Raw genomic sequence first — 57,671 nt, forward strand, 5'->3', positions numbered from 1 at the left:
AATAAGCCGATATGGCCAGAAAACCCGCCTCAATCGGCCAAAATCCCACCGCACGACAGCCAGTCTGTAAAAAAATCAGACCCACAGCAAGCAACTGCGCCAACGCAGAGCGAATTTCAGCAGCCTGCTAGTTGTTCTCATGGCCGGACCTCCCGGTTGCGGGCAATCGACCGGATATAGAAGATGCCGAAGACCAGGCAGAAGGCGAATGTGATGACGGCCTGGGTCATGGCGTTCAGCGGGTCGTTCATGTCGGCGAAGGTGCGCTGCATGAACGGCCCCATCATCTCCGGCGATGCCGGGCCGAGCACATAGGGAAGGGTGAAGGCGGAAAAGATGCCGAGCACCGCAAAGGAAGCAGTGACCAGCAGGGAATTGCCCATGCGCGGCAGAATGATCGAGACGAAGACCCGAAGCGGCCCTGCGCCGACGTCGCGGGCGGCCTCGATGGCGCTGTTCGAAACCGAGGAGAGGCCGGCCGTCAGCATCAGCACCGTCAACGGAAGATTGTCCCAAACGAGGCCGATCACCGGTCCCCACGGCGTCAGATAGGGCGTGCGCAGCTTGGGCAGGCCGACGGCGTTCAGCAACAGGTCGACGGTGCCGTTCGGCCCGATGGTCCTGATCAGCGCATAAGCAAGAATGATTGACGGCACGAACATCGGGAAGATCGCAAGAGCCTGCACGTAGGCAGCAAGGCGACCTTGCGAGAAGCGAAGGTAAAGCGCGATCGGAAGGCCGATCGCCAGAAGCAGAATGCCACAGACGGCGGTGGTCCACAGCGTCAGCCATAGATTGCCGAGGCTGTAGCCATCGGAAAAGAAGAAGCGGTAGGAGGCGAGCGAGAACTCCGTCGCGCCCTCAGGGCCTCGAACCAAAATCGTGCCGACGACCGCCGAAAAGATCGGGAAGATGATCAGCCATCCAACCAGGAAGACCGGCAGCGCAACGAGGAGGAGCCCGAGGAAGCTCCTCCTGTCGATAGATTGGTGACGGCGCGGTGCCGCCAGCGCGGTATCGGCGGACATCAGGTGCGGCTGATGCCCGGCGCGACGTTGCGATACCAGCCGTCGTTGATCGCCTTTTCCCAATCGCCGCTCGGGAAGGTGGGGATGGTCGACGGAATGACGTCAGCATATTTCTTGCGCAGATCGTCGGAGATATGGTCCCAGGAGATGGCAGGGAAGCCGCCGATCTGGGTGATGATCGCTTCCTGCATTTCCTTTGTCAGCATGAACGCGGCAAGCTTCAGCGCCGCATCCTTGTTGGCGCCGTTCGAGAACACCGTGATGCTGGAGAAGCCGCCGCAAAGGGCGAGATCGCCAAGCTGCACCAGGCCGGTCGTCTCGGGCAGTACGCCCTGCGAGATCGCCTGCAGCACCTGGTCCGACCAGACCGGCACCATGGTGACGACACCCTGGGCAAGCAGCTGGATCGACTGGGTATTGCCTGATGTATAGGCGCCCTTGTCGTAGAGCGAAGGGGCGAGATCGTTGAGCAGCTTCCAGGCCGGCGTCAGCGCCTTGGTGCCGTAGTCCACGGTGAAATTGTCGACCTTGAATTTCTTCGGATCGCGGCCGTTCACCTCATGAATTGCGCGGCGAACGAAGTTGCTGCCCGAACCGCCCTTGTCGGGTCTGTTGTAGATGAACTGGCCCGGGTGGGCCTTGATCCAGGTCGTGAGCTGATCCCAGCTTTTTGGGGCATCCTTCGGGTCGAGCTTGGCCGTGTCGTAGGCGAGCAGCACCTGCGAGCCGCGATAGGGAAGCGAGTAGGGGGTATCGAAGGCCAGTGGATTGATGTGGTCGTAGCCTTCGATGTTTTCGGCTGACAATTTCACCCAGAGGCCGGCATCGATACCACCCGCCGGCAAACGCGGATCGAACTGCTCGAAAAGGTCAGCCTGCGGATCGGTCTTCGTCTTCAGCGCTGCGAGCGCGCGGTCGGCGATGGCGCGCAGGCCGTTATTATCGCCGGCATCGGTCACCTTCAGCGGGAGTTCGGGATGCGCCTTTTCGAAGGCAGGGCGGATGATGTTGTTCCAGAGGTCGACGATATTGGCATCCGAACCGCTATAGAGGTCGATCGTGCCGACTGCCGCCGATGCGAAGCGCGGGAGAGCCAGAAGACCCGCCGCAGCCGACGATGTGATCAGAAATTCACGCCTATTCATAACCGTCTCCATCAGGTGTCGAGGCTCTGCCTCGGCGGATTGTCGGAGGCCTTGCTAGCGCCGGCGCGTAACATCGACATGACAGGACCAGGCTGTTCGAAAGGAAATTGCACAGCTGTGCTTATTTCCGCTGTGTGGAAATCGCGGGCCGGAGATACTATCTCTTGGCAAACAAGGAGACATCCAATGACCGAAGAACGTGCAGTGCTCGCCGGTGGCTGCTTCTGGGGCATGCAGGACCTCATCCGCCGGTACAAGGGCGTGATTTCGACCCGGGTCGGCTATTCCGGCGGCGACGTGCCGAATGCCACCTATCGCAACCACGGAAACCACGCCGAGGCGATCGAGATCATCTTCGATCCCGCAAGGATCAGCTATCGCGAAATCCTCGAATTTTTCTTCCAGATCCATGACCCGAGCACGCGCAACCGCCAGGGTAATGACGTCGGCGCGAGCTACCGCTCGGCGATCTTCTACGCCAGCCCCGAGCAGGAGCGTGTTGCCAAGGATACGATCGCCGATGTCGACGCATCCGGCCTCTGGCCCGGCAAGGTCGTCACCGAGGTCGTGCCGGTGAGCGATTTCTGGGAGGCCGAGCCCGAGCATCAGGATTATCTGGAGCGGATACCAAACGGCTACACCTGCCATTTCGTCCGGCCAGGCTGGAAGCTGCCGGTCCGCCAGAAGATCGCCTGACGCTTTTACATACATGCCGGCATCAGAGCCGGCATGTATGAGGCGACGTCTTCCATCTATCATCGCGCAGTTGGGCCGGAGCGCCACCCGCCGCATCACCTTCCTCGACGAGCAGCAGGCCAAGCGCGAAAACCGCTCCATCGATGACGTCGTCGCCGAAAGCACTGGCAGCATTCCGCTCGGCCGTTATGGCCGGCCGGAAGAATATGGCAATTTCGTCGCCTTCCTGGCGAGCGAGCCTGCCTCCTATCTGACCGGATCGGTGATCCTCGTCGATGGCGGCATGATCCAGAGCATCTGACAGAAACCGGATTGGACACGAGAACCGATGGCCCTTAGCACTGAAGCGATTGCAACACTCAAGGCCGTCTCGACGGCGACATTGACGACCGTTCTTCTAAAGAAAGGCTTGCGCAATGTCTGGATCCGCGGCGCCGTTCCGTTAAAGCCCGGCCAGCCGCGCATCGTCGGCCCGGCCTTCACGCTCCGCTTCGTTCCGGCCCGCGAGGATCTGGCGACGCCGGCATCCTGGGCCTCGCCGATCTCGACGCGCGCCGCGATCGAGGCGATGCCGGAAGGCTGCGTCGCCGTCGTCGACGCGATGGGCGTGACCGATGCCGGCATCTTCGGCGATATCCTCTGCGCCCGCATGCAGAAGCGGGGTGTTGCCGCACTTGTCACCGACGGCGTGGTGCGCGATCTTGCCGGCGTGCTCGACACCGACCTGCCGGTCTGGTGCCGCGGCGTCGCGGCACCTCCCTCGGTTGCCGGCCTCACCTTCGTCGCCTGGCAGCAACCGATCGGTTGCGGCGGCGTCGCGGTCTTTCCCGATGACATCATCGTCGTCGACCAGGACGGCGCGGTGCTGATCCCGGCCGATTTGCTCGAGGCTGTGCTGGCGGAAGCCCTGGAACAGGAGCGCATGGAAGCCTGGATCATGACCAGGATCGATGACGGCGTGCCGCTGCCCGGCCTCTATCCGATGAACGCCGAAACCAAGGCGCTCTACGAGGCTTCGAAGAAATAATCTCCAAGCCAGTGCGAATGGAAAGGGGTCGCTGCCTCGCGACCCCTTTTTTGTTTTGGCGCAGACAGAAGTCTGCTCCGGTAAGCCGCCCCCGCACTTCAATAACGCGGCGCGTAATCCAAACCGCCGTCGATCCGTGCCGGGCGCCCGTCCAGGAAAAGCTCGCCGATGCGCGGCGCCGAGCGGGCGATGACCTTGCCGCGACGGATCACCGCCAGCCGGTTCGGCTTCAGCCGCAGCGCTTCCAGCGTGTCGCTCGCCTGGAGGATGACGAGGTCGGCGTTACATCCCTTTTCCAGGCCGTAACCTGCAAGCCCCATCGTCTTTGCCGAATTGACCGTCAATGCGTCGAAAATCCTCTTCTTGTCGTCGATGCCGGCCATCTGCGCGACATGGATCGCCATATGGCCGACCTCCAGCATGTCGCCCGACCCCATCGAATACCAGGGATCCATGACGCAATCGTGCCCGAAGGAGACGTTGAGCCCCGCATCCATCAATTCCCTAACGCGGGTCATGCCGCGGCGTTTCGGATAGGTGTCGTGGCGGCCCTGCAGCATGATGTTGATCAGCGGATTGGGGATGACGTGGATCTCGGCCTCCGCCATCAGCGGGATGAGCTTGGAGACATAATAATTGTCCATCGAGTGCATCGAGGTCAGATGCGAGCCGGCGACGCGCCCTTTGAGCCCGAAGCGGATGGTTTCCGCAGCCAACGTCTCGATATGGCGCGAGAGCGGATCGTCGGTTTCGTCGCAATGCATATCGACTGGCAGGCCGCGGTCGGCAGCGATGCGGCAGAGCGCCTCGACCGAGGCCGTACCTTCGCCCATCGTCCGTTCGAAGTGGGGAATGCCGCCGACGAGGTCGACGCCCATGTCGAGGGCGCGGTTGAGAGTGTCGATCGCGCCGGGTGAGCGGTAATAGCCATCCTGAGGAAAAGCGACCAATTGCAGATCGATATAGGGCGCGACCTTTTCGCGAACCTCGATCATCGCCTCGACGGTCACCAGTCTGGGATCGCTGGTGTCGACGTGGCTGCGAATGAAGAGCAGCCCCTGCGTGACCGCCAGGTCGCAATAGCGCAACGCACGATCGACCAGCTCTTCTTTTGTCACGATCGGGCGCAACTCTCCCCAGAGCGCGATTCCTTCAAGCAGCGTGCCGGATACATTCATGCGCGGCAGGCCAAGCGACAGGGTGGCGTCCATATGGAAATGCGGGTCGACGAAGGGCGGGCTGACCAGCCGACCTGTCGCGTCGATCTCTTCCCCCGCCTGCGCCTGGAGATTGCGCTCGACAACGACGATCTTGCCGCCCTGGATGCCGATATCGATATTCTTTGAGCCATCGGGGAGATTTGCATTTCTGACGATCAAATCGAACATCGGAACCTCATTGGATGTGGGCGGTTTCAGCGTTCGCCGCGTCGATAGGGCTGCATCAGCGCCTGCGGCACGCGGGCGCGGCGGGCCATGACGGCAAGAGCGGCAATGGAAAGGATATAGGGGGTCATCAGGAAAAGCTGATAGGGCATGAGCCCACTCAGCGCGGTTTGCAGCCGAAGCTGAAAAGCGTCGAAGAAGGCGAAGAGCAGGGCGCCGAAAAGCGCGCGACCGGGGCGCCAGGAGGCGAACACGACGAGGGCGATGCAGATCCAGCCGCGTCCCTGCACCATCGTCGGGAAGAAACTGTTGAATGCCGACAATGTCAGGAAGGCCCCGCCCATTCCCATCAGCGCGCTTCCGGCAATCACCGCGCCATAGCGCACCTTCATTGGATTGACGCCCTGGGCTTCCGCCGCATGCGGATTTTCGCCGGTCATGCGGATCGCAAGCCCCACCGGTGTGCGGAAGATGATGTAGGCCATCAGCAAGGCGATAATGATCGCGAGATAGGTCGGCGCCGTCTGCGTGAAGAAGGCCGGCCCGATGAAAGGCAGGGTCGAAAGCCCAGGAATGGCGATCGGTTGGAACGGCACGATGGTGGGTGGCGTATTGGCAAGCGGCACGATCAGCCGGAAGACATAATAGCTGAAGCTGGAGGCAAACAGCGTGACGCCGAGACCGGAGACATGCTGGGAGAGGCCGAGCGTCACCGTTAGCGACGCGTGCAGCAGGCCGAAGACGCCGCCGGCTATGCCAGCTATCAGAAGGCCGGTCCAGAGATCGGCGCCGTGATAAACGGAAAGCCAGCCGATCATCGCGCCGAAGGTCATGATGCCTTCGATGCCGAGATTGAGCACGCCGGCCCGTTCGCAGAGCAAGGCGCCAAGCGTGCCGAAAATCAGCGGCGTGGCGATGCGCAGGATTGCCGCCCAGAGCCCTGATGAAGCGATGATGTCGAACAGTTGCATCATCGCCGGATCCTGTATTGGGTGAAGAACAATGCGATCAGCATCGTCAGCAGCGACAACGCCACCGTGACATCGGCGATATAGGTGGGGATGCCAAGGCCTCGGCTCATGCCGTCCGCGCCCACAAACATGGTTGCCGTGAAAATGGCGGCGAAGACGACACCGAGCGGATTGAGGTTGGCGAGCATCGCGACAACAATGCCGGAATAGCCGAAACCCGGCGATAGATCGGTCGTCACGTAGCCCTTGACCCCCATCACCTCGATCGCTCCCGCGAGCCCCGCAAGCCCGCCGGACAGGCAGGCGACTTTCACCAACGTTCTGCCGAGCGGCACGCCGGCGAAGATCGCACCGGTGGGATTGAGGCCGGCGGCGCGCGACTGCATGCCGAACACGGTTCGGGACTGAACAAAATGAACGACGACAGCCAGCCCGATCGCGATCGCAAAGCCGATATGCAGGCGTGAGCGGGCGATCAATTTCGGCAGCATGGCATGATCGCTGACGGATTGCGACTGCGGCCAGCCGAAGGCGAGCGGGTCCTTGAGAACGCCGTCGATCAGCATCGAGACGAAGAGCACGGCGATGAAGTTCAGCAGCAGGCTGGTGACGACCTCATCGACCGAGAAGCGCAGCCTGAGCCAGAGGGGAATGAGAATGAGCACCATGCCGGCAATGGCGCCGATCAGCAGCAGGAGCGGAATGAGAATGGGTGCCGGAAGATCGCCCAACAGTTTCGAACTCGCCGCGGCAACGGCGATGGCGCCGAGATAAAATTGGCCCTCGGCGCCGATATTCCAGAGCCGCGCCCGAAAAGCGACGGCGGCGGCAAGCCCCGTCAGCATCAGCGGCGTTGCTCGCGTCAGTGTTTCGGTCGCCGACAGCCGCGAGCCGAAAGCACCGATCAAGATACGCCAATAGGCATCGAGCACCGGCGCGCCGGCAATGGCGATCAAGATGCCCGCCAGCGCAAGCGCTGCGATCACCGCGATGACGGGCGTGACGATCAGCAGGTACAGCGGACGGTGTTCGCGGCGCTCAAATCGCATGGCTGGTCTCGTGGGTCTCTTGCCATTCGCCGGTCATCATCAGCCCCAGCCTGCGGGCATCGGCGTCTTCGGCCTCGACGGGCGATGATAGGCGGCCACCGACGATCGCCTGTATACGGTCGGCGAGCGCGATCACCTCGTCGAGGTCTTCGGAGATCAGCAGGACGGCGGCGCCCTGCCGGCGGGCTTCGAGCAGGCGCGCGTGCACGGCGGCCACGGCCCCTTCGTCGAGTCCACGTGCGGGCTGCGCGGCGATCAGGATACGCGGCCGCCGATGCAGGTTGCGGCCGAGAATGAGCTTCTGCATATTGCCGCCGGAGAGCACCCGGGTACGGATGGCTGGCCCGCCGCCACGGACATCGAACCCGTCGATGATCTCCCTGGCGAAGGCCATGCCGGCCTTGCGGTTGACAAAACCGAGGCGCGAGAAGGCCGGTGAGGCGAGGCGCTCCAGCACGGCATTTTCCCAGATCGCCATCTCGCCGATCACGCCCTCCTCATTGCGGTCTTCAGGAATGCGGCCGATACCGGCATCGACGACATCGGCGACGCCGAGATCACCGACGGCCTCCCCGAACAGAAGAAGGTCGCCGCCGCTACGCGCCAGCGTGCCGGAAAGAAGGTGCGCCAACGCCGCCTGGCCATTGCCCGAAACGCCGATGATGCCGAGGATCTCGCCCTGGTGCAGCCGAAAGCTGATCGATTTCAACCGATCGATGCCGTCGATGCGCACCGTGACATCGGCGGCTTCAAGCGCAACCGCGCCGGGCGTCGGCGGCTCGCGCACCGGCCGCGTCACGCGGCGGCCGACCATCAGTTCGGCAAGTTCGGCCTTGCTGGTTTCCGACGCCTTGCGTTCGGCGACCATCTTGCCGCCGCGCAGCACGACGATGCGGTCGGCTGCCGCCATCACCTCGTCGAGCTTGTGGGAGATGAAGATCAGCGACAGGCCCTGGCGGGCCATCTCCTTCAAGGTCGTAAACAGCCGTTCGGCCTCGATATTGGTCAGTACCGCCGTCGGCTCGTCGAGGATCAGGATGCGGGCATCGTTATAGAGCGCCTTGAGGATCTCGACGCGTTGCTGCTCGCCGACCGACAAGTCGCCAATACGGGCATCCGGATCGACCTTGAGGCCGAAGCGCTCGGAAATCGCCAGGAGCTTCTTTCGCGCCGCTGATGTTCCCGAGCGCCAGACCCACAGGCTTTCGGTGCCGGTCATGACATTTTCGAGAACGGTCAGATTGGGTGCGAGCGAGAAGTGCTGATGCACCATGCCGACGCCGGCGCGGATCGCCGCCCGCGGCTTGCCCTGCGGCACCTCCAGACCCTCGATCAGAATCCGGCCGGCATCGGGCATGTAATGGCCGAAAAGGATGCTCATCAGCGTGGTCTTGCCGGCGCCGTTTTCGCCGAGCAGAGCGACGACCTCACCCTTGGCAAGCGTCATGGAGATATCGTCATTGGCAAGATTGCCGCCGAAGCGCCTGCTGACGCCGATAATTTCCAGCACAGGTCCGGTCATGACGGCAATCCCGCGACCGGAAAACGGTGCTGCCATCGCGCCTGGGCCTCCAGGCGTGCGGCAAGCGACAGCAGGCGTGGCTCGTGACCCATCGGCGCCATGATCTGCACCGGCAGCGGTATCGCATGCTCATCCTGTCCGAAAGGCAGCGTCAAAGCAGGAAAACCCGAAATATTGGCGAGGCAGGCAAGCGGCGCGAATGCCGTCATCCGCTCGAGATGCAGATCCGTGTCGCCATGATCGGACGGAAAGGAGCCGATCGCAAGAGGTGCAGACGAGAGCATCGGCATCAAGATGCAATCGACCCTGTCGAACAGCGCCCAGAGGTTATGGCTGACCAAGACGGCGTCGTTCAGCGCGCTCCAGAGCATGGTGGCGGGAAGCGACCGTCCGCGCGCCGCGAAAGCCTGCGTCAGAGGCTCGGCCCTGCTTTCATCAAGAGCCGCCGCCTTGATCAGCGCCGCAAGGTTGACGGAGACGATATCGGCGAAGGCGCGGCCGCTTGAAGTGACGCTCCGTTCGAACTCAGCCCAGCTCAGCGGAACGAGCTCGTGTCCGTCGCTCTCAAGAGCACGAGCCGCATCCTCAACGGCTGCGAGCCGATTGCCCTCGGTCGGATAGACCGATCCGGTATCGGCCAGCAGGCCGATCCGCAAACGGCCGTTGCCGATATCGACAGGAGAAGGATCCGGAAATGGCCCTCGTGAACTGCCGCTCAGCCTATCGAATATTCGCGCGGTATCCCGCACCGAGCGGCAAACCGCGAGTTCGCTGGCGATGCCGCCGAGGTGATTGCCGAAGGATGGTCCGCCCGGCATGGCGCCGCGTGTCGGCTTCATTCCGACAAGGCCGCAGCAGGCTGCGGGCACGCGGATCGAGCCGCCGGCATCGGTGGCATGCGCAATGGCGACGATACCGGCGGCAACCGCCGCCGCCGCACCACCGGAAGAGCCGCCTGCGGTTCGTGCCGGATCGAGCGGATTGCGGCAGAGCGGTCCGATCGCCGGTTCGCTGGCAAGCGACAGGCCGAATTCCGGGCTCGTCGTCAGGCCGAACAGGCAGAAGCCGGCGTCGCGGAAACGGGACGCGAGATCGGAATCTGCTTCGCCGCCTTTTCTTTCGAAGAGGCGGGACCCGGCCGCTACCGGCAGGCCGGCGAAAGGCCCGCCAAGATCCTTCGCCAAGGTCGGTACGCCGGCAAAGGGCCTGATGGAAAAGTGTTCGGGCTCACTCCGCCGTTCCCCGTCGCGGGCGTCTGCCGAGGCTCGGCCCATAGCGGCATCGACATAGGCGATCGCGCCGAGCGGCTCCTGCCGTCCGGCTGCCTCAAGAGAAGCCAGCATCGCCTCGGCAGCGCTCAGGCTGCCATGCCTGATCGCTGCCGCCAGGTCGGTTGCATCGCCCTGCATGAGCCGGATTACTTCGGCTCATCCATCATCTTCGGAACTTCGAAGGTGCCGGCCTTGATCTCCGCCCGCTTGGCTTCCATCGCAGCCTCGGCTTCAGCGGGCGCCACACCCTTGACGAAGACGATATCACTGCCGCCTTCCTTCATCAGGCCGTAAGACGTGTAGTTCCTGCCGACCGGCTTTCCGGCAGCGACATCGGCGATCGCAGCGTTCAGGATCGGGCGGAAGTACCACATGGCGTTGGCGAACACCGTATCCGGGTAGCGCGGCGTATAGTCGATCAGCGAACCGACAGACTTGATGCCGCGCTCCTTGGCGGCATCGGCCGTGCCGATACGCTCGCCGAATAGGATGTCGGCGCCGGCATCGATCTGGGCAAGACCGGCTTCCCGCGCCTTCGGCGGGTCGAAGAAGGTGCCGATGAACGAGACGAGGTGCTTGGCGTCGGGATTGACGGCCTTGACGCCCGCCGCGAACGCATTGATCAGCATGTTGACTTCGGGGATCGGAATGGCGCCGACCGAACCAACAACATTCGACTTAGTCATTTTGCCGGCCAGCATGCCGGCAAGATAGGCGCCGTCATGGTTCCAGGTGCCGAAGACGCCGAAATTGTCGCCTGCCTGCTCGCCGCTCGAACCCAGCACGAAAGCGGTGTCGGGATAATCGGCTGCGACCTGCCTGGCCTCTTTCTCCACCGCGTAGGCTTCGCCGATGATTAGCTTGTTGCCCTGCTCGGCATATTCTCGCATGGCGCGCGGATAATCGGTGCCGGAGACACCTTCGGAGAAGACGTATTCGATGGCACCTTCCTTGGCTGCGTCCTGCAGGGCCTTATGCAGGCAGGAGTTCCAGGCATTTTCGACCGGCGACGCATGAATGCCGGCAACCTTCAGCGGCGCGGCAGCTCTCGCCAGCGGGGCAAAGCCGCTGACGCCGAGCGCAATGCCCGACGCGATCACTGCCCGGCGTGAAATCAGGATGTCTTTGGTCATTGACTGCTCCCCTTTTTTACCGTTTGGTTCAAAAATCATAGGTAGCGCCCAAAAATGTGTCAAGCGTCGAATGGGCTTAAAAATCAGGCTGTTCGATCCATTGCCCGTGTTCTTCAGCCGATTTTTCCGAACTCGTGTGGTGTCGCGGTTTGGCCGAAAGGACGCGGCATGGCGTGCTCAGCCGCCGGCTTCTTAAGCGGTCAAGGCTCGATGGTGAAAAGCGCGCTCTTTCAGCGTCAGCGAGAGTGACACTGGGCCGAACATACCGGGCGTGACGGCTTGGCGCGACGACATCGGCAGGATATGCAAGGGGATCGGGTTGGGGAAATGAAAATGGGGCAAGAAGAGGACGCCTCGCGGCGGCCGATCGCGAGCCGGTCGTCGTCTTGGGCGATCGGCATGAGCGCACGGCTGGCGCGCACCGGCGTCACGCCGAACCGCATTTCGTTGCTGTCGATCCTGTTTGCCGGCATCGGCGCGGCGCTGATCCTGCTTACGGCACATCCGATCGCCATGATCTGTGCTGCGATCTCGGTGCAACTGCGGCTCGTCTGCAATCTGCTCGATGGGATGGTCGCGATCGAAGGTGGCAAGAAAACCAAGAGTGGACCGATCTACAACGAATTCCCCGACCGGATCGCCGACAGCCTGCTTCTTGTTGCCGCCGGCTATGCCTGCGCCTTTGCCTGGCTTGGCTGGCTTGGTGCGCTGCTCGCAGCATTCACCGCCTATATCCGGGTCTTCGGCGGAGCGGTCGGCCTTCCTCAAGACTTCAGCGGCATCATGGCCAAGCAGCGCCGCATGGCGGTGCTGACGGCGGGGCTCGTTGCCCAAAGCATCGAGACGCTGATATCCGCCAGCCATTGGTCGCTGATCCTGGCCTCGGCCATCATCGCAGCCGGCAGCCTGGTCACCTGCATCACGCGCACGAAAACGCTTGCCCGCTCGCTGGAGAGATTATGATCGCTCTCATTCGTCGCCTTCTCGTGCTGTTCGTCCGAATCCTGGTCGGCGCCCGAAGCGAATGGCGGGGCTGTGCGCCCGACACTCGCCGCCGTATCTATTTCGCCAATCACAACAGCCATGTCGATACGGTCGCCGTCATGGCAGCCCTGCCGTATCAGGTGCGGCGGCTGACCCATCCGGTTGCGGCGCGCGACTATTGGGGAAAGAGCGCCTTTCGGCGCTTCATCGCTGAAAAAGGCCTGCGCGCCGTCCTGATAGACCGCAAGCCGCTGCCGGACAGCAATCCGCTGGCGCCGATCGAGCGCCTGCTCGAGGAGGGGCGCTCGGTGCTGATCTTTCCGGAGGGGACGAGAAGCGCCACCGAAGAAATCGCCCCATTCCGCAGCGGCATCTATCGCCTCGCCTGCCGTTTCCCCGATGTCGATCTGGTCCCGGTCCATCTCGACAATCTCCAGCGCATCCTGCCCAAAGGAAGCATGCTGATCGTCCCGATCACCTGCACGGCGCGTTTCGGCAAGCCGTTGCGCGTCGAACCGGGCGAGGGAAAAGACGCCTTCCTGGCCCGCGCCCGTGCCGCGGTCATCGAGCTCGCGGACGGGGGACATATCGCATGACCAGCCTTTTCTCGATCGTGCTTGCCGCGATCCTCGGCCTGCTTGCCGTCGCTTCCGCGATCGGCTTCATTCTGCAGCGACGCGCAACCGAGCCCGGTTCCGTCGCCACCGTCCAGAACCTCAACGCCCGCATCCGCTCCTGGTGGATCATGGTCGCAGTGTTCGGCGGTGCGATCCTGCTTGGCGAGACGGCCACGGTCATCCTGTTCGCATTTCTGTCCTTCATGGCGCTCCGCGAATTCTGGACGCTGACACCGTCGCGGCGCGGCGATCACCTGGCGCTGTTCCTGTCCTTTTTCGTGGTTCTGCCGGTGCATTACGTGCTGCTCGGGACCGAGTGGTACGGTCTCTTTGCCATCTTCATCCCGGTCTATGCCTTCCTGATCCTACCGGCAGTGGCGACCTTGACCGGTGACGTCAACGAATTCCTGGCGCGCAGCGCCAGGGTGCAATGGGGATTGATGTTGACGGTCTATTCGATCAGCCATGCCCCCGCACTACTCATGCTGCAGACCGGCACGCCGTCGGCGCTTCTGCTGGTCTATCTGGTCATCGTCGTGCAGCTCAGCGACGTCTTCCAGTATGTCTGGGGCAAGCTCTTGGGAAAGCATCGCTTCTCGCCGAACATCAGCCCATCGAAGACACTCGAAGGCCTGATTGGAGGCGGCGCCTCGGCCATCCTTCTGGGAACACTGCTCTATCGCCTGACACCGTTTTCGCCGCTGCAGGCGGCGGCCGTCAGCACGGTCATCGTCGTCGCCGGCTTCTTCGGCGGCTTCGTGCTCTCGGCGATCAAGCGCGACCTCAACGCCAAGGACTGGGGCTATGTGATTGAAGGCCATGGCGGCGTGCTCGACCGCCTGGACTCCATAACTTTCGCCGCACCGCTGTTCTTCCACATCGTCCGCTATTGGTTCACCAGCTGAGGCGGATATCCGAAAGCATGCGGCCGATCATTCAACCCGGTCGATGTCTTCGAGGCTCTCGAACAGCCGGAGCTGGACCTCGCGCTCCTGCCTGCCGATAGCCGTCATCAGCTTGTCCATCGTTCCCCGCAGATCATACAACTGGTCGATCAGGTCAATGACGACATCGACGCCGGCTTCGTTGATCCCCATGTCGCCCATCAGATCCTGAATGAGCCTGGCGCGGGCAACGTCGGCGTCGCGAAACCATCGCCTTTCGCCGGACGTCTCGGGAATCAACCAGCCCTGTTCGATCCAGAAATCGAGCTGGACGACATCGATTTTCAAGTAAAGACGGAATTCGAGATCATCCATGATCAAGCCTCCATGTTCTTCCTCGGATCGTATGGATGTGACGTCTCCCATTCCTTGATCAGGGACGTCAGCCGTTCGTCGGGATTGGCGGGCAGCACGATCTTCAGGGAGACATAGACGTCGCCGTGCCCGCCGCCGCGATTGGCAACGCCTTTGCCCTTGAGACGCAGGACCTTGCCCGTATTCGAGTGCGGGGGCAGCGTCAGGTTGACGGGTCCCGACGGTGTCGGCACACGGACCTTGCCGCCGAGCACCGCCTCGCCAAGTGAGATCGGCAGTTCCAGGCGGATGTCGTCGCCATCCCGCGTGAAGAAGCGGTGAGGGCTCACGCGGATCTCGATGAGGGCATCACCCGGCGGCCCGCCTCCAATACCCGGCTCGCCCTTGCCGCGCAGCCGCAAGGTCTGGCCGTCGCGGGTTCCGGGCGGGATCTGCACATCGAGCGGTGGCCCGTCCGGCAGCTTGACCTCGGTCCTGGTGCCGTTGATGGCCTCAAGAAAGTTGACCTGCATGGAGAACCGCCGATCCTGGCCATGACTGCGCATCCTGCCGCCGCCGGCGCGGCGCGAAAAGAAATTGGCAAAGGAATTGTCGGCATCGCCGAAATCGGCAAAGCCGGCACTGTTGTGGTAGGGATTTTCGGGACCGCTCGCCGAGGCATAGTCGCGGTAATAACTGCGTTGCGCCCGCTCGGCGCCCGTCATGTCGATCTCGCCGCGATCGAAGCGCCCGCGTTTTCCCTCGTCGCCCAATATCTCGTAGGCGGTCGAAATTTCCTTGAACCGCTCCTCGGCGTGTCTGTCGCCGGGATTAAGGTCGGGGTGAAGTTTCTTGGCAAGCTTGCGAAAGGCGCTTTGAATGTCCTTTTGCGACGCATCCCGCTTCACACCCAGAAGCTCGTATGGATCCTGGCTCATGCATATCTCCGTCAGGGCAGTTAATACTGCCGATTGGCTTGGGGGAAATATAGGTTCTCAGACCGCCGCCGGGGAGGGGAAGCCACAGAAGGTTAGAGCGCCAGCGCGTCTTCTTCCTGAGGGGCCGAGCCGTCATGCGCTTGATCGGGACGCCGATCGATGAGAACCGAGCATCCGGCGTGGCGCACGACCTTCTCGACGATCGAGGAGAAGACGTAGTCGGTGATATCCGCCACATGGGATGAAAGCAGGATGAGATCGGCTGATCTCTCCCTGGCGGCCGACACGAGCACGGAGGCGGCAACGCCGATGCGGATCTCGACTGTCGCCGGAATGGCGAGCTCCTTGCAGAGCGACACAAGTTTCCTCTCGGCATCGACGATAGCGGTCGTCTCGAATTCCTCGGGAATACCCGACAGGTGACGGTGGGGGATGTTCTCGATGGCATGCATGACGACGACGTTTCCGCCTTCGTCCAGGAGCTCTGCCGCCCGGCGCAGGAGACGGATTGCCGTTTGCCGGGAGCCCATGCCGATGCCGCAGATGATCGTTCGATACATTAAATCCTCGCACGCAAATGGTCGCACCGATTATACCGGCATCGACCGTTTCTGTTTTGACCGATATCAAACAGAAACGCCGAAATAGCGCAATGATCGCGTCCAGGAAGCGGCCGTTCGCTTCAAAATAGAATTTTGGGGGTCGTCACGATTGACGGCATGGCCATCGGCAATAGCTCTATCGTGACGTCGTTACTGATCGAGGTTCACATGCAGACTTTTGCAATCATCGGAGCGGGCGCAATGGGAAGCGCGGTCGCCAAACGGCTGGTCGATCACGGCGCCACCGTGCTGACCTGTCTCGAAGGCCGCAGCGAGCAGACGATCGCGCGGGCTAAGGCGGCCGGCATGGTGCCGGTCGGCCGCCAGGAGCTGGCGAAGGCAGAGATCATCCTGTCGATCGTTCCGCCGGCGGAAGCGATCGGGGTTGCCGGGCTCGTCGCGGAGATATTGCCGGGGGTGCAGGCGCCGCCGCCTTTCATCGACCTCAATGCAATTGCGCCGAAAACAATGCAGGCAGTGGCGGCACGGTTCGGCGGCAGCGGCGTGGAAGTGTTGGATGGCGCGATCATCGGCGGGCCGCCGGTTCCCGGCAAATCAGGTCCGACCCTCTATATCAGCGGCGATACAGCGGCGCGAACCAGGCTGCTCGAAGAATGCGGCCTCAAAATCCGCAGGCTCGATGGACCGCTCGGCGCGGCCTCGGCGCTGAAGATGTGTTATGCCGGCATCAACAAGGGCTTTGTCGGCCTCGGCGCGGCGATGCTGCTTGCCGCATCGCGCTCGGGTGCTGCCGAAAGCCTGAAGGCCGAACTCGCCGAAAGCCTTCCGGACGTCGACCGCAAGCTGTCGAAATCCATTCCGGATATGTATCCGAAAGCCTATCGATGGGTTGCCGAAATGCAGGAGATCGCCGATTTCCTTGGAGAGGATGATCCGGCGGCGGGGATTTTTCGGGGCATGGCGGACGTCTTTGCCAGGATGGCTGGCGATGTTGAGGGTAGCCGTCTCCTCGTCGGACAGTTGGATGAGATCCTCGCGACCGCGGAAACCGGCGGCTGAGCACGGCGGTCAAGCAATCGTCGCTGCGCCGAATATCGGGGGCGGCAGCATCTCTTAGCCAACGCTCTGACGATTATGTGAAGCCGTTCCGACACCTCTGACAAACCTCATTGCCTCTGCTATGTCAGGAAAAATGCGTCGGCCAAACGGACGTCGCAACCTATCCGACCAATGCCAGGAGTTTGAAAGATGAGCGGTTCTTCCGAGTATACCCCCCCGAAGGTCTGGACCTGGAATAAGGCGAATGGCGGCCAGTTCGCCAGCATCAACCGCCCGATAGCAGGCCCGACGCATGACAAGGAGCTTCCGATCGGTCGCCATCCGCTGCAGCTTTATTCGCTCGGAACGCCGAACGGCCAGAAGGTCACGATCATGCTCGAGGAGTTGCTGGCGCTTGGCCATAGCGGTGCGGAGTACGACGCCTGGCTGATCCGGATCGGCGATGGCGACCAGTTCGGCAGCGGCTTCGTCGCCGTCAATCCCAACTCGAAGATCCCGGCGCTGATGGATCGCAGCGGCGAAACGCCGATCCGCGTCTTCGAATCCGGCGCCATCCTGACCTATCTCGCCGAAAAGTTCGGGGCTTTCCTGCCGACCGCACCGGGCGAGCGCGCCGAATGCCTGTCATGGCTGTTTTGGCAGATGGGAAGCGCACCCTATCTCGGCGGCGGTTTCGGCCATTTCTACGCCTATGCGCCGACGAAGATCGAATATGCCATCGACCGTTTCGCCATGGAAGTGAAGCGCCAGCTCGACGTGCTCGATCGTCGCCTCGCTGAAAGCGAGTATCTGGCCGGCAGCCAATATACGATCGCCGATATTGCCGTCTGGCCTTGGTATGGCGGCCTAGTGAAGGGCTTGACCTATGGAGCCGCCGAATTCCTGCAGGTCGAGGACTATAAGAACGTCCAGCGCTGGGCCGACGCAATCGGCGACCGCCCGGCCGTAAAACGCGGGCGAATGGTCAACCGGACCTCCGGCGAGCCGTCGAGCCAGTTGCATGAGCGTCACGACGCCAGCGATTTCGAGACGAGGACGCAAGACAAACTCGCGGTCGCCAGTTAAGCAACCGCCGCGACTTTCGCTTCCCCCGAAATAGATGATGCTCCGCCGCCCAGAGGCGACGGAGCGTGGGCCAAAACTCAGTTCTTGACGGTATCCTCCAGGAAGAATCGGCCGAGCGGGTTCTGGTAGAAGTTCTCGATATTCTTGCGCGTGACGTTGATATAGGGGCTGTAATAGAGGTCGATCCAGTTGACGTCGTCCTTGGCCATCTTCTGCAGATCGACATACATCTCCTGGCGCTTCTTCGGGTCAAGCTCGAGACGCGCCTTGGCGACCAGTTCCTTCACCGCCTCGTTCTTGTAGTTGGTCGAATAATTGTTGTTGGAATCGTGGCCGAGCACGAAGGTGGTCTTCTGGTCCGGATCGAGAATGTCGTTGGTCCAGTAGTTGACCGAGACGTCGTAGTCGCCGGCAACGGTCATATCCCATTCCTGGCTCGGATCGACCTTCTGCAGATTGGCGGTGATGCCGGCCTTCTGCAGCTGCTGCTGGACCAGCACGGCCGTCTGTTCATCGACTTCGTCGCCGGCGCGGACCAAGTAATTCAGCGTCAGGTCGGAGGCGCCGGCGGCCGCCAGCATCTCCTTAGCCTTTGCCGGATCATAAGGCCGCTGCAGATTGTCGGCGAAATAATAGAGAGCCCCCTTCGGAATGTAGGAATTGGCGACCGTGCCCTGGCCGAAGGTGACGGTATCGACGATCGCCTTCTTGTCGATCGCCAGATCCAGCGCCTGGCGGACTTCCTTCTTGCCGAGCGCTCCATGCGCATGGTTGATCAGCAGATGATCCTCACGGGTCGAGGCGTCGATATCGACGTTGAGGTTTGGATCCTTCTTCAGCTCCTCGACACGGGAGAAGGGAACGAAGATCGCCGCATCCAGCTCACCGGCCTGGACGTTCAGCATGCGGGTATTGTCGTCGGGCACGGAGATCCATTCGACGCCGTCGAGCTTGACGCGGTCGGCCTGCCAGAAGTTCGGGTTCTTCTTCAAGATGATACGGTCGCCGCGGCGCCATTCCTCGACGGTGAACGCGCCGGATGCGATCGGCTTTTCGGCATAGGCGTCGGCACCAAGCGATTCCATGCCCTTCTTGGAAATGACCGAAGCATTTGGCAGCGCCAGCGTCGAAAGGAACGGCGCGGACGGGTTTTTCAGCTTGATCGTCAGCGTATGCGCATCGGTCGCGACCGCCGTGTCGATCACCTTGTAGGAATCGCTCCAGAGCGAGGCAGCATCGTCGCGGATGCGCAACAGGCTGAAGGCGGCGTCTTCCGCCGTCAGCGGCGAACCGTCGGAGAATTTCGCGTCGCGGATCTTGAACGTATAGGTCAGTCCGTCGTCCGAGGCAGTCCAGCTTTCGGCAAGGCCCGGTTCCAGCTTGGTGCCTGTCTTGTCGACGCGGATCAGCACGTCGTAGACGTTTGAGAACACCCAGTTGTCGATGTTCTGGGCTGTTTTGATCGGATCGAATGTCGTCGAGTCCTCGCGGCGGCCGATGGTCAGCACACCGGCGGCCTCGGCATAGCTTGTGCTGAGTGTCAGGCCGGCGAGCAGGGCTGCAAGCCCGATTGATTTCCATCTGTTTGTCATGAATTCGTTCCCTTCGTTGTTATGGCATTCGTTTGATGGGTTGGATCGGCACCGCTTGCTGATCGTCCCGGCCGCCGGCGCCTTGCAGCAGCGGCGTATCAGGATCGATGTCGGGAATGGCCGCGATCAGCGCCGCCGTATAGGCATGGCTCGGCCGCGCGAAGACCTCTTCGGACCGGCCTTGCTCGACGATCTCGCCGCGATACATCACGACGACGCGTTCGCAGAGATTGCGGACGATCGCCAGATCATGGGCGATGAAGATCAGCGTGAGGTTCATCCTCGCGGTGAGTTCGCGGAACAGCTCGATGATCTGCGCCTGGATGGTGACGTCGAGCGCGGCGACGCATTCATCGGCGATGATCAGCTTCGGGTTGACGGCGAGCGCCCGGGCGATACCGGCGCGCTGGCATTGGCCGCCGCTCATGCTGCGCGGTTTGCGGCCGGCGAATTCGCGTTCGAGGCCAACCAGATCGAGCAGCGCGTCGATCCGCGCCGGGATATCGGCCCTGGCGACCTTGCCCTGCACCTTCAGCACCTCGGACAGCATCTGCCCGATCGTCAGCCGCGGATTGAGCGCATTGTAGGGATCCTGGAAGACCATCGCCGTCTCGCGCCGGAGTTTTGCCAGGCCGGCGCTTTTCTGCAGGGCCAGATCGACGCCGTCGAAGGTGACGTGGCCTGAGGAAAGCGGTGTGAGGCCGAGCACGGCGCGGGCAAGCGTGCTCTTGCCGCTGCCGGATTCGCCGACGATGCCGACCGTCTCGCCCGGCATGATCTGCAGGCTGACGCCGGCAACGGCGCTGACCGTCTTGCCACCGCCCTTGAACAGGCTGCCGCCGGCTCTGAACCGCACATGCAGATCGTCGATTTCGAGCAGTGGCCGCGCCGGTGGGCTGGCCGCGGCAATGCCCAACAGCGGCGCGGGCGTCGCGCCGGGCAGGGAAGGGTGGCTGTTGATCAGGTTGATCGTATAGGGATGCTGCGGCCGCGCCAGGATCGTCCGCTTCGGCCCCTCTTCGAGGAGCTTGCCGTCGCGCAGCACGGCGATGCGGTCGCAGCTTTGGGCAACGATGCCGAGATCGTGTGTAATCAGAATGATCGACAGCCCGCGCCGGTCGCGTATCTCCATCAACAGTCGCAGGATCTGCGCCTGGATGGTCACGTCGAGCGCCGTCGTCGGCTCGTCAGCGATCAGGATCTTCGGGTTGCAGGACAGAGCAACGCCGATCATCGCCCGCTGCCGCATGCCGCCGGAAAATTCGTGCGGATAGCTGTCATACTGGCGCACCGGATCGGGGAAGCCGACCTGCGCGAGGATTTCCGTCGCAGCAGCGCGGGCTTCGCGGACGCCGAGGCGTTGATGATAGCGGATGCCCTCGGCGATCTGGTCGCCGATCCGCATCACCGGGTCGAGATGACTGGTCGGGTTCTGGAAGATCATGCCGATCTCGCCGCCGCGCACCTTCAGCATCTCGCCGTCGTCGACCCGCATGAGGTCGCGCCCTTCAAGCAGCACCGAGCCGCTTTCGATCTTCAACAGCGAGGAGGGCAGCAGCCGCACCAGCGAACGGCAGAACAGGCTCTTGCCCGAGCCGCTCTCGCCGACGAGTCCGAGGATCTCACCTTTGCCGAGATCGAGCGAGACCGCATCGAGCAGCGTGCGCGGGCCGGAATCGAGATGGACGCGTACTGTGAGATCGCGGACGGACAGCACGGAGCCGCTCATTCGTGCACTCCGAGCAGTTCGCCGAGAGCGTCGCCCAGCATGCTGAAGCCGAAAGCAAGGCAGACGATGGAGAGGCCGGGAAACAGCGTGATCCACCAGGCGGTGGTGATGAAGCTCTGTCCTTCCGCGACCATGACACCCCATTCGGCCACCGGCGGCTGGACGCCGAGGCCGAGATAACTGACGGCAGCGCCGCTGAGCAGTACGAGCGTAGCATCGGACATCGAAAAGACGATCGAACCGGCGATCGCGTTCGGCAGCAGGTGGCGGAACATGATGCGCGAGCGGCTGAAGCCGAGGCTGACGGCGGCAACGGCGTAGTCGCTGCTTTTCAGCACCAGCATCTGCGCCCGGATCAGCCTCGCGTAGGAAACCCAGCCGACCAGTGCCATGGCGATATAGAAGCTGCCGAGGCCAGGGCCGAGGATTGCGATGATCGACAGCATCAGCACGAGGAAAGGGAAGGCGAGAATGATATCGACGAGGCGCATGAACAGCGCATCGACGATGCCGCCGAAGAAGCCGGCGATCGTGCCGACCGTCGTGCCGATCAGGAAGGGGAAGATGACGCCGATCAGCGCCATCTGCAGATCGAGGCGGGCGCCCCAGAGGACGCGCGAGAGGATATCGCGGCCGAAATTGTCGGTGCCGAACGGATGTAACAGGGAAGGCGCCTGCAGGCGCACCTCGGCGTTCTGCATGATCGGGTCGTAGGGCGCGATAACAGGCGCGCCGATCGCCAGCAGGACGAAGAACAGCAATATGCCCGCACCGACGGCAAGCATCAGCCGCCGTCTGAAGAACCGGTGCCAACCGAGGGATGCTGGGGCGATTGCTTCGATGCTCATAGCCTCACCCTCGGATCGACGGTGACGGTAACGATGTCGGCGATGAAGTTGATGAGCACGGTGGCGCAGGCAAAGACCATGGCGACGCCCTGGACCACCATGTAATCGCGTGAAAAGATCGCCCTGACGAGCAGCTGCCCCATGCCGGGCAGCGCAAAGACGGTCTCGACCACCACCGTGCCGCCGATCAGCCAGCCGATGTTGACGGCAAGCAGGTTGATCGTCGGCACCAGCGAGTTCGGCAGCACATGCCGCCAGAAGACGATCCCCTCCGGCATGCCACGGGCGCGCGCTGCCGTCGCCACATCCGATTTCAGCTGCTCGATCATCGCCGCCCGCAGGCTGCGCGTCAGCACGGTCGAGAGCGACAGGGCGACCGTCAGGCTCGGCAGCACGAGATGCGACAGCTTCTCACCGATCGTCGCGCCATAACCGGAAACCGGCAGCACGCCGAGTTCGACGCTAAACAGGATAATCAGCATCAGCCCCAGCCAGAAGGGCGGAAAGCCGATGCCGAATGTCGAGACGATGCGCACCGCATGATCGGGCGCCCGGCCGGCATTGCGGGCGGCGATCGCCGACATCGGCACCGCAATCAGGACCGAAAGCACGACGCTGGAAACGACCAGCGCAAGCGTCGGCTCGATGCGGGTGACGATCAGCTTCAGCACGTCGATCTTGTAAAGGATCGACTTGCCCATCTCGCCATTGGCAAGGTTCTTGAGGAAATAAACATATTGCAGCCACATCGGCTGATCGAGGCCGTACTGGGCGCGGATGCTGGCAAGAGCTGCCGGTGTCGCGCGCGTGCCGAGGATGTTGCGCGCCGGATCGCCTGGGATCAACCGGACCAGAATAAAAGTGATGACGCTGATGCCAAAAATGACCGGCAGGAACTGCAGCGGTCGGGTCAGAACGAATCTATAGCGATGCATGAAGGCGATCGCCCCTCTTTCTTCGTCGGGTTTGAGCCGCTTTACTTTGCATCAGGCTGCCTTGTGCCGGGCGAGAAAATCGAGAAGCGCCGGATAATAATCCTGCGGATTCTCATAAAACGGCATGTGGCTGGCGTTGGCAAATACCTTGAGTTCGGCATTCGGCAGCGCAAGCTTCATCCTGAGCGCACAGGCCGGGGTCAGCTCATCATGCTCTCCCGTCGTGATGAGCACCGGCAGCATCAGCCGCGGCAGATCTGGGATGCGGTTCCAATCCTTGAGGTTTCCGATGTAGAGAAACTCGTTCGGCCCCTGCATCGTCTCGTAGGGCGCCATGTTCCAATCGTCGAGCGAGCGGCGCACCGGCGCCGGCCATTCCGGCAGACGGCAGACATGCCGATAATTCAGAATGGTGACGGCAGCGAGATATTCGGGGTGATTGTAGGTGCCTTGCGCCTCGTGCTTCTGCATCATCGACACGGTTTCTGGACCAAGCGCGGCGCGTAGCCGTTCCAGTTCCGAGATCAGATGCGGCATGTCGGCTACGGTATCTTCGAGGATCAGCGTCTTGAGGTTTTCGGGATAGGTCAGAGCATATTCGATCGCCAGCCACCCGCCCCAGGAATGGCCGAGCATGTGGACCTTGCCGAGGCCCAGCGCCTTGCGCACCGTCTCCGTCTCCTCGACATAACGGCCGATCGTCCAGAGCGAGAGATCGGCCGGCCGGTCGGAGGCGCCGGTACCGAGCTGGTCGAAGGCAACGACGCGATAGCCCTTGTCGATGAGACAGGAATGCGCCTCGCGCAGGTAGTCGCAGGGCAGGCCCGGCCCGCCGTTCAGGCAGAAAACCGTCTCGCTGCCGGTCCCGAAACTATAAGCAACGACGCGATAGCCATCGACATCGATCTCGAATCGCTCGTCCGGCCGTATTTCACGCCACATTGATCGCTCCGCCAGAAGATTTCACTTGCTCAATAATTGGGCACGGCTAAATTTTTACCTTAAACCGCATTCCGTGCCAGCTATAAGAAGTGATAGGGTGGGCAGTACGCCGTACCTGGGAGCAAATCATGCTTGACGATATCGGAACGATCAGACGGCGGTTTACAGCGCATGAAACGCTGGACGGCCGGATCGACCAGGCCTTCGAGGCGATGCAGCAGATCGGCTTCGAAGCGCTGATCTATGACTATACGCCGGTGCCCTACGATCTCGACGGCGCCATCATGATACCCTCGCTGCTGAAGCTCAGGAATATATCAGACGACATGCACGACTACTGGTTCGATCGCGGCTATTTCCGTATCGATCCGGTGCAGCAGGTGGCGCTGCGCACCTCCGCACCCTTCTTCTGGAACTATGACGCCGACGCCGATACGTTGATCAGGCGTTTCATGAGCGAGGCCACCGCGCCGGTGACGCGCTATTTGCGTGAACGCGACATGTCGACCGGCGTCACCGTCCCGGTTCACATGCCACGCGGCGACTATGCGACGGTCACCGGTATCCGCTTCGGCCGCAATAGCGATTTCGAACGGCACGCCCTGCGCTATATCGCCGACTTCAATCTGCTGGCCCATGTCTTCCATGAGACCGCCTATTCGCTGTTTGACACGCGGGCGAAGAGCGTCGGCACGATCCGCCTGACCGAACGCGAACGTGAATGCCTGCGCCATTCGGCGGAAGGTTATTCAGCCAAGGAAATTTCCCGCATCATCGACCGTTCCGTCCCGACTGTCGTCATGCATCTGAACGCCGCAACCAAGAAACTCGGCGCCCGCAACCGCACCCAGGCCGTGGTGCGCGCTACCCATTACCGCCTGCTCGAAGACCGGCCGACCCAACCCTGGCCACCCTATAACTTGTGATAGCTGCCTTCGCCGTTGCCGCCGCGTTATGCTTTTTCATCACCGCTGAATGATGGAGACGCCTATGGGCGAAGTCACGACCACCGAAGCCTATTTGCCCTTTCGCGACTATCGCACCTGGTATCGCGTCACCGGCTCGCTGGAGAGCAGCAAACTGCCCCTCGTCGTCGCCCATGGCGGGCCTGGCTGCACGCATGATTACGTCGATTCCTTCAAGGATATCGCCGCCCTCGACGGCCGCCCGGTCATCCATTACGACCAGCTCGGCAATGGCAATTCCACCCGACTTCCAGAAAAAGGCCCGGATTTCTGGACGGTTGGCCTGTTCCTCGAAGAGCTGGACGCGCTGCTGTCCCATCTCGGCATTCAGCATCGTTATGCCTTCCTCGGCCAGTCCTGGGGCGGCATGCTCGGCGCCGAACATGCGGTGCGCCGGCCGCAAGGCTTGAAGGCGCTGGTCATCGCCAACTCGCCTGCAAACATGCACACCTGGGTTTCGGAGGCGAACCGGCTGAGGCAGGAACTGCCGAAGGAGGTGCAGGACACGCTGCTGAAGCATGAACTGGCGGGAAGCCTCACCGATCCGGACTATATCGCCGCCTCGCGGGTCTTTTATGACCGCCATGTCTGCCGCGTGTCGCCGTGGCCGCCCGAAGTGGCGCGGACCTTCGCGATCATGGACGAGGACAACACCGTCTACCGCAACATGAATGGCCCGACCGAATTTCACGTCATCGGCACAATGAAAGACTGGACGATCGAGAACAGGCTTGACCGTATCGAAGCCCCGACGCTGCTGATCTCGGGAAAATACGACGAGGCGACGCCACTGGTGGTCAGGCCCTACCTCGAACGTGTCCCGGGCTGCGAATGGGTGCTCTTCGAAAACTCCAGCCACATGCCGCATGTCGAGGAAAAACAGCTTTGCCTGGCGACCGTTTCCGGTTTCCTGTCACGGCACGATTGAGGAACGCGCTGCCGGCCCATTGGATCGCCCGCGATAAGCTGGCGATCACCTATCGACGAACCAGCCATTTCTTGGCGACGCGGCAAGCCATCGTATAGGCCGGATCAAAGACGTTGCCGACGTCGTAGCGCACCACCTGGCCGAGCAGATGGCTGGCCGCCGTCCTGTCCAAGCCATAATCCGACGCCAGCCAGGTCAACATTTCGCTGGTTGCATGTTGGAGCGCCTGATCGAGGGGTCGGGCGTTGCCGATGGTGAAGATGTCCTCGGCGGTTTCGCCGCGCGGCCAGACCAGCCCGGCCTTTTTTTCCACCGTCAGCCTCACCGTGACTTCGAAGGTGGTCTCGATGCCGGTTCCGACAATCTCGCCATCCCCTTGCACGGCATGGCAATCGCCGAGAAAGAACAAGGCGCCCGGAGCCGATACCGGAAAGCGAACCGTGGTGCCGGGACCGAACAGTCGATAGTCCATGTTGCCGCCATATTCGCCGCTGGTCGCGGTCGAGATCGCTTGGCCGAGGCTGGGCGCCACGCCGAAACAGCCGATCATCGGGGCGAGCGGCAGAACGAAATATTCGAGGCCTGCGACCGGCTCGGACAGCCGGACGGTCGAGGCATCGCGGTCGATGGCCCAGATGGCGATATCGCGCGGCGGCAGGTCACGCACCGTCTCGGGATCGACCACGTTGGCGGCGACGACGCTTCGGGTAAACCCCGTGTCCCTGGTCGGGATCATGCTGATGATCTCGACCTTAAGCGCATCTCCGGGCTCGGCACCTTCCACGAAGATCGGGCCGTTCATCGGATTGCCGCCGGGTGCCTGCTTGACACCGTCCTTGTCATGTCCGGCGGCATCAAGCGTCTCAGTGATCACCGTGTCGCCACTGGCGACATGGAGCGCCGGGGGAAATGAACCGATGACATTATGGAAGATCGTCGGAATGAAGCGGTGAGTGGTCATCACAATACGCTCTCGCTCGTTTGGAATGTTGTGAGCCTGCAGTTGAACTGCTCGGCGGAGAGAGTTGGAGTCTAGATCAGAGATTGCCTGCAATGCCAATCCACAGCATCACCCGAAATACGGTTCGGCCGCATTCCGGCCGCCGATCGGCAGGCTGTCATATCAACGCGTCTTTAGACATCGGGGAGGACTCCCTGGAATCCTGAAAGCAGATGATCACGCCTCGACCGACGTCGAGGCGCGATCACTTTACGCTCAGAATTTGAAGCTGGTGCCGAACGTTACCTTTTGCTGATTAACCTCGAAATCGCCGAGCGCCGAACCGAAATCCTTGCTCCCGAAATCGTCATAACGATATTCAGCGCGCATCAATATATTGTCTGTCAGGGCGCGCTCCACACCTGCGCCGGCGGTCCAGCCAATCAGAATGTCGTCCTTCTTGCCAACGCCCGGCACGTCGACTTCTCCACCGGCTGCGGCCAAACCCCCGGTTCCGTAGATCAACATACGGTCCAAAGCATATCCCACGCGGCCACGCGCCGAGCCGTCCCATTTAAGGGAAACGTCACTCCCATCCTTCCAGTTGTAGTTGAAGTCATTTTCGATACCGAAGATGAACGGGCCGTGCTGGAAATTATATCCGCCATAAATACCCGTGGACCCGCCATCGAGATCCTGCTCGGAACCGCTGAGGTAGCTTGCATGTGTCGCGGTATATCCGCCTTGCAGTCCAAGATAGAACCCCGACCAGTCGAAGGCCGACTGGGTCTGTTCCTGTTGAACATATGCGGGATCTTGAACCACGAGATCGGCGGCAAAAGCCGGCACTGCCGATAAAGTCACGGCGGCCAACGCGATTATCTTTTTATACATTAAAGTGCCTCGTCATTCGATTATTGGAGAAAGCTCAGCAAACCGGCAAGTCGGCTGGGGCCGATGCATTATGCTGCGGTTCGGAGTTGCGGTTTGCACTTTATTGTTGAGATATGTTGTGAACTCGGACACGGCGCAGGCGCCAAGGTCGCGCGTCAAGACGTCTCCGGACGTGTCGATACAAAACGAGCGCCAGCGCATATTCGGGCTACCACCCGATCAAATTGTCGATCGTCGGGCGCAGAATCCAACGCAGGCAGTGTAGAATTCCAACTCGCAGAAAACGAAACTTCCATCACAAACGTGCGGCCGCAAAATACGAATATTTGAGCCTATGTAATTGTAATAAAATAATTATTTTTGTTCCATAACCTGCATTACGCCACATTGTTTTGTAGCCGCAAAGTTGAAGTGTCCTGTTTCTGCAAAGTTGGAATGTCACACTCCCCGGGTCTGATTGACGCTTGGGAGATTGCGGATGGGACTGATTGCGATGAGCGAGCGCGATCTGCAGCGGATCGAAGTTCTGTCGAAAGATCCGGATGCTGCGCATCGATAAGTAAGAAGACACGTGAACAGAAGCGCCAGAGAGCGCTCGACCCATTAGGGGAGCGCTCTCTGCCGTCCAAGCAGCCAAGCGAGCGATCACTCGCTGCATGGCAATCGTTTTTCCGGCGATAGACCATGGATATGGGCCGGACCGCCCGTCGCTCAAGATCGACGGAGAGCCTCTCCGATCAGGCCGTCCGTCTAACCATGCGCGCGATCGCGATGAGGATGCAGGCTCCAACGAAGCCCGCGATGAGATATCCCAGCCATCCGCCGAGGACGACGCCGAAGAGCGAGAGAATGAAGTTGGCGACGATCGCGCCGACGATGCCAAGCAAGACGTTCATGAGGACGCCCATGTTGCTCTTCATGAACATTTCGGCGAGCCATCCTGCCAAACCGCCAATGATGATTGCTGCAATCCAGCCGATACCTGCGTTTTCCATATGAATTCCCCTGAATGTTGGACGAAACGGCGATCGCCACCGGACTGCCAGGTCATCAAATCTTTGCGGGAATGATTGCCGCGCGACCGAGAATTAAACACGCGCGGTGCCGATTGGTTCCGGCGGTCAGACGGACTCTATTCATGCGAACGCCGCTGGTGATAGTTTTCCAGCAATCGTCATCGGCATTCGCGATGGATTCAATCGAAGCGCGGATCCTGGGAAGCGGACGATCAAACACCTAGGGCGCTGTCGCAGAGGCTGAAGGTCATCGATGATCTCTCTGAGGGCGATCTGCCGATCTGGAAAGCTTAGGCCGAAGGAATCCAGTCCAATCGAAGCACTGCGCCGCTCTTATCCAGCCACCAACTGGCCGGATTGCATGGCTGGCCGCGAACCTACACAAGGCGCATGCGTGAAAATCGAAAAAAATTTCAACTCCAGATACATGTGCCGCATCAGGCCGCTGAGCTTTTGCTGGTCGCGAATGCCGCATTCGAACCAGGAGACAAGCTCCCTTGCAACATGCTGCGCTGCCGGACTGCCAATGTCATATGATTTTTCCTGACACCATTGCCTGAGCACAGCTTTCAGCATGGCCACGTCATCGGGCTGCAGCGCCGGCTTCGTAATTCCCGAATGCTGGGTCATCCGTATTCCTCCCCAATTACATCAGCCGATCCTAATCTACGGATTTCCGTTTTCAACCTCGCGTACGAAAACGTACGTATCGAGGCGCTGGCGGCACCGGAATCCGGATAGCCGGCGGCATGTCCGGGCCATCTGCCTGCCGTGGCGGGCGACCACGACCATCCATGTCCCATCACGACCTGCGCCGAAACCTCCCTCCCACAGGCACACCGGGGCGATCGCCCGAAGCCAGCGACCTCGGCCGCGCCAGCATGGCGCCATCTGTGGCAGACCCTTACCGCCCCCTACGCTAAGTTCCCGATTTCGAGTAGAGCCCAAGATCGCCGCCAATGGCGAACCCGCAGCGCTGATAAAATTTCGACAACGCACCCTCTCGCTGTGAGACCAGCCAGACGCTATTACAACCTTCGGCCATTGCTGTTTCGTAAATTGCCGAAAGCAGCGCTGTCCCTATCCCCGCGCCCTGCGCTTCAGGCAGTACCGAAAGCTCGTCCAGGTAAATGACCGGACCGGAGTGGCGCCGCTGTCGTATGCCCAACGCTACCCCTAGCACCTTGCCTCCCTCGATGGCCGCAAGGGCAATCGATTTGGGCGTTTCAAGCACAGTCTTCACATTCTCAACCGCCGCTTCAAGCGACCAATCCTCGTTCCACGGAGGTCGAGCATAGGCACTTACCAGTACGGCGGCGGCGCTGCTGAGATGTTCTGGAATAAGACGCTTAATCTGAAACGGCATGAATCCACCCTACGTTGAGTGAGGTGACATTTGCAGCAGTTTGACCGTTAACGCAACGGGGTCGCAGATGCGACGCACCCGCTGCTCTTCACACCGTGGGTAGTTGTGTTGCGCACGAAGTGACGTGGGTCGCATCTTTCATGTCGCTGTCAGAGCTTTTCCGATCGTTGGCTTGAATTCCGCATCAAGTGGACCCATCACGCCAGAGTCTCTCCGGCGCTGACGAAGGTTTGTTGGCCATAGATTTTGTGTGTGGATCGAGCTCGGCTTGCCGAGATATCGCGTCGAAGCAGGAGATTATCATGGCCAAAGAAAACCAATAGCTCCGAGGTGTGCGCGGTTTAGCGTTGCTTTAAACAAACTGTGCAAGGGTAGAGGCCTGTCATCTACACCGGCAACCTGATGAAGTTTCGAAGAAATCCAAACATGGTGCGCAGCCTCGCGGGCGCTGTAAACCGAACTGGCGCATTTGCTCCCGCAATATTTGCTGCAATTATTGCAATCATCGTCGTCTCTGTTGCAACGAACTGGCGGCTCGAGCGATCGCTCGCCGATGAACGCTCGATTGTTGCCGGTGAGCTCGCCACCATATCATCTCGACTTCAAACGAACCTCAATAGCAATGTGAAGCTGTTGCAAGGGCTGGCAGCTGGAATTGCGGTCGACCCGGCGATGGACCAGAACCAATTTTCCAAGCTTGCCGCGCAGATCCTGCAGCCCGATTCACAACTGCGCAGCTTCGCCGCGGCCCCCGGCATGGTGGTCAAATGGGTTTATCCAGAAAAAGGCAACGAAAAGGCCATCGGGCTCGATTACCGAACGAATGAGAAGCAACGCGATAGCGCAATGCTGGCGCGCAACACCCACAATATCGTTCTGACCGGCCCTGTGGACCTTGTCCAAGGTGGAACCGCTTTCGTTGTCAGATGGCCAATTTATGTCACTGACGGAACGAGCCAGGTCTTTTGGGGTCTGCTGTCTGGGCTGATAGATATACCAAAGCTCTACCGAGAAAGCGGCCTTGAATCGACCGACCTTGAGATTGCCATCAGTACCGTGCCGGAGCCGGATTTACCTAAAAAAGTGTTCCTCGGCAGCCTGCAAACTTTTTCGAAGAAACCGGTTAAGGCGTCCGTCGATATGGCTTATGGACGATGGACCCTGGTCGCGGCGCCTAAGGGCGGATGGGGCCAAAATAGCGGGATCGGCATTTTTGAGCTCTATGCGAGCTTGTTGTCGTTATGTGTCGTTGCGCCGATTATCTGGGTCGGTTTTCTGACCAAATCACGCCAAAGAACGATTGAAAAGCTTCGCCTTCACAAGAAAAAGCTCGTTCGAGCACGGCAAAGGCTGGAGTACCTGTCGTTGCATGACGCCCTCACGGGACTTCCCAATCGACGATTTGTCGACCAGATCATCTCGCAGCCGCCGCGACCTGATCCAGAAGATTGTCTGATACTCATCCATATCGACCTGGATCGATTTAAAGAGATTAACGACACGAAAGGGCATGCTGGCGGTGACACAGTCTTGCAAGCAACAGCTTCGCGCCTTGCGGGGTTGGCCGGCCCAAACGAGGTCGCTGCTCGGATCGGCGGAGATGAGTTCATCTTCGCCAGCTGGAATGCCAATCCCGAGCCTAAAGCAAAGGCATTAGCCAGTCTGATTGTCGATTCTCTCGAGCAGACAATCTTTATTGATGGCGTGGAGTGTGTCGTCGGCGCCAGCGTCGGTGTCGCCTGGGAGACCCCACGGGCGGGCTGGCGAGACCTCAGCCAATTGCTTTTGAATGCCGACCTGGCTCTATACGAGGCAAAGAAGACGGGCCGCGGCCGTGCCGCCGTTTTCACCGAAGAGCTTCGCAGCGCGGCGATCCTTTCGAAAGAACTGGCGGACGAATTTCATCACGCCCTCGATTGCGATGAACTCGTTGCATTCTTCCAACCGCAGTTCGATGCGAACACATTGACTATCGCCGGCGTTGAGGCACTTGCCCGGTGGGTTCACCCGAAAAAAGGTCTGCTCGGCCCAGACAAATTTCTTGATGTCGCCGAAAGGCTGGGGCGTAGCGGGGACATGGACCGGCTGATCCTGCAAAAGGCTCTCTTCGAGCTTACAAGATGGGACAGCTTGGGAATGCAGATCCCGCGTGTCTCGGTAAACATTTCAGCGCGTCGACTGGCACAGCCAAATCTGCTTGCGGAACTGTCCGAGCTTCCCGTCGCGAGGGGCCGCCTGTGTTTCGAGTTGCTGGAGACAATCTCCTTCGACCATCTTCAGCCTGTTCTCAATGACATCATTCCAGCTGTCAAAGAGCTCGGCATTGAAATCGAGATCGACGATTTCGGCACCGAACATGCCAGTATCGTCAGTCTACTGAGATTTGAGCCGCGAAGATTGAAGATCGATCGGGAAATTATCAAGCCGATTATCGCCTCTCCATCTCAACGCCGTCTGGTCTCCTCGATCATAGAAATTGGCCGGTCACAGAACATCGACATCGTCGCAGAGGGCGTGGAGACAATGGAGCATGCGAAGATCCTGAAAGATCTTGGTTGCCATTTGCTGCAGGGTTACGCGCTGGCGCGACCAATGACCTCGAAGCAGTTGATCGAATTTTGCCGTGCGAAAGACGAGGGACTCACAGCGGCAGGCTGATAGCCATGCCCTGCTTCCCCAAGCACTCCAGGCTTGCGCGTTCCACAACCGGCTCACCAGGGGATGGCATCGAGATCAGCAAGGGCTCGACGCGCTCCAGCCAATTGATTGGCTCGACCCGGCTAGGCAGATACGCCCAGCCGGGTTGAGCCTGCGCCTTTACTTGCCCATCATTTGCTTCGCGTTTTCGGGCGTGATGGCTGTGGTATCGACCGTTACCGTCGGCTCAACAGACGACGCGCAGTCCAGCAGTATCGACTTTGCCATGTCGATCGCCTCCTTCCCTCCCGTAGGATAGGTAAAGGTCGCGGACCAATCGCCCTTTGCGACCGCCTCAATTCCCCCGGCAGGCCCAGGCAAGCCGTCAGTGCCGATGATCTTCACGCTCTTACCGGCACCTTTCGCAGCAAGCAGCGCACCCGCCGCCATCATATCGTTGCTGGCATAGACCATCTTGATATCGGGATGGGCCTGCAGCATGGCGGCGAACGCCGTTTGCGCTTTATCCGGCAGCCAGTCCGCCGCCTGTTCTGCCACGATCTGGATCTTGGAATTGGCTTTCACGCCATCTTTGAAGCCATTGAGCCGTTCGACGGCCGGTGTCGAACTGGGCAGCCCCTGCAGCACGGCGGCCTCGCCGCCATCCGGAAGAAGCGTCTTGCTGGTATATTCGCCGGCCGCCAGCGCAATCTTGTAGTTATCGCCTCCGATGAAAGCTGTGTAGTCCTTGCCAGCTTCACCGTTCGTCTTGCGATCAAGTTCGATGACCGGGATACCCGCGTCCATAACCCGTTTGACGGCGGGTGTCAGCGGGGCCGCCTCGAAAGGCGAGATCAACAGAAGGTCGACCTTTTGGGTGATGAAATTGTCGACTTGCGACGTCTGCGTGTTGACGTTGCCTGCCCCGTCGGCAATCTGCAGTGTGAACTGCGGGACTGCCTTGGCGGCTGCTTCCAGTTCATCGTTGACGTGCTGGCGGTAGGGCTCCGCATTGTTTGCCTGCGAGAAGCCGATGACGAATTCGCCATCCTTGGCGCAAGCCTTCACAAGCGGATCGGCAGCTTGGGCCACGCCCGCAATACAAAGACATGAGCCCGCCATAAGTGCCATGCGCCGGGCACTCGAAAATCGAAGTGCATTCTGTGTCATTACTTTCTCCTCCACATTGGTCCCGGATCCACCCTCCGGAAGATGCCGCCACACTACCTGCCCAATCCTTCGCGGCGACGAACGAGGGATTGAAGGACTGCCGCCAGAACGATAATTGCCGCTGTAGAAAGCAGCTGCATGGCCGGCGTGATGTTGTTGAGCTGAAGAATATTGGCCAAGGCGCCAAGCATGATCGTACCGGCGATCGTTCCGACCATGGAACCCGACCCGCCAAACAGGCTTGTCCCACCAATGACGACAGCCGCGATGGCCGTCAGTTCATATCCGGTGCCATCATTGGCGCTCCCGAAATTGAATTGCCCGGCATGGACGATGCCGGCCAGCGCGGATGCAAAGCCGGTAATGGCGTAAACGGCGATCTTGATTGCCGAGACCGGAACACCTGAAATGCGAGCGGCGCGCTCGTTTCCGCCGACGGCATAGACGTAACGGCCGAATCTAGTCGTGTTCAGCACCAGCGTGGCGATGCAAGCAAAAATCAAAAAGACGATCGTGGCCACCGGAACGACATTGCCGAACAATCGCCCGCCGAGAACCGCAAAGATGGGTGGAGCCAGCCCAGGGCCATCACCATAGGATATATTGATGTACTGATTGCCCGACACGACGAGTGCCAGCCCGCGAGCTGCCTGTAAACCGGCAAGAGTGACGATAAAGGCTTCAAGCCGAAACTTGCTTGAGATCGCTCCCTGGACCAAGCCGAAACAAGTGCCCATCAGCAGCACTGCCAGCACCGTTGTAATCAGTCCAAAACCGCCGGAGACCATCAATGTTGCTGTGACGACGCTCGCAAGACCAAGGGCGGCCCCAACCGAAAGATCGATCCCGGCGGTTATGATCACAAACGTCATTCCGATGGCGATGATGCCGGTTTCCGACACTGCGCGAACGATGTTGGCGATGTTGTCGGGTTGAATGAACAGGATGACCCCATGCCTACGCGGCGAGAATATGATGCCACCGGCAAACACCAGCACAAGGCCGATCAGGCTTTGGAAGCGGACGATCACCGCAAGCGGATCGATGCGCTTTGCCGGTTGAATCGGAGAACTCGACGTAATTTGCTGTTCGGACATCATCCCTCCCTCCCGTTGGCGGCGGCCAGAACGTCGTGTTCGCCCACCCCGCCAGAAAATTCGGCAACGCTGCAGCCATTGCGTAGAACCACTATTCGATCGCATAGGCCAATCAGCTCAGGCATTTCGCTTGAAGCGACAAGGATGCCCAATCCGTCCGAGGCAAATTCGCGCAAGCGGGCGTAAATCTCTCCCTTTGCTCCGACGTCAACACCGCGGGTCGGCTCGTCGAGAAGCAACAAGCTGGGATTGCCCAGCACTTCCTTGGCAAGGACGACCTTCTGCTGGTTGCCGCCAGAAAGAGCACCCACCGCGATCCCGGGATTCTTGGGACGGATGTCGAAATTCCCGAACGAGCTCTTGATCGCATCGTCCTGTCGACGTGCAGACAACAAGCCGTTTGGGGATATTCGGCGAATGATCGACATGACCAGATTGAGGCCGACAGACATACGCAGCATCAGCCCGGCGCCGCGCCGATCGTCGGTTACGAAGGCGAGGCCAGCCCGGCGCGCGGCTGCGATGGATCTAAGCCTTGCCGGTTTGCCGCCAATGGTAACCTCACCCTGCCATCGGCCCGGCACACCTGTCCCGTAAAGAGCGCTAAGAAGCTCCGTTCGCCCTGCACCCATCACGCCAGCCAAACCGACAATTTCACCGCGGTGAACATCCAGGTCGATCTTCGATGGAGCTTGCCAGCCGGGTGACGCCCGGTGCGGGCGGAAAGAGGCCTGCCGCATCCTCAGTAACACGTCGCCGACACGATCCGATCGAGGCGGGTAAAGCTCGTTCAACGGACGGCCGACGAGAAGCTGCACCAGTTGGGCTTGCGGAGCGTTCGGTTCGGTAATGCCGGCGACCTTGCCGTCGCGCATGACCGTCACGCGATGGGCAATCTGCGGCACTTCCTCAAGGCGATGCGAAATATAGACGATACCGACGCCTGATGATGCGAGCCCGCGCATGATATCGAACAATCGATCGACTTCGCCGACAGTCAACGCCGCTGTCGGCTCATCCATAATCAGAGCGCGCGATGCATAGGACAGCGCCTTGACAATGGCGACGACCTGGCGTTGGCCGATAGATAGCTCGCCGACAAGCTGAGCGGGATCGATCGATCGGTCGATTGCTTCCAGCCTTTTGTGCGCTTCGCGCAGCATCGCCTTTCCGTCGAGCATGCCATGGGGATGGACAAGCTCGCGGCCAAGAAAGAGATTGGCCGCGACGCTCAGACTCGGAACGAGATCCAATTCCTGGAAAATCGTTGCAATTCCCGCCGCCTGTGCATCCCGGGGGCTGTGAAATCGGGCGGGTTTGCCATCGATAAAGATCTCTCCCTGGTCCGGCGTGTGCACACCGGACATCAGGTTCATCAACGTCGATTTGCCCGCGCCATTCTCTCCAAGCAGGGCATGGATTTCACCCACTTTAAGATCGAAGTCCACGCCACGCAGCGCTTGAACCCCGCCAAAATGCTTGGTGACCCCTTTCGCCGAAAGAACAACCTGGCTCATGCTGCTTCTCCACACGATTCACGCACCCGCAAAACCGGCGACAGTCGAACGGTCTCGCGGGGGCGGTGCTTGTTGCCGATCCGCGCAATCAGCAAGTCGGCCGCCTTCCTGCCAATCTCATCGCAAGGCTGGGCCATCAGCGTCAGGCGCGGCTCGAAGTAGTCTGCCCATTCGAAATCATCGATCCCGAGCACCGAAATGTCTTCGGGAACGCGCAGTCCCCGTTCCCGAATGGCTCTCATAGCGCCGATCATCGCTAGATTGTTTGAGGCAAGGATTGCTGTCGGTGGCTCCTTCAGTTCCAGCAAGCGGTGCGTCGAAGCGGCGGCGTCAGCCGTGCTGCGGTTGCCGTTGCTGATGAAGGCATGTGGGACCTCTATCCCCCTCTCCGTCATAGCTTCCCGGAAAGCCCTGGTGCGCTCCACGGTCGTCGCAAATCCAGGCTGGCCGAGGATGATCCCAACCCGGTGGTGATGGAGCGTGACGAGGTGATCGACCAGCATGCGAATTGCCGCCGTGTTGTCGGTCCCGACCTGATCGAAACGATCATCGGAGAGCCTGTCGACGAGCACACAGGGAACATCGCATTCAAGGAGGTAGTCCAGCGATTTCTTAGGATCGCCCGAAGCGGCAAGGATAATCCCGTCGACACGGCGGTGGTGCAGATGCCGGACGAGTTCCAGTTCTCGATCCGGATCATCCTGTGTATCGCACAGAAATACGATCAAGCCTCGCTTGGAACACTCGGCTTCGATCGCGCAGATGATGTCGCTGAAGTAAGGGTTCGAAATCGCCGAAATCGCCAGTCCGACCGTGCCCGTCGACGATAATTTGAGAGAGCGTGCAACAGCGTTCGGGATGTATCCGATCTCGTCCACGGCCTCCATGACGAGCTTCGCCTTCTCGGGCGACACGTAGCGCGTCTTGTTGAGAACATGGGAAACCGTGGAGACCGAAACCCCCGCCGCCTTTGCAACTTCGGAAATCGTCGTCATGAGCGCGCTCCGGCGTTCGCCGGCAGCACAACAAGAAAGCGTCTCAAATTTTCCTCCCAGGCGGAATTCCAACCTTAAAAAGGCTCTCCAAGGATCCGCGAATAAGATCAGGTTAGCGCCATCGAAACGTTTGCGCAATCGTTTTTTTCTCGATATTGTCCAATTCGTGATCATCTCTTGGGAGGGAAATGACGTGCTCAAAGGCGTTCCGCCGTTCGTTACGGCCGACTTGTTGTGGGTTATGGCCTCTATGGGTCATGGCGACGAATTGGCCATCGTCGATCGAAACTTCTCGGGCTTTCGGGTGTCGACCCAGACCACCAGCGGAAAGCTTCTCATCTTGGAGGGGGTCGATGCACCGACTGCAGTTGACGGGATCCTCAAGATGATGCCCCTGGACAGATTCGGCGACACGCCGCTGATGCACATGGAGGCCGTCGACGCGCCGGGTGAGTTGCTGGAAGTGCACCGGGACGTCATCACCGTATGCGGTGAGGCAGAAGGGCGCTCGATCGCGAGCCAACCTATCGAGAGGTTTGCTTACTATCCCATTGCGATGCGATCGTTTGCGATCATCCAGACCGCTGAATCGCGCCCCTATGGGAACTTCATCCTGAGGAAGGGCGTGCTCTGAGGGTCAAGCCTCGAGCAGGGCCGGCGATTGGGCTGCGGGCCCCTGAATTTCCATCTGATCCGCATGGGTTGCTTGTCGGCAAGGATTAACTGCCGGCCAAGCGCCTTGCGCTCTCCACGATCGGCCGAACAGCGGCTTCCATGCTTTCCGGCGTCGTGCCGGTGACGATGACGCCGAGCAGCGCCGCAGCGATGCCGGCCGCCTTCAACTTTGGCATATCCTCGGCCGTGAATTTCTTCTGGCTCGGCGCAATGACCGGGATGCCGGCCTTGGCGACAATCGCTCTGTAGCGGGCAAGATCGGTCTCATCGAGCGGCTTGCCGTAGTCCGCGAAGGCAGCAATAGAGGCTTCCATCATCGCGCCCGGAATCTTGAGGATTTTGCGAAATTCCTCCTCGGTGCTCCTTTCGCCGAGCGCCGGCATCGGCCGAAGCTTCGATTGCCAGAGATGGGGCTGCATGTCGCTGATATAGATGTTGAAGCCCTCGAAGCCGAGATCGGCGAGCGCATCCATCTCCTGCGCGCTCGGCACATTCGTCTGCCCGGCCATGACAAGGAGCGGCACGCCCAACGTGGCGAGCTTCTCGAAGAAGGGCCGCTCTTGCGCGAAGCTGCCGAAGGTGGTGCCGGTCGCGCGGTGGTAGGCATTGAGATGCACTTTCAGCGCAAAGGCCCCTGCCCTCAACGCCGCCCTGGCGAGATCGAGGTCATGACGCGCAAGTGAGACGATGACCGGAAAGTCGCCACCTCGCAGCGCCTTGGTGAGTTTGGTTTCAGGATAGGCATCCATGTTGGATCTCAATTCAGCCGCTGGCCATCATCGGCCGCAAAGAGATGGACGGTGGCAAGTTCTGGCCGCACGCGGATCATCGCGCCGGGCGAGAGTGACACGCGCTCGCGGAAAACGCAGGTGACCGTCGTATCGCCGAGTTTCACCGTCACATGCGTTTCCGAACCCATCGGCTCGACCAGGATGATTTCCGCGGGCACGCCCTGCTCGTCGAGGGCGAAATGTTCGGGACGAATGCCGTAAACCGCGTTGCGGCCCCTGAATTCCTCGGCCGCCTCCGGCAGCGGCAGCAGGATACCCGGTGCCGCGAAACCGCCCGAGGTGATTGTGCCGGTCAGGAAATTCATGGCCGGCGACCCGATGAAACCCGCGACGAACTGGTTGGCCGGCCGGTCGTAGAGATCGAGCGGCGCGCCGATCTGCTCAACCCGGCCGCCGTTGAGCACGACGATCTTGTCGGCCATGGTCATCGCCTCCACCTGGTCGTGGGTGACGTAGATGGTCGTGGTTTTGAGTTTCTGGTGCAGGCTCCTGATTTCGCCGCGCATCACGACGCGCAGCTTGGCATCGAGGTTCGACAGCGGCTCGTCGAACAGAAACACCTGCGGATCGCGGACGATCGCTCGGCCCATGGCGACGCGCTGCCGTTGCCCGCCCGAAAGCTGGCGCGGATAACGGTCGAGCAGATGCGACAGCCCAAGGATATCGGCCGCCCAATTCACCCGCTCCTCGATCGCGGCCTTTTTGATGCCGCGATGCTCTAGCGAAAACCCCATATTCGTCGCGACCGTCATATGCGGATAGAGCGCATAATTCTGGAAGACCATGGCGATGTCGCGATCCTTTGGATCGAGCTCGTTCACCACGCGCCGGCCGATGCGGACGTCGCCAGCGGTGATCGTCTCCAACCCGGCGATCATCCGGAGCAAAGTGGACTTGCCGCAACCGGAGGGTCCGACAAGCACGACGAACTCGCCGTCTTCGATTTCGAGGGTGACGTCGTGGATGATGCCCAAGGCACCATAATTCTTTCGGACGCGGGAAAGGGTAACTTCAGCCATCATTCGATTTCCGGGTTCTTCAGCCCTTGAGGCCGGTATGCGCGAGCCCTTCGACGAATTGCTTCTGCGCGATGATGAAGACGATGAGCACGGGAAGCGCCGTCAGCGTCGCGGCGGCGAGCTGGATGTTCCACATGGGACCGCCATAGGCGTCGGTGTATTGGGTAAGCGCCTGCGGCAGGGTGAACTTGTCGGCACTTGAGAGGAACACGATCGGTTCGAGGAACAGGTTCCAGGAATGCAGGAAGGTGAATATCGCGACCGATGCAAGCGCCGGTCTTGCCAGCGGCAGTGCGATCTTCCGAAAAATCTTGAAGCGGCCGAGGCCATCGACGCGCGCCGCTTCCTCCAGCTCCGCCGGCAGTGTCACGAAAAACTGCCGCATCACGAAGGTGGCGAAAACGCTCGGCGCTCCGAAGATCGGCACGAGGATCAACGGCCAGTGGGTGTTTACCATGCCCGCCTTCAGGAACATCTGGAAGAGCGGCACAATCGTCACTTCCGACGGAATGAGAAGGCCGAGCAATACGATCATGAAGATCGCGTTGGCGAAGGGAAATCTGATGCGCGCGAAAGCGTAGCCCGCCATCGAGGAGACGACCATGGTGCCAACCGTCACAACCCCGGCGATATAGGCCGAGTTCCAATATTGCGTCACGAAGGGCTGCAATTCGAACACCTTGCTGTAGGTCGTCCAGTCGTAGCTCTCCGGGATGAGACGCGGCGGAAAAGCGAAGATATCGCTGATCGGCTTCACCGAGGATGTCACCATCCACCAGGTCGGGAAGACGAAGGGGATTAGCAGCACGCACATCAGCCCGTAGACAAACGTTTTCAGTCGCGGAGAGAGATCAGCTTTCATAGAAGACAATCCTCTTGCGCATCTGCCATTGGGCAAAGGTCAGGGCGGCGACGATGACGAAGAGCAAGATCGACAGCGTCGAGCCGTAGCCGAAGAGATGGAACTGGAAGGCCTGCTGATAGAGGTAATAGACCAGCACCGTCGTCGATATTCCCGGTCCACCCTGGGTCAGAACGGCAATCTGCGCGAAAACCTGCAGCGACCCGACGATGGTGATGATCGAGGTCAAGAGGATGGTCGGGCTGATCAACGGCAGGGTGATGCGACGGAACTGCTTGAAGCGCGGCGCACCGTCGATGCGGGCGGCCTCGTAGAGTTCGTTCGGCACGCCCTGCAGGGCCGCCAGGAACAGGATCATGTTGAGGCCGACATTCTTGAAAACCTGCACGACGATCACTGAGATCATCGCGGTCGTTTCCTCACGCAGCCAGTTCGGCCCTTCGATACCGACGAGCTGCAACATGCCGTTGATGCCGCCGTTCTTCTGCAAAAGGAAACCCCAGACGATCGTCCACGCGACCAGCGACACCACGACCGGCGAGAAGAACAGCGTGCGGAAGATGGTGATGCCGGCGAGCTTCTGGTTGAGAAGCACCGCGAGCAGCAACGCCAGCGCCATGTTGAGGATCACCAGCCCGGCAGAAAAGATCGCGGTCGCGCCCAGCACTTCGAGGAGGTTCGTGTCCTCGATCAGCATCCGATAGTTCTGCGTGCCGGTATAGGTGAAGGTATTGGCGAGCACGTTCCACTCGTGGAGCGAATACCAGAAGACAAGCCCGAGCGGGATCAGCACGAACCCAATGATGCCGATCAGCTGCGGGGCGATGAAAAGGAAACCGGCGAGGCTGTCGCGCCGTCCGATCGTCCAGAAGGGCGATGAGGCACGGCCTTCCGAGCGTATATGATCCCGTGCGACAGCCATCACCTTACCTCTTAGCGCTTCAGCAGTGGGCCGATCTGGCCGCAGATCTTCTGGAGCGTGCCGGGAATATCGGCATCCGGACGCCAGACGGCATCAAGCCCGGAGCGCACCGCCTGCTGGATTTGTGCAAAGCCGGTATGACCGGGAATGACCTTGCCGGTGGCGATGCCGGAGATGACAACCTTGCCGATCTGCTCCTGGCTGAGCAGCGGGTTGGTCTTCTTGAGCACATCTGCGTTCAGCAGCGACTTGCGGGCCGAGGGGAAGAACTGGCTGAGTTTGGCCGAGTTTTCCGGATTGGTCATATAGGCGACGAATTCGGCGGCGGTGTTGACATTCTTGCCGGCCTGCATGACGCCGACGCCGGCCTGACCGATCAGCGAATATTCGCCGGCCGGCCCCTTCGGCAGCGGCACCAGATCCCAAGAGAACGGCTTGTCCTTCGGGAGGAGCGAGGCGCGGCTGATCTGAGTGATGGTCATCGCCGCATTGCCGGCAAAGAAATCGACGTTTTCGCCGGGACCCGGGATCGCCTTCTTCTTGAAGATCGCGTCGTGGATGAAAGTCAGCGCATCGACCATGGGTTTTTCGGTGATCGTGCAGGTCTTGCCATCGGCGCTCCAGGGCGAAGCGCCCCAGCCGTTCCAGACCGAAGCGAGATTCTGCCAGATCTGGTAATTGAAGTCGCGCACGATCAAGCCGCCCTTGCCCGGCACCTTATCCCCTTGGCCGACGGCCGAGGCCGTGGCGATCACGTTATCCCAGGTCCATTGCCCGGCGGCAATCATCTCGGCCGGCGTCTTGGCGCCAGCCGCCTTGATGACGTCGTTGTTGACGAACATCGCAAACGGCGAGGTTGAAAATGGATAGGCGTAAAGCTTGCCATCCTTGGTCCAGCGTTCGGCCGCCGTGGGGATCAGTTCTTCGGCATTGTAGCCCTTGGTCGCCTTCAACACATCGGTAAGCGGGTAAAGCGCGCCGGAGTTGACGAAGTCGTAGGCTGCGGTCTCGAAAATCCAGGCCATATCAGGCGCATTGCCGCCGGCGATCTGGGTGGTCAGCGCGGTCGTGTAGGTGTCGAACGGCAGCGACTCATAAGTCACCTTCACATTCGGATGATCCTTGGAAAAGCCCGCGGCGATCTCGTTGAAGAGCTTCAGATGCGCCTCGTTGGCGCTCCAGATCGTCATGCGCAGGTTGATCGCATCTTCGGCATTGGCGATGCCATGCCATGCGAATGGCGCGGCGAGCGCCAATGCCGCGACGGCCGATCTCAGGGTCCTGTGATAGTTCATTCCCGTTCCTCCTCCAAAGATGGGTTAATCAGTATGCCGAGACGTCCGGCCAGCGCATTTCGATGCCTTCGCGCCTAAGCTCCCGCTGGAAATCGTGGAGTTGCTCATCGTTTTCCTGAACCTGGTGCGGCGTAAGCCCCTTCTCCAGGCAATGGGCTGCCAGCATGCCGGCAGCTTCGCCGATGTTCCATTCGACAGGGTGCAAGCGGTAGCAGCCATTGGTGATGTGGGTGGTGCCGATGTTCTTGCCGGCGGCAATGAGATTCTTCATTCGCTGCGGCAGGAGTGAACCAAGCGGGATCTCGAACGGGCAGGACGGCACGTCGATATAGTTGTCGCCGCCGGTCGAGGGGTGAAGGTCGATGCGGTACATGCCGATGCCGACGCTATCGCGGTAGTTGACCGCGCCCTTTGTGCCGCGCACCGAATAAGACAGGTCCTGCTCTACAATGCGAGTGACCGGCTTGATGCGGCGGCTTTCGCGGATATAGGGCGCCATGGCAAGACCATGTTCCGTGCCGGTAATGTCGCCGCGAAGTCGGAGACCGCGGTAGCCCTGGCCGCCGTCGAAACGAGGCGCTTCCGTCTGCAGCCAGTAGAAGACCGAATAGGAAAGGTCGGCTGCCGACTTCAGGTGCCGTGCTTTTTCCTCTTCCGATACGTCGATAATCGTGCCGTCCATGTAGTCGATCATCGGCCAGTTCACAAAGCAGATGTCCGACTGGTAGAAACCGGGCTGGAAGTTGCGCCGGGCTGCGATGCGACGAAAGAGCCAGAGGTTTTCGTCGCCACCGCCCTTGCGCTGGTCGGCATCGACGGCCAGCGGATCATCGTCAACATTAGGCGTGAAGGAGCGTGTCGTGAATTCCAGCGTGCGCGGATGCGGCGCGGTGAAGCCGAGCAGCGGCCCGCCCCAGAAATGCGGCTGGTATTCGCGCCAATAGTCGTAGTTTTCCGGCTTGTCGATCGTCTGGTCGCCATCCACGCAATCGACCGCGAAACAGACCGACACGGCTTGAACGTTATCCGGCTGGGCTTCAGGCGGCGCGCTCGGTTCGCGGGTGTCGGATTGCGCCTCGAAACCCTTCACATACTCCGTCTCGGTCATCGGCAAGAGGTCGCCGAGTTCGGTGGCGTCGAGGATATAAGCTGCGGAAATGGTGATCTCCAGATCCGTGTCGCGGTGACGGACGGTGACGGAACGAACCATATCACCATCGACATCGGCCCCGACCGGACGGTAGGGCTGCAGCAACTTCAGGCGGCCGGCACCCCGATAGGGCATCAACATGGCTTCCATCACCGCCAGGCTGACCCGCGGTTCAGCGCAGATGCGGCTGACCCAGCCGGCGCCGGGATTGAGGTCGCCCCAGGCGCGCGCGCCTTCGGTAAGCGGATAGTTGTCGCGGTAATATTGGCGGATGGCGTTGCGCAGCTTGCGATACGAGCGAGTGATGCCAAACTGCTCGACCCAGCTATGCTCGTCCGACGGCACGCCCTGGCTGGTCGACTGACCACCGATCCAGTCGAATTCCTCGGTCATGATGACACTGCGGCCAGCCCGGCAGGCGCCAAGCGCAGCCGCCACGCCACCGAGACCACCGCCGACAATCAGGATATCCGCTTGCATTTCTTTCACGTTCTCAATTCCGTTTCTTTGCGGGTCCGAGGGTTTCGCCCTCGACCGGTTCACACGTCAGAAGAACTTGCTCAATCGGGATCGCCCCCTCGATGCGACGCACCAGCATGGCGGTCGCCTGCCGCCCCATCTCTTCGCGAGGAATATTGAAGGAGGTGAACTGCACATGGCTGCGTCCGGCCCGCACGTGGCGGCCGAGCACGACAGCGGAAAAATCATCCGGTACCGACAACCCTCGCTCGCGGGCCACCGCCTCGACCCGCACCGCGTCCGCCAGTTCGACGAAGAAGACGGCGGTTGCGCCACAGGTAAGGATGGTATCGAGAATTTCGCCGGCCGACCTGCCGACATCATCGACATGCAAGACCAACTCGGCGCCCTCGGCAACCGCCGCGGCAAAGCCGTGCCAGCGGTCGACAACGGATTCGGCCGATCCGTTAGGGCCGACATAGGCCAGCTTCTCATGTCCGAGCGCCCTCGCCTTTTCGACCAGCGCACGGGTGCCGGTCGCGTAGTCGCCGCCAACATAAGGAACGGGTCCGCCAGCGTCCTCGCGTCGGCCGATCGCCACGAAGGGATAGTCGCCGGAAACCAGGCGCTTGAGTTCCGCGCGGTCGAATTCGCGGCCGAGCACGAGGCAGCCGTCGGCAATTCTCAACCGGTTGCCGTCGGCAAAAATCTTGCGGTCGTTGCCGACTCCGGCGCCGGTCAGAAGCAACAGGTCGTAGTTCTGCGCCTGCGCCTCTTCCTCAATGCCGAGCAGGAAAGGCGTGAAGAAGTCTGCCTGTTCGCTCGGGAAAGCCGGTTCATAGGTGAAGACGCCGAGGATACGGTTGAGGCCTTTGGCCATCCGTCGGGCGATCGGGTCCGCAACGTAACCAGTCGTGCGAATGACCTGTTGGACGCGCTCGCGGGTTTCCAGCGGGATACGCGCAAGAGCGGTCGGCGCGCCGTTCAGCACGAGCGAAACGGTTGCCTGACTGACGCCCGCAAGCTTGGCAATATCATGCTGAGTCAAGCGCTTAGGACTTGCCACGCAGTGTTCTCCCGATCGACTCTTGACTGTTAATACGTATTAGCAGCTAATACGTATTAACAGGATGAGGACGGCGGCTGTCAAGCGCGAAAATTTGGGGAGATCGGTGGGTTTTGGAGAGCATTTGAGATCGCTTGGAATTTCCGGCATGCGCGTGTTTGGCGACAGCATCACCGCTGGCTTCAACGCCAGCCAGCCGCACCTTGCCTGGCCGGCTTTGTTTGCCGAGGCAGTCGACTGTCTCCCGATCCGCAACCACGCCATCCCCGGCACCGTGCTGCAAGGATCTCAGCTGGCGGACGGAAACCCGCGACCGGACAATGGCATCGGCCGTTTCGAGAAAGTGCTTCTGGATGCGCCGCACCGTGATGCGATCCTCATCTTGTACGGCTATAACGACGCCCGTTATACCGCCGCTCCCGACACAATGAACGTCCGAAACTTCAGCCGCGACTACGCGACGATGCTGGAAAAGTTGATCGCGGCGGGGCACGCGGAACGGCTGGCGATCGGCAGCCCACCCTACCTCCCGGATGCCGGGTTCTTAGTCGGCAGCACCGGCTTCACGAGCCAGACGCGCATGGGTTTCGAAGGGTATGTCGAAGTCGTGCGCAAGCTGGCGCGACGCTTCTCGCTCTTCTATGCACCTGTCTACGAAAACATGAAGGCGCACGGCGATGGCGACCTGACCTCCGCCGATATGGTCCATCCGAACGATGCCGGACATCGCGCGATCTTCGACGCCTTTACAAATGCGGATCGGTCATAGCGCATCAAGCAAGGGCAGCACGGTCTCTGTCTGGAGCGCGACCAAGCGCGACGCATGCCGCTGATCGGGGGATCGAGAAGCCGGAACCGAATTTCGATTTCTTGAGTTATCGAAGAAACCAAAAGCCCCTTTATTTATGTGGATTTCGAGAGCCAGGTATAATTTAGAAGAATTGAATGCTCGAAATACCAAAATCGTCGGAAGTACTTATCCGATTTCCGCATTGGACGTCTTTAAACCTATAGGCGCAATCATTACGTCGTCCATCGTCATGTCTATCAAGGCGACACCGATGTGAGAGCATTCACGACCACGCCGCCCCTCATTGGGGACTTGGGACGCGAGGTCATTTTTCCCAGACAATGAGCAGCCCAAGCGTTCGATGCACCTTTACTGCATAATTCCTTAGATCGGAATCGATCCAAGGACAAAATTATGCAGCAATTCAAAGTGCTACAACGTCCTTTGCGCGTCGGAAAAGACGCGCGGCGCTGTAGTGCCTCGAGCAAATAGGCGCGCCATCTCCCCGTCTTATCAACCAACACCAACCGGGCGGCCATCGGGTGGACGAACCCGTGCGCCCATACGAGAGAAAAGATGGAAAACCTGCAATATCTTGGTCCGATGGGGTGGAAGGCGATCGAAATCGCCGTCCCGATCATCGTGGTGGCAATCCTGTTCCGGTGGAGCGGCGTGATCCGCTATATCCCCAACGACAGGCTCGGCATTCTCGAAAAGCTATGGAGTTTTCGCGGCTCCGTTGAGAATGGCTTCATTGCGCTCTACGGTGAGGCCGGCTTCCAGCCGGAAGTCGTGCGCGGCGGCCTGCATTTCTTCATGCCGTTCCAATATTCGATGCATCGCGCCAATCTCGTAACCATTCCGCAGGGCCAGATCGGCTATGTCTTCGCCCGTGACGGCGAGCCGTTGCCGCCGACCCAGACGCTTGCTTCGAATATCGAAGCCGGTGATTTTCAGGATGTGCGCGGCTTTCTCACAAAGGGCGGCCAGAAGGGGCCACAACGCAAGATCCTGCGCGAAGGCACCTATGCCATTAATCTCGTGCAGTTCATCGTGCTGACCGCACAATCGAACTACGCCGTCAACCTGAACGCGTCGGAACAAAGACTGTTTGCCGACATGTCGACGCTGATTAGCGAGCGGAATGGCTTCGAGCCCGTCGTCATTCACGACGCCGAGGACCTGATCGGCATCGTCACCATCCATGACGGTCCGGCGCTGCCGGATGGCGAGATCATTGCGCCGACTGTTGCCAACAACCCAAAGGATCCGAACTTCCACAATAATTTTCAGGATCCGGAGAAGTTTCTCAATGCCGGCGGTTATCGCGGCCGGCAATTGCAGGTGCTTGCCGATGGCAGTTATTTCCTCAACCGCATCTTCGCGACCGTCGAACTTGTGGAGAAGACGATCATCGACGTTGGCACGGTGGGTGTCGTCGTCTCCTATACCGGCCGGCGAAGCGCCGATATTTCCGGCCAATCCTATCGTCATGGCGAATTGGTCGAGACAGGCGCACGCGGTGTCTGGTCGACGCCGCTTCTGCCGGGCAAATATGCGTTCAATACCTTTGCTGGCAATATCATCATCGTGCCAACCACCAACTTCGTGCTGAAGTGGACGAAGGAACAGTTCGGCGAGCACAGGCTGGATGAGAATCTTTCCGAAGTATCGCTGATCACCAAGGACGCGTTCGAACCCGTGCTGCCGCTCTCGGTCGTCGTGCATATCGATTATATGAAGGCGCCCCTCGTCGTGCAGCGTTTCGGCGATATCAAACGGCTGGTCGAACAGACGCTCGATCCGATGGTCTCGGCCTATTTCAAGAATATCGCCCAGACCAAGACATTGATCGAACTGCTGCAGGAACGCAGCGAAATCCAGCGCAAATCCGGCGACGAAATGCGCGAGAAGTTTACCTCCTACAGCCTCGAACTGCAGGAAGTGCTGATCGGTACGCCGCGGGCCAACAATGGCCAGAACAGCATCGAGCAGATCCTGATCCAGCTGCGCGAACGTCAGATCGCCGTTGAAAAGGTCGAGACCTATAAGTTGCAGGAAGCCGCGGCGGTCCAGGAGCGCACATTGCGCGAGAAGGAAGCGCTGGCCGAACAGCAGGCCAAGATCACGACATCAGCACTCACCATCGAGATCAGCGAGAACGAAGGCAAGGCGCAACTCGCCCGCACCCGTCAGCAGGCAGAGACCATTCAGGTCACAGCCAAGGCCGAAGCTGAGAAGGTGCGCCTCGCCGGCCTCGGCGAAGCCGACCGGATCAAGGCCATCGCGCTTGCCGATGCCGAACGCATCAAGGCGACCGGTTTTGCCGATGCCCAAAAGGTGCGCGCCATCGGCTTGGCGGAAGCCGAGGCGACGGAGAAGAAGGTCGCGGCCTTCGGTGGACCGGACTATCAGCTCCACTCGCAAGTCCTCATGCGGTTTGCCGAAGCAATCGAAAACGGCAGGCTGCCGCTCGTGCCGCAGATTCAGGTCGGCGGTGGCGGCGAAAAGGGCGCCACCAATGGTCTCGTCGAAATGATGCTGTCGATGCTGGTCGCCGATCGGCTTGGACGGCCGGCTTCACCGGCTGCGGTGCCGACGCCGATCGAGCAGCAGTGATTGTGGATGGGCCGGCAATGCCGGCCCATTTTGCCGCCGCCCGACCAAAAGGCTGCGATCGCGACGAGACCACTGCCGTCATGGCCATCGACGCTCGCTGCACATTCTCACCTTTTACGGCCAAGCGACAACAATCGCGCGTTTATCTGTCAGCCGGCAGCTGCTACACCGTCCTATCGCAACACCATTTCTGTATTCATGGCCTATCGTTTCGTCCACACTGCCGATCTCCATCTCGACTCTCCCCTGCGTTCCCTGGCTCTTCGCAATGCGGAACTGGCCGATCTCGTGAGCGACGCCAGCCGGCAGGCGCTGGTGGCGATCGTCGACCTGTGCCTTGAGGAACAGGTCGATGCGCTCGTCATCGCCGGCGATCTCTATGATGGCGATCAGACGTCGATGAAGACGGCACGCTTCCTGGCAAGCCAGCTGGAACGGTTGCACCGAGCGGGGATTCACGTCTTCAAGATCCGCGGCAATCACGATGCGATGTCGAAGATCGCCAAGGAACTGGTGATGCCCGATACGCTGAAGATCTTCGGCGGCCACGCCGAGATCGTGGAGGCCACGAAGGGTAACCTGTCGGTCGCGATCCACGGCCTGAGCTTCGCCAAGCCGCAAGCGCCAGACTCGCTTCTGCCGAAGTTCAAGCCGCCGGTGACGGGCGCGGTCAATATCGGCATCATGCATACGAGTCTCGCCGGATCCGCCGGACATGACGTCTATGCGCCCTGCAACGTGCTCGACCTTCACGCCTCGGGATTCGACTACTGGGCGCTCGGCCATCTTCACCAGCGCAGCCAGCATCCCGGCACGGCGACGGTCATCATGCCTGGTATGCCGCAGGGCCGCGACATCAACGAGTCGGGCGTCAAGACCGTATCGCTGGTGACCGTGGCGGACGACCGGACCGTGGCGGTCGAGGAGCGGCTCACCAGCGTCGCGCAGTTCGAGCGGGTCGATGTCGATCTGACGGGTGTCGATGATTGGCGTGATGCGGCTATGGCGATCGAAGCGGCACTGACAGCACAGCGCGACCGCACGGCCTCGGCGCATCTCGTCGCGCGCCTGAGGCTTTCCGGCCGCACCCAGCTTGCCTGGCAGCTTCGGCGTGACATCGACCTCATGCAAGCGGAAGCCGAGCAGCGCGGCGACCGGATCGGCCGGACCTGGATCGAGAAGCTGGAACTCGCCTTCGAAGCACCCTTGCCCCTCGCAGATGCTTCCGCCGCCGATCCCGTCGTCGAACTCGGTGCGTTGATGCGGGACGAGGTCATCGCCCGCAGCGGGTTTCGCGACGATATCAGGGAGGTGGTTCGCGACCTGCTCGCCGACCTGCCGCCCGAGAGCCGAGCATTCGCCGGGCTTGACGAGGCGGGCTTCGAACGCTTCATCGACAGCCTTCTCACCGACGGCGCCGAGGACATTGCCGCCCGGATGAAGGCCGCGGACCGGGCGGAAAGCTGATGCGCCTCCGACGGCTGGACCTCACCCGCTATGGCAAGTTCACCGACCACTCGATCGATTTCGGCGCGGTCCGTCCGCGTTCGCCCGACTTGCACATCGTCTATGGCCTGAACGAAGCGGGCAAGTCGACCACCTTCGCCGCCTATCTCGATCTGCTCTTCGGCATAGGTGAGCGCAGCACCTACAATTTCCTGCATCCATACAACACGATGAAGGTCGGCGCCCGACTGGAATTCGATGGCGAGGAATACGAGCTGGCGCGGCTCAAGCTCCGGACCGGCAGCCTCGTCGACGATCGGGGGCAAGCTGTGAACGAGGCGCTCCTGGCCGGCGCACTCGGCGGCATCGGCCGCGAGGCCTATCGCACGATGTTCTCACTCGACGACCAGTCGCTGAAAGAGGGCGGCAACGCCATCATCCAGAGCAAGGGCGAGCTTGGCGAGTTGTTATTCTCGGCAAGTTCCGGCCTCGCAGGCTTAAGCCGTTCGCTGGTTTCCGCCGCCGACGAAGCCAATGTGATCTATAGGAAGCGGTCGTCGAGCACGAAGCTTGCCGAACTCAAGCGCGCGCTCGAAGCGTTGAAGGCCGAGCGCAATGCCATCGACACATTGGCCTCCGCCTACTCGGCGCTGAAATCGACCCATGAGCAGGCCGATGCCGCCTATATCGCGACCACGCGAGAACTGGCCGAGGCCAAGGCCCGGCATCAGGAACTGACGCGCCTTCTCGGCGCCCTGCCCGCGGCGCTGGAGCTCCGGCGGCTGGACACAGATGCGGCCGACATGGGCGATCTGCCGCGGCCGCCGTCCGAATGGTTCGCGCTCCTGCCGCAGCTTTCCCGCGATGAGACGCGGCTGCAGGCGCTTGTCGAAATCGCCGACCGCACGCTGCGCCAGCTTACAGACGAGATCGAGGCGATCGCCATCGATCACAAGGCGCTGACGCTAACTGCGCATATGGACCTGCTGGACCAGGGGCGGGTTCGCCATCTCGCGGCCGACAGCGACCTGCCGAAGCGCCGGCGGGCGCTGGCCGAACAGGACGGTGTGCTGGTCCGGCTTCTGGCCGATCTCGAACAGCCGGGCCATGCGACGCCCGAAGCACTGCTGCTGCCCGCCTCGCTGATCGGCACCGTCCGCGATCTCATCGAACGACGCTCCGGCGTCGAGGCGAAACTGGCTGCCGCGGGTCGCGAACGGGTGCGAGCGCGCGAGAATCTCGAAAGGCTGGGCGAGGAAGGCGGCTGGAAAAATGCAGCTGCGGTCCCAGATCCCGCGCGTCTTGGCCGCATCGAGGCCGCCCTGAGCCGGCTCACGGGGTCTGATCTGGCAGTGCGGCTCACCTTGGAAGAACGTACACTTGTCCAGGTGAAGCGAATACAGGAGAACCAGTTTGCACAGCTCGCACCCTGGACCGGCGATGCCGCGGCGCTGCAACGGACGCCCGCGGCGGAGCCTCGCCAGATCGAGGCCTGGCGTGGCCAGGCGACCTCGATCGACAAGCGGATCGCCGATCACCAGGCCCGGTTGCGCGATCTCGGCACCGAACAGGCGCTGACCAAAGCCCGGATCGCGGCCTTCGTCGCCGGCGGTTCGATCGACGATGGCGAGGCCACGAGGCGACGCGATGAACGCGATGCCGCCTGGCAGGCGCATCTTGCCAGCCTGAATGCCGCCACGGCCCGGACATTCGAGGATCGGATGCGCCAGGACGACATGTTGTCCGCCGGCCGGCTGTCGCGGGCGCAGGAACTGGCCGAGCTTCGCCAACTCCGCCAGACGGAAGCGGCAACGGCAGCAGCGATCGAACGGCAAAGGGAACTGCTCGCCGAGGCGCATGCCGAACATGATGCGCTTGCCGAGCGCATCCGTGGTCTGCTGCCCGGCGCGATCGAATACGACGCTGAAGCCACGGCGCGCATTGCAGCACTCGCGGCATGGAGCACCAAGCGGTCCGCGGCGCTGGCCGCCTGGGACGATCTGCAGCGAGCCGAAGACGCATTGGCCGCGCTTCGCCTCGAACTGAACAGGCATGCCGCGACACTTGCGGCCGACCTTGCGGATGCCGGTCGTGGTGACGCCGACCATCTGCCGGTCGCCGACCTGATGCAGGCTGCGAATGAAATGCTCGCTGCCGGCAAAGCCGAGCTGGCGGCGCGGCAGGCGCATGAGAAGGCAATCGGTGACCTCAGCCGCGATGTCAGGGAACGCGAGCGCGACCAGCAGGAGGCGGAAGCCACCATAGCGGCCTGGGACCGGGAATGGGCGGAGGCGCTGTCGCGAACCTGGTTTGCCGACAAGGCCGGCTCGATGGCCGCCGTCCGCGCCATACTGGACGTGCTGGGCACGCTGCCAGCCATCCTGAAGGAGCGGCATGACCTCGCAAGCCGCGTTGCCGCGATGGAGCGTGACCAGGAGCAATTCCGCGGAGATATTTCTGGTCTTCTCGCAGAATGCGGCCTCAGCCAGTCGGCGGCGGATACGCTCGCCTCTGCCAATACGCTCGTCGAACGCCATGAGGCAGCGCGGCGCGCGGCGCAGCTTCGGGCAGACCGGCAAGCGGATCTCGAACAACAAGGGGAGAAACGACGGGCGCTGGAGGAGGAACTGGCCGTTCACAATGCCCGCAAGAACGAACTGACCAGCTATTTCGGGACGGACTCGCTTGCCTCAGTCGAAACATTTTTGAACCAGGCTCGGGAGCGGGACCGGCTGGAGGAGCGGGCCGCCACCTTGCGCGGCCAGATCACCGAGGCATTGCGGGCTGCGAGTTTCGCCGAGGCCGAACGGCGCCTTGCCGATATCGACGCCGGCGCCGTCGAGCGCGATGCAATGGAGCTTGGCGCCCGGATCGAGGATCTTACCGAGCGGGCGAAGCTTCTCTACTCCGACATGTCGCTGGCACGGCAGAAGCTTGAGGCCGTCGGCGGAGACGATGCGGTGGCGCGGATCGAGGCCAAGCGGCGAACCATCTTCCTTGAGATCGAGGAACTGGCCGTGCGGCATCTGACGCTGCGTGCCGGCGCGCTCGCGGCCGAGCAGGCGCTGCATATCTATCGCGAGAAACATCGCAGCTCGATGATGAAACGCGCATCGGAAGCCTTCCGCCTGATCACCGGCGGCAACTATTCCGGCCTGACCACCCAGCCCGACCGCGACAAGGAAATACTGATCGGCGTGTCACGCGATGCCGGCTCGAAGCTTGCGGACGCGATGTCGACGGGCACGCAGTTCCAGCTCTATCTCGCGCTTCGGCTTGCAGGCTATGAGGAATTCGCAGCGCTTCGCCCGCCCGTGCCCTTCGTTGCCGACGACATTATGGAGAGCTTCGACAATCCTCGTTCCGAAGAAGTCTTCCGCCTGCTCGGCGAAATGGCAAAGGTCGGACAGGTCATCTACCTCACGCATCACTGGCATCTCTGCGAGATCGCACGGAACGTCGTTTCGAACGTGACGATACATCAACTGCCGTAACGGGCATAAGAAATGCCTTCGAGGAAGCCGGAAAAGGCTCCACAGTCCCGCCGCCAAACATTTAGCGCATTGCGGTTCTCGGCGTGCTGCAACCGGCTCTTGTCTTGATCGAGGATAGTTCATATTGACTAAGGCATGTCGCGCAAAAGTGTGCAGCGGTTTTGTGCTAACGACATGCGTAAAAACAAAGACCTAAAGCGCGAGGAGCGATCTGAAAGATCGCCAAGCGCTTTAGGGCGCCGGCCACTTAAAAAAACGAGTTATCCATGGCTTTCGTCTTTCGCCTGCGTTTGCTTGTTGCCCTCAGTGGCTGTCTTTTCTCAGCGGTCTCCCATGCGCAATCCTTTGATTGCGGCAAGGCGCAGTCGGCCATTGAAAAGGCGATTTGTGCCTCCCCTGCCTTGATTGCTGAGGACACCGCCTTGGCGGCCTCCTATCGGCAGGCATTGACCGATCTCAACGGCGACCCGACGAGGCTGGACGATCTACGCCAAAAGCAACGCCTCTGGTTGGCTGACCGCAATAAATCCTGTGTAGACACCGATCCGGTCCGGCTGTCGGCATGCCTGACAACACGCTATCAGACGCGTCTTGCGACGCTTGTGGCAGCGAGCGCTTCTCCGAGCCAGAAGCCGCCTGCATCTGTCGTCGAGCCTGCGCCATCAACCGCGTCGGAGACACAGGCGGCGGCGACACAAGATGCACCAGCACCGTCGGCTGCAGCTGTGTCGCAACCCGCGCCCGTAAAAGCCCCGCCCCAGCTCGTGTCGCAGCCGCATTTGGCATTGGATCAACTGCCTGCCGATCGAGAGGGCAGCACCTTGCTGATGGTCGAAACGCCCGGCCATATTACCATCCGCACGCAGAGCGCCGCGGGTGCGGCATTGCAGCTCGTCGATATGATCGCAGGCCCGGGGGACCGTATGGGCGCAGCTGGCGTCAGCGACGGCCGGATCGATGCGCTGCTCGACAAAGGCACCTACAAGATCCGTGTGTTCGGAGCCAAAGGAGCTGCCGGCGACGTCAGGCTTACCGCACAAGCCTATCAGGAGCTTGAACAGCCCGACGCCGCTTTGACCTCGCTGACCCCCATCCATGCCGATCTAAGCGATCTGCAACAAAGATCCTATTGGATCGACATTCCCGATTCCGGACGCGTCGATATCGAGGCGGTTGGACGCTCGCTTCAGGATCTGCGCTTGTGGCGAAACGGCACCGATATTGCCGCTCTCTCGCCGAAAATGTCGATCTTCGAACTGAAGCCGGGCCTCCCCATGACCCGGGCCGCGCTGACGGGAACGGTCGAGCCCGGCCGCTACCTCGTGACGGCCTATGGCGGCCAGAAGCTTGTCTGGACCAACTCGGACGCCGCAGAGCCATTCCACATTCGCGCCGGCACGCAGATCTCGCTGGCCGGAGGGATTGCCGAAAATGTCATCGGGCCTTTCGGCTCGATACGTTTTGAGGCGCCGGCAGATCTCGATACTTTCCGTCTGGAGCTGCCGCAATCGGCGGCGGCGGTGCTCCGGGCCGGTCGGATTTCCGGCACGGCGACAGCTTTTCAGAGTGCCGCGATCGACAAGGCTAGCCGTGAACCGACAGCCACGCTTTCGCTTTCGTCAGACAGCCAGCCGAGCATTGTCGAAGTCTCGGGTTATGAAGGCCAGCATTTCCAGCTCCGGGGGCTTCGGTTCAGCACCGAGACCCAATTTAAAGGCTCAGTACCCAATCTCATCAGTCTCGACGTTGCCGGCGAAGGCGGCGATGAAATTCCGGCCACGGCCTTGCTGGTGCGCCAGGATAGCAGTGGCAAAGCCACCATCGTCGCGTCCGACTTGCCTCATTTGGGCCCGGGCCAGGCTTGGCGGCGGCGCTTCAATTTGCGCGGGCCGACATCGCTGCTGTTCGAGATGACGCAAGCAGGCCAGATCGCGATCCGCACATCAGGCGTTGCGCTGCATGCCGACATCAGCCCGGTTCTGGTCGGCAATGCCCCGCGCGCCGATGGCCGCAATGCCGATCGTTTCGATCTTGACGCCGGCTATTATCTGCTGCGACTGCTGCCTGACAACAATGCCGTCGGCATCCTCGACCTTTCCTTCGGCACGCCGGGCCTCGTCCCACCGGTCCAACCCGCCGCTCCGGCACGCACCACTATTTCCTTTGGCATCCGCGAAGCCGAAAAGGCCACACGCTACCAGATCATCACCAATGCCGCGCCCGGTTTGCTGACGGGACCTCGTGCGGTGGCACTGCCCGCCGATCTGCAGGGGCGACCACTGGCGCTTTGGCAGCCCACCGATGCTTCGGCGTTGCGGGAGTCCTTGCCGGATCAGCCGATGTCCAATATTCCGGCGCCCGTGCCGCGGGCCAAAGGCGCCGCGAATGACGATGCGAACGCCCTGTCGCGGCCGGCGTCGGCAGCGGATCTGCAGATCGATATCCACGTGCCGCTCGGCGGAACGATCGCCGCCGTCGACATGCACAATACATCCGTCGCTTTTGCGACCAGCAACCAGCGCGTCGACGCAAAAGGCCGGACGTTGACCCTGCGCTTCCCCGCCCCTGCCGCTGCCCGGTCCATCGTCGTCAGCTGGCAGCCGGATGCTGCTGCGGCGCAGAAAATCGCACCGCAGACCCCCGCATCCCCGTTGATTGGCGGCCGAAGCCAGTTTCTCGATCTCGCCGAAAACGCACAGAAATCCTACCGGCTCGAGGTTGCCGAGGGCGGGCTTTACCGCATCGAAACCCTTGGGCGTTTGCAGACATCACTGAGCCTTGGCACATCATTCCTGCCGGGACTGGGGGAAGCTTCGGACAATGGCGGTGGCCACAATGCGCTGCTGCAAACCTATCTGCGCGCGGGGACCTATCAGATCGACGTCTCCGCCCAGAATTCCTCCGGCCATCTTGGCGTTTCCGTTACGCCGGCCTCGCTGTTGACCGCGGCAAGCCTGGTCGCCGATGGCACCAGCCGAGGGGCCCTCTCAGGCGGACGCGGCGCCATCGTGCCGATCGAGATCGCAACTGCAGGAACGTATCAGCTCGATCTCTATTCCCTTGGCGAAGACCTTACCGCGCGTCTCGAGGATGCGGAGGGATGGCCGCTCACCGCGCCAGGCCCGCTTTCCACGCTCAGTCAGGATTTCACCCCGGGGCACTATCGCCTGGTAATCCTGCCGCGCGACGTCGACACGCGGTTTGTCGCACGGCTAAGACCGGTCATCGACCCACCGCAGTTGCAGGGCCACGGACCACACCCGCTGGCCTTCAATCAAGCCCAAGCATTTCAGTGGCGCGAGCCTCAGAGCAAAAGTGATGCACGCGTTGCCGATAGCTGGACGTTTGATCTCCTTGCCGATGCCGATGTCAGCATCGACCTGACCGAAGGCATGATCGGCGCTCTGTTTCGCGACGACAAGGACCAGATCGCCCGATTTGTCGCCGCTCCCCAATTCACCGGCACGTTGAAGGCCGGGCATTATCGCATTGATCTCATGAGCCTCGCCCATGATGACCGACTGGATTATCAGATTACCCTGAACACCCAGGATTTGCAGCCGGGCGAAGCACGCTTCGTCAACCTTCCCGCCGAGCTTTCCTTCAATGTCGACAAGGACCGTGTCGTCAGCCTCGGCACGTTCGGCCGCAGCGAAATCAAAGGCGTGCTGAAGGACGAGCATGGCACCGTCGTCGAACGCCTGACGGGGCGCAGCGATGATTGGAACATCGCGCTCTCCACCCTTCTGCCGGCTGGATCCTATACGCTGGCCCTTGATCAGGCGGCAGCGTCGGGTACGGCCAGCAGCCAATCGGGTGAT

General features: G+C 61.0%; 48 protein-coding genes and 2 pseudogenes (1 of these 50 running past the window's edge). 18 read left to right on the forward strand and 32 right to left on the reverse strand.

The features are described from left to right. Positions 1-137 precede the first annotated feature (137 nt). Both HJB82_RS28715 and HJB82_RS28720 read right to left on the reverse strand, forming a co-directional pair. Positions 138-1,028, reverse strand: a complete 891-nt coding sequence (locus HJB82_RS28715; RefSeq protein WP_221116175.1) for an ABC transporter permease — start codon at positions 1,026-1,028, stop codon at positions 138-140. Then, positions 1,028-2,173, reverse strand: coding sequence for an extracellular solute-binding protein (locus tag HJB82_RS28720; protein WP_221116174.1), 1,146 nt, complete (start codon positions 2,171-2,173; stop codon positions 1,028-1,030). The genes HJB82_RS28715 and HJB82_RS28720 overlap by 1 nt, the downstream gene beginning before the upstream one ends. Before the next feature lie 186 nt (positions 2,174-2,359). Here HJB82_RS28720 and msrA point away from each other — a divergent pair, with 186 nt between their 5' ends. From msrA to HJB82_RS28735, 3 genes and pseudogenes are all read left to right on the forward strand, one after another. Continuing rightward, positions 2,360-2,869: a peptide-methionine (S)-S-oxide reductase MsrA gene (gene msrA / locus HJB82_RS28725; protein ID WP_221116173.1), complete on the forward strand. Its 510-nt coding sequence runs from the start codon at positions 2,360-2,362 to the stop codon at positions 2,867-2,869. 73 nt (positions 2,870-2,942) lie between these two features. Next, positions 2,943-3,170 (forward strand): annotated as a pseudogene (locus HJB82_RS28730) (SDR family oxidoreductase); the annotation flags it as partial. Positions 3,171-3,197: 27 nt separating this feature from the next. After that, positions 3,198-3,896 (forward strand): ribonuclease activity regulator RraA, encoded by a 699-nt coding sequence (locus HJB82_RS28735; RefSeq protein ID WP_207585706.1) that lies wholly within the window; start codon positions 3,198-3,200, stop codon positions 3,894-3,896. 98 nt (positions 3,897-3,994) lie between these two features. On the opposite strand, the gene HJB82_RS28740 is transcribed toward HJB82_RS28735, so the two are convergent. From HJB82_RS28740 to HJB82_RS28765, 6 genes are read right to left on the reverse strand one after another with little or no spacing between them, the layout of a single operon-like run. Next, on the reverse strand, positions 3,995-5,284 hold the full coding sequence (locus HJB82_RS28740; RefSeq protein ID WP_221142178.1) for an amidohydrolase family protein: 1,290 nt from the start codon (positions 5,282-5,284) through the stop codon (positions 3,995-3,997). Between the two features lie 26 nt (positions 5,285-5,310). Next, positions 5,311-6,255, reverse strand: a complete 945-nt coding sequence (locus HJB82_RS28745; protein ID WP_207585708.1) for an ABC transporter permease — start codon at positions 6,253-6,255, stop codon at positions 5,311-5,313. Then, on the reverse strand, positions 6,252-7,301 hold the full coding sequence (locus HJB82_RS28750; protein ID WP_207585709.1) for an ABC transporter permease: 1,050 nt from the start codon (positions 7,299-7,301) through the stop codon (positions 6,252-6,254). The genes HJB82_RS28745 and HJB82_RS28750 overlap by 4 nt, the downstream gene beginning before the upstream one ends. Continuing rightward, complete coding sequence (locus HJB82_RS28755; protein WP_221142197.1) at positions 7,291-8,823, reverse strand: ABC transporter ATP-binding protein; 1,533 nt, start codon at positions 8,821-8,823, stop codon at positions 7,291-7,293. Before HJB82_RS28755 ends, HJB82_RS28750 begins: the two co-directional genes overlap by 11 nt. Then, complete coding sequence (locus HJB82_RS28760) at positions 8,820-10,232, reverse strand: amidase (protein WP_221116170.1); 1,413 nt, start codon at positions 10,230-10,232, stop codon at positions 8,820-8,822. The genes HJB82_RS28755 and HJB82_RS28760 overlap by 4 nt, the downstream gene beginning before the upstream one ends. 8 nt (positions 10,233-10,240) lie before the next feature. Continuing rightward, a complete protein-coding gene (locus HJB82_RS28765) occupies positions 10,241-11,227 on the reverse strand; it encodes a BMP family protein (RefSeq protein ID WP_164010930.1) in 987 nt (328 codons plus the stop codon). Positions 11,228-11,560: 333 nt separating this feature from the next. On the opposite strand from HJB82_RS28765, the gene HJB82_RS28770 reads away from it, so the two are divergent. From HJB82_RS28770 to HJB82_RS28780, 3 genes are read left to right on the forward strand one after another with little or no spacing between them, the layout of a single operon-like run. Continuing rightward, the gene (locus tag HJB82_RS28770) at positions 11,561-12,190 is read left to right on the forward strand and encodes a CDP-alcohol phosphatidyltransferase family protein (protein WP_221116169.1); all 630 of its coding nucleotides are present in this window, start codon (positions 11,561-11,563) and stop codon (positions 12,188-12,190) included. Beyond that, positions 12,187-12,807, forward strand: coding sequence for a 1-acyl-sn-glycerol-3-phosphate acyltransferase (locus HJB82_RS28775; protein WP_221116168.1), 621 nt, complete (start codon positions 12,187-12,189; stop codon positions 12,805-12,807). Before HJB82_RS28770 ends, HJB82_RS28775 begins: the two co-directional genes overlap by 4 nt. After that, positions 12,804-13,733, forward strand: a complete 930-nt coding sequence (locus tag HJB82_RS28780; protein ID WP_221116167.1) for a phosphatidate cytidylyltransferase — start codon at positions 12,804-12,806, stop codon at positions 13,731-13,733. The genes HJB82_RS28775 and HJB82_RS28780 overlap by 4 nt, the downstream gene beginning before the upstream one ends. Positions 13,734-13,760: 27 nt before the next feature. Here the strand turns inward: HJB82_RS28780 and HJB82_RS28785 are convergent, their stop codons facing one another. From HJB82_RS28785 to HJB82_RS28795, 3 genes are all read right to left on the reverse strand, one after another. Then, complete coding sequence (locus HJB82_RS28785; RefSeq protein ID WP_207585714.1) at positions 13,761-14,087, reverse strand: chaperone modulator CbpM; 327 nt, start codon at positions 14,085-14,087, stop codon at positions 13,761-13,763. 2 nt (positions 14,088-14,089) lie between these two features. Beyond that, on the reverse strand, positions 14,090-15,004 hold the full coding sequence (locus HJB82_RS28790) for a DnaJ C-terminal domain-containing protein (protein WP_207585715.1): 915 nt from the start codon (positions 15,002-15,004) through the stop codon (positions 14,090-14,092). 92 nt (positions 15,005-15,096) lie between these two features. Continuing rightward, on the reverse strand, positions 15,097-15,564 hold the full coding sequence (locus HJB82_RS28795; protein ID WP_221116166.1) for a universal stress protein: 468 nt from the start codon (positions 15,562-15,564) through the stop codon (positions 15,097-15,099). A 159-nt stretch (positions 15,565-15,723) separates the two neighbouring features. Here HJB82_RS28795 and HJB82_RS28800 point away from each other — a divergent pair, with 159 nt between their 5' ends. Both HJB82_RS28800 and yghU read left to right on the forward strand, forming a co-directional pair. Beyond that, positions 15,724-16,626, forward strand: coding sequence for an NAD(P)-dependent oxidoreductase (locus tag HJB82_RS28800; RefSeq protein WP_207585717.1), 903 nt, complete (start codon positions 15,724-15,726; stop codon positions 16,624-16,626). Between the two features lie 189 nt (positions 16,627-16,815). Next, a complete protein-coding gene (gene yghU / locus HJB82_RS28805; protein WP_221116165.1) occupies positions 16,816-17,691 on the forward strand; it encodes a glutathione-dependent disulfide-bond oxidoreductase in 876 nt (291 codons plus the stop codon). A gap of 77 nt (positions 17,692-17,768) precedes the next feature. Here yghU and HJB82_RS28810 read toward each other — a convergent pair whose 3' ends face one another. Genes HJB82_RS28810 through HJB82_RS28830 form a run of 5 tightly spaced genes read right to left on the reverse strand, consistent with a single transcriptional unit; the run spans position 17,769 to position 23,737 of the window. Continuing rightward, complete coding sequence (locus HJB82_RS28810) at positions 17,769-19,283, reverse strand: ABC transporter substrate-binding protein (RefSeq protein WP_207585718.1); 1,515 nt, start codon at positions 19,281-19,283, stop codon at positions 17,769-17,771. Positions 19,284-19,302: 19 nt separating this feature from the next. Continuing rightward, positions 19,303-21,012 (reverse strand): ABC transporter ATP-binding protein, encoded by a 1,710-nt coding sequence (locus tag HJB82_RS28815; RefSeq protein WP_207585719.1) that lies wholly within the window; start codon positions 21,010-21,012, stop codon positions 19,303-19,305. Beyond that, the gene (locus HJB82_RS28820) at positions 21,009-21,860 is read right to left on the reverse strand and encodes an ABC transporter permease (protein WP_207585720.1); all 852 of its coding nucleotides are present in this window, start codon (positions 21,858-21,860) and stop codon (positions 21,009-21,011) included. Before HJB82_RS28820 ends, HJB82_RS28815 begins: the two co-directional genes overlap by 4 nt. Further along, positions 21,857-22,795 (reverse strand): ABC transporter permease, encoded by a 939-nt coding sequence (locus HJB82_RS28825; RefSeq protein WP_207585721.1) that lies wholly within the window; start codon positions 22,793-22,795, stop codon positions 21,857-21,859. Before HJB82_RS28825 ends, HJB82_RS28820 begins: the two co-directional genes overlap by 4 nt. A gap of 51 nt (positions 22,796-22,846) precedes the next feature. Then, positions 22,847-23,737, reverse strand: coding sequence for a proline iminopeptidase-family hydrolase (locus tag HJB82_RS28830; protein WP_207585722.1), 891 nt, complete (start codon positions 23,735-23,737; stop codon positions 22,847-22,849). Between the two features lie 128 nt (positions 23,738-23,865). Here HJB82_RS28830 and HJB82_RS28835 point away from each other — a divergent pair, with 128 nt between their 5' ends. Further along, on the forward strand, positions 23,866-24,663 hold the full coding sequence (locus tag HJB82_RS28835) for a LuxR family transcriptional regulator (protein ID WP_207585723.1): 798 nt from the start codon (positions 23,866-23,868) through the stop codon (positions 24,661-24,663). A gap of 64 nt (positions 24,664-24,727) precedes the next feature. Next, positions 24,728-25,630 carry a proline iminopeptidase-family hydrolase gene (locus HJB82_RS28840; RefSeq protein WP_207585724.1) on the forward strand — a complete coding sequence of 301 codons (903 nt, stop codon included), beginning with the start codon at positions 24,728-24,730 and terminating at the stop codon, positions 25,628-25,630. 49 nt (positions 25,631-25,679) lie between these two features. Here the strand turns inward: HJB82_RS28840 and HJB82_RS28845 are convergent, their stop codons facing one another. The 5 genes from HJB82_RS28845 to HJB82_RS28865 form a co-directional block, all read right to left on the reverse strand. Continuing rightward, positions 25,680-26,591 carry an acetamidase/formamidase family protein gene (locus HJB82_RS28845; RefSeq protein ID WP_207585725.1) on the reverse strand — a complete coding sequence of 304 codons (912 nt, stop codon included), beginning with the start codon at positions 26,589-26,591 and terminating at the stop codon, positions 25,680-25,682. A gap of 255 nt (positions 26,592-26,846) precedes the next feature. Then, complete coding sequence (locus HJB82_RS28850; RefSeq protein WP_207585726.1) at positions 26,847-27,464, reverse strand: outer membrane protein; 618 nt, start codon at positions 27,462-27,464, stop codon at positions 26,847-26,849. 737 nt (positions 27,465-28,201) lie between these two features. Then, positions 28,202-28,459 (reverse strand): GlsB/YeaQ/YmgE family stress response membrane protein, encoded by a 258-nt coding sequence (locus HJB82_RS28855; protein ID WP_007637043.1) that lies wholly within the window; start codon positions 28,457-28,459, stop codon positions 28,202-28,204. 354 nt (positions 28,460-28,813) lie between these two features. Further along, the gene (locus tag HJB82_RS28860; protein WP_207585727.1) at positions 28,814-29,110 is read right to left on the reverse strand and encodes a hypothetical protein; all 297 of its coding nucleotides are present in this window, start codon (positions 29,108-29,110) and stop codon (positions 28,814-28,816) included. Between the two features lie 289 nt (positions 29,111-29,399). Next, the gene (locus tag HJB82_RS28865; protein ID WP_207585728.1) at positions 29,400-29,846 is read right to left on the reverse strand and encodes a GNAT family N-acetyltransferase; all 447 of its coding nucleotides are present in this window, start codon (positions 29,844-29,846) and stop codon (positions 29,400-29,402) included. 402 nt (positions 29,847-30,248) lie between these two features. Here HJB82_RS28865 and HJB82_RS28870 point away from each other — a divergent pair, with 402 nt between their 5' ends. Next, positions 30,249-32,504, forward strand: a complete 2,256-nt coding sequence (locus tag HJB82_RS28870) for an EAL domain-containing protein (protein WP_221142180.1) — start codon at positions 30,249-30,251, stop codon at positions 32,502-32,504. Positions 32,505-32,663: 159 nt separating this feature from the next. Here HJB82_RS28870 and HJB82_RS28875 read toward each other — a convergent pair whose 3' ends face one another. The 4 genes from HJB82_RS28875 to HJB82_RS28890 are packed head-to-tail and all read right to left on the reverse strand — an operon-like array spanning position 32,664 to position 37,262. After that, positions 32,664-33,653, reverse strand: coding sequence for a substrate-binding domain-containing protein (locus tag HJB82_RS28875; protein ID WP_207585926.1), 990 nt, complete (start codon positions 33,651-33,653; stop codon positions 32,664-32,666). A 53-nt stretch (positions 33,654-33,706) separates the two neighbouring features. Then, positions 33,707-34,750 (reverse strand): ABC transporter permease, encoded by a 1,044-nt coding sequence (locus tag HJB82_RS28880; protein WP_207585730.1) that lies wholly within the window; start codon positions 34,748-34,750, stop codon positions 33,707-33,709. After that, positions 34,750-36,267 carry a sugar ABC transporter ATP-binding protein gene (locus tag HJB82_RS28885; RefSeq protein WP_221131209.1) on the reverse strand — a complete coding sequence of 506 codons (1,518 nt, stop codon included), beginning with the start codon at positions 36,265-36,267 and terminating at the stop codon, positions 34,750-34,752. The genes HJB82_RS28880 and HJB82_RS28885 overlap by 1 nt, the downstream gene beginning before the upstream one ends. Next, a complete protein-coding gene (locus HJB82_RS28890) occupies positions 36,264-37,262 on the reverse strand; it encodes a LacI family DNA-binding transcriptional regulator (protein ID WP_207585732.1) in 999 nt (332 codons plus the stop codon). Before HJB82_RS28890 ends, HJB82_RS28885 begins: the two co-directional genes overlap by 4 nt. Before the next feature lie 193 nt (positions 37,263-37,455). On the opposite strand from HJB82_RS28890, the gene HJB82_RS28895 reads away from it, so the two are divergent. Continuing rightward, positions 37,456-37,896 (forward strand): RbsD/FucU family protein, encoded by a 441-nt coding sequence (locus HJB82_RS28895; protein ID WP_207585927.1) that lies wholly within the window; start codon positions 37,456-37,458, stop codon positions 37,894-37,896. An 85-nt stretch (positions 37,897-37,981) separates the two neighbouring features. Here HJB82_RS28895 and HJB82_RS28900 read toward each other — a convergent pair whose 3' ends face one another. Genes HJB82_RS28900 through HJB82_RS28930 form a run of 7 tightly spaced genes read right to left on the reverse strand, consistent with a single transcriptional unit; the run spans position 37,982 to position 45,501 of the window. Further along, positions 37,982-38,686: a hypothetical protein gene (locus HJB82_RS28900; protein WP_207585733.1), complete on the reverse strand. Its 705-nt coding sequence runs from the start codon at positions 38,684-38,686 to the stop codon at positions 37,982-37,984. Positions 38,687-38,694: 8 nt separating this feature from the next. Next, the gene (locus tag HJB82_RS28905; protein ID WP_207585734.1) at positions 38,695-39,747 is read right to left on the reverse strand and encodes an ABC transporter ATP-binding protein; all 1,053 of its coding nucleotides are present in this window, start codon (positions 39,745-39,747) and stop codon (positions 38,695-38,697) included. Between the two features lie 19 nt (positions 39,748-39,766). After that, positions 39,767-40,609: a carbohydrate ABC transporter permease gene (locus HJB82_RS28910; RefSeq protein WP_207585735.1), complete on the reverse strand. Its 843-nt coding sequence runs from the start codon at positions 40,607-40,609 to the stop codon at positions 39,767-39,769. Then, a complete protein-coding gene (locus HJB82_RS28915; RefSeq protein ID WP_221142181.1) occupies positions 40,599-41,531 on the reverse strand; it encodes a carbohydrate ABC transporter permease in 933 nt (310 codons plus the stop codon). The genes HJB82_RS28910 and HJB82_RS28915 overlap by 11 nt, the downstream gene beginning before the upstream one ends. Before the next feature lie 11 nt (positions 41,532-41,542). After that, a complete protein-coding gene (locus tag HJB82_RS28920; protein WP_221142183.1) occupies positions 41,543-42,826 on the reverse strand; it encodes a sugar ABC transporter substrate-binding protein in 1,284 nt (427 codons plus the stop codon). A 28-nt stretch (positions 42,827-42,854) separates the two neighbouring features. Next, a complete protein-coding gene (locus HJB82_RS28925; protein WP_221142199.1) occupies positions 42,855-44,456 on the reverse strand; it encodes an FAD-dependent oxidoreductase in 1,602 nt (533 codons plus the stop codon). Positions 44,457-44,469: 13 nt separating this feature from the next. Then, the gene (locus HJB82_RS28930) at positions 44,470-45,501 is read right to left on the reverse strand and encodes a LacI family DNA-binding transcriptional regulator (RefSeq protein WP_221116153.1); all 1,032 of its coding nucleotides are present in this window, start codon (positions 45,499-45,501) and stop codon (positions 44,470-44,472) included. A gap of 148 nt (positions 45,502-45,649) precedes the next feature. Between HJB82_RS28930 and HJB82_RS28935 the strand changes: the two genes are divergently transcribed. From HJB82_RS28935 to HJB82_RS28955, 6 genes and pseudogenes are all read left to right on the forward strand, one after another. Continuing rightward, positions 45,650-46,270, forward strand: coding sequence for an SGNH/GDSL hydrolase family protein (locus tag HJB82_RS28935; protein ID WP_259672077.1), 621 nt, complete (start codon positions 45,650-45,652; stop codon positions 46,268-46,270). A 597-nt stretch (positions 46,271-46,867) separates the two neighbouring features. Beyond that, positions 46,868-48,910, forward strand: a complete 2,043-nt coding sequence (locus tag HJB82_RS28940; protein WP_207585740.1) for an SPFH domain-containing protein — start codon at positions 46,868-46,870, stop codon at positions 48,908-48,910. 198 nt (positions 48,911-49,108) lie between these two features. Further along, on the forward strand, positions 49,109-50,377 hold the full coding sequence (locus HJB82_RS28945; protein ID WP_207585741.1) for a DNA repair exonuclease: 1,269 nt from the start codon (positions 49,109-49,111) through the stop codon (positions 50,375-50,377). Beyond that, positions 50,377-53,850, forward strand: a complete 3,474-nt coding sequence (locus tag HJB82_RS28950) for an AAA family ATPase (protein ID WP_221142188.1) — start codon at positions 50,377-50,379, stop codon at positions 53,848-53,850. Before HJB82_RS28945 ends, HJB82_RS28950 begins: the two co-directional genes overlap by 1 nt. 266 nt (positions 53,851-54,116) lie before the next feature. Continuing rightward, positions 54,117-54,440, forward strand: a pseudogene (locus HJB82_RS32095) (lysozyme inhibitor LprI family protein); the annotation flags it as partial. A 189-nt stretch (positions 54,441-54,629) separates the two neighbouring features. Beyond that, a protein-coding gene (locus HJB82_RS28955; RefSeq protein ID WP_259674021.1) for a hypothetical protein crosses the window boundary here: on the forward strand, positions 54,630-57,671 show its 5' portion. It continues 2,082 nt past the right edge of the window; only the first 3,042 of its 5,124 coding nucleotides appear in the window; the start codon lies at positions 54,630-54,632; the stop codon falls past the right edge of the window.

The organism is Rhizobium sp. NZLR10 (genome assembly GCF_019685125.1).
In the GTDB taxonomy this organism is placed as follows: Bacteria; Pseudomonadota; Alphaproteobacteria; order Rhizobiales; family Rhizobiaceae; genus Rhizobium.

Coding starts and splice junctions, on each gene's coding strand:
- HJB82_RS28715 (WP_221116175.1), bottom strand. CDS start 1,028: ATGTCCGCCGATACCGCGCTGGCGGCACCGCGCCGTCACCAATCTATC.
- HJB82_RS28720 (WP_221116174.1), bottom strand. CDS start 2,173: ATGAATAGGCGTGAATTTCTGATCACATCGTCGGCTGCGGCGGGTCTT.
- msrA (WP_221116173.1), top strand. CDS start 2,360: ATGACCGAAGAACGTGCAGTGCTCGCCGGTGGCTGCTTCTGGGGCATG.
- HJB82_RS28735 (WP_207585706.1), top strand. CDS start 3,198: ATGGCCCTTAGCACTGAAGCGATTGCAACACTCAAGGCCGTCTCGACG.
- HJB82_RS28740 (WP_221142178.1), bottom strand. CDS start 5,284: ATGTTCGATTTGATCGTCAGAAATGCAAATCTCCCCGATGGCTCAAAG.
- HJB82_RS28745 (WP_207585708.1), bottom strand. CDS start 6,255: ATGATGCAACTGTTCGACATCATCGCTTCATCAGGGCTCTGGGCGGCA.
- HJB82_RS28750 (WP_207585709.1), bottom strand. CDS start 7,301: ATGCGATTTGAGCGCCGCGAACACCGTCCGCTGTACCTGCTGATCGTC.
- HJB82_RS28755 (WP_221142197.1), bottom strand. CDS start 8,823: ATGACCGGACCTGTGCTGGAAATTATCGGCGTCAGCAGGCGCTTCGGC.
- HJB82_RS28760 (WP_221116170.1), bottom strand. CDS start 10,232: ATGCAGGGCGATGCAACCGACCTGGCGGCAGCGATCAGGCATGGCAGC.
- HJB82_RS28765 (WP_164010930.1), bottom strand. CDS start 11,227: ATGACCAAAGACATCCTGATTTCACGCCGGGCAGTGATCGCGTCGGGC.
- HJB82_RS28770 (WP_221116169.1), top strand. CDS start 11,561: ATGGGGCAAGAAGAGGACGCCTCGCGGCGGCCGATCGCGAGCCGGTCG.
- HJB82_RS28775 (WP_221116168.1), top strand. CDS start 12,187: ATGATCGCTCTCATTCGTCGCCTTCTCGTGCTGTTCGTCCGAATCCTG.
- HJB82_RS28780 (WP_221116167.1), top strand. CDS start 12,804: ATGACCAGCCTTTTCTCGATCGTGCTTGCCGCGATCCTCGGCCTGCTT.
- HJB82_RS28785 (WP_207585714.1), bottom strand. CDS start 14,087: ATGGATGATCTCGAATTCCGTCTTTACTTGAAAATCGATGTCGTCCAG.
- HJB82_RS28790 (WP_207585715.1), bottom strand. CDS start 15,004: ATGAGCCAGGATCCATACGAGCTTCTGGGTGTGAAGCGGGATGCGTCG.
- HJB82_RS28795 (WP_221116166.1), bottom strand. CDS start 15,564: ATGTATCGAACGATCATCTGCGGCATCGGCATGGGCTCCCGGCAAACG.
- HJB82_RS28800 (WP_207585717.1), top strand. CDS start 15,724: ATGGCCATCGGCAATAGCTCTATCGTGACGTCGTTACTGATCGAGGTT.
- yghU (WP_221116165.1), top strand. CDS start 16,816: ATGAGCGGTTCTTCCGAGTATACCCCCCCGAAGGTCTGGACCTGGAAT.
- HJB82_RS28810 (WP_207585718.1), bottom strand. CDS start 19,283: ATGACAAACAGATGGAAATCAATCGGGCTTGCAGCCCTGCTCGCCGGC.
- HJB82_RS28815 (WP_207585719.1), bottom strand. CDS start 21,012: ATGAGCGGCTCCGTGCTGTCCGTCCGCGATCTCACAGTACGCGTCCAT.
- HJB82_RS28820 (WP_207585720.1), bottom strand. CDS start 21,860: ATGAGCATCGAAGCAATCGCCCCAGCATCCCTCGGTTGGCACCGGTTC.
- HJB82_RS28825 (WP_207585721.1), bottom strand. CDS start 22,795: ATGCATCGCTATAGATTCGTTCTGACCCGACCGCTGCAGTTCCTGCCG.
- HJB82_RS28830 (WP_207585722.1), bottom strand. CDS start 23,737: ATGTGGCGTGAAATACGGCCGGACGAGCGATTCGAGATCGATGTCGAT.
- HJB82_RS28835 (WP_207585723.1), top strand. CDS start 23,866: ATGCTTGACGATATCGGAACGATCAGACGGCGGTTTACAGCGCATGAA.
- HJB82_RS28840 (WP_207585724.1), top strand. CDS start 24,728: ATGGGCGAAGTCACGACCACCGAAGCCTATTTGCCCTTTCGCGACTAT.
- HJB82_RS28845 (WP_207585725.1), bottom strand. CDS start 26,591: ATGACCACTCACCGCTTCATTCCGACGATCTTCCATAATGTCATCGGT.
- HJB82_RS28850 (WP_207585726.1), bottom strand. CDS start 27,464: ATGTATAAAAAGATAATCGCGTTGGCCGCCGTGACTTTATCGGCAGTG.
- HJB82_RS28855 (WP_007637043.1), bottom strand. CDS start 28,459: ATGGAAAACGCAGGTATCGGCTGGATTGCAGCAATCATCATTGGCGGT.
- HJB82_RS28860 (WP_207585727.1), bottom strand. CDS start 29,110: ATGACCCAGCATTCGGGAATTACGAAGCCGGCGCTGCAGCCCGATGAC.
- HJB82_RS28865 (WP_207585728.1), bottom strand. CDS start 29,846: ATGCCGTTTCAGATTAAGCGTCTTATTCCAGAACATCTCAGCAGCGCC.
- HJB82_RS28870 (WP_221142180.1), top strand. CDS start 30,249: ATGAAGTTTCGAAGAAATCCAAACATGGTGCGCAGCCTCGCGGGCGCT.
- HJB82_RS28875 (WP_207585926.1), bottom strand. CDS start 33,653: ATGACACAGAATGCACTTCGATTTTCGAGTGCCCGGCGCATGGCACTT.
- HJB82_RS28880 (WP_207585730.1), bottom strand. CDS start 34,750: ATGTCCGAACAGCAAATTACGTCGAGTTCTCCGATTCAACCGGCAAAG.
- HJB82_RS28885 (WP_221131209.1), bottom strand. CDS start 36,267: ATGAGCCAGGTTGTTCTTTCGGCGAAAGGGGTCACCAAGCATTTTGGC.
- HJB82_RS28890 (WP_207585732.1), bottom strand. CDS start 37,262: ATGACGACGATTTCCGAAGTTGCAAAGGCGGCGGGGGTTTCGGTCTCC.
- HJB82_RS28900 (WP_207585733.1), bottom strand. CDS start 38,686: ATGGATGCCTATCCTGAAACCAAACTCACCAAGGCGCTGCGAGGTGGC.
- HJB82_RS28905 (WP_207585734.1), bottom strand. CDS start 39,747: ATGGCTGAAGTTACCCTTTCCCGCGTCCGAAAGAATTATGGTGCCTTG.
- HJB82_RS28910 (WP_207585735.1), bottom strand. CDS start 40,609: ATGAAAGCTGATCTCTCTCCGCGACTGAAAACGTTTGTCTACGGGCTG.
- HJB82_RS28915 (WP_221142181.1), bottom strand. CDS start 41,531: ATGGCTGTCGCACGGGATCATATACGCTCGGAAGGCCGTGCCTCATCG.
- HJB82_RS28920 (WP_221142183.1), bottom strand. CDS start 42,826: ATGAACTATCACAGGACCCTGAGATCGGCCGTCGCGGCATTGGCGCTC.
- HJB82_RS28925 (WP_221142199.1), bottom strand. CDS start 44,456: ATGCAAGCGGATATCCTGATTGTCGGCGGTGGTCTCGGTGGCGTGGCG.
- HJB82_RS28935 (WP_259672077.1), top strand. CDS start 45,650: ATGCGCGTGTTTGGCGACAGCATCACCGCTGGCTTCAACGCCAGCCAG.
- HJB82_RS28940 (WP_207585740.1), top strand. CDS start 46,868: ATGGAAAACCTGCAATATCTTGGTCCGATGGGGTGGAAGGCGATCGAA.
- HJB82_RS28945 (WP_207585741.1), top strand. CDS start 49,109: ATGGCCTATCGTTTCGTCCACACTGCCGATCTCCATCTCGACTCTCCC.
- HJB82_RS28950 (WP_221142188.1), top strand. CDS start 50,377: ATGCGCCTCCGACGGCTGGACCTCACCCGCTATGGCAAGTTCACCGAC.